A 57,671-nucleotide genomic window follows, 5' to 3' on the forward strand; every position below is an offset into this window, starting at 1 on the left:
ATGTATCTTTGCAATTAGTTAAAATTTTAAAGTTTAATACGCTCCCTGCGGGGACTCAATATATACAGAATTAATTATGGGTTGTGGAAGTTGTTCATCAGGCGGTTGTGCGCCTGCGGGCTGTAAGAGTAACGGCACATGCCTTACCAATGGTTGCAGTAAATTAGATGTTTACGATTGGCTTGCCCACATGGACATGCCGGCAAATTATAAGCCGTTTAACATTATAGAAATAAAGTTTAAGGGTTCCCGAAAAGAATTCTATTTAAATAACGAAAATTTATACCTCGAAGCCGGAGAACTGGTAGCCGTAGAAACTACCACCGGCGGATACGATATAGGCCATGTTTCATTAACCGGAGAACTGGTACGCATGCAGTTGAAAAAGCGGCATGTGCGTACCGAAGATGTGGTTAAAAAGATTTACCGCAAAGCCAGTCCGGCGGATGTGGAGAAATGGAAACAGGCCAAAGAAACCGAATTTGAAACCATGCACAAAGCTCGTGTGCTGGCAAAGGAACTGGGTTTGGCCATGAAACTGAGTGATGTAGATTACCAGGGCGACCGTACCAAAGCAACGTTTTATTATACGGCAGAGGGTCGGGTTGATTTCAGGGAACTGATCAAGAAAATGGCCGAAACATTTCGTATTCGTATTGAAATGCGCCAGATCGGGATGCGCCAGGAAGCCAGTCGTTTAGGCGGTATTGGTTCATGCGGCCGCGAGTTATGCTGCTCCACCTGGTTAACAGACTTTAAAACTGTATCCACTTCAGCGGCACGCTATCAAAATCTTTCTTTAAATACCCTGAAGCTTGCAGGCCAATGCGGCAAATTAAAATGCTGCCTTAATTATGAGCTGGATACATATATGGATGCTTTGAAAGATATTCCGGAAAAGGTAGAGCGCCTCGAAACCGGAAAAGGTGTTGCAAGGCTTCAGAAAACAGATATCTTCAAAAAATTAATGTGGTTCAGTTATCCAAATGATGATAACTGGATTCCGCTTGAGATAGACCGCGTTAAAGAAATTCAGCAGTTAAATAAAGAAGGCGTTAAGCCCGATGATTTGAAAGAAGAGGCTGCCGAAATTGATAAACCGGTAATTGCAAAAGTTTTGGATTATGAGAATGTGGTTGGTCAGGATAGTCTTACCCGCTTAGATGATAAAACTGCCAAACGCAAAAAGAATAACCGCAACAAACCACGCAGTCAAACTGCGGGTGCGCCATCAGCAAATTCTCCACGACCGCAGCCGGCCAGAAGACCTGTAGAAAGGGCCCCCGAGGAGCCAAAGAGACAAGGCGGTGCTGATGCTGAAGCTGTAAATCCAAAGGCAAATGTGGCGGGCGCTAATCGCAATAATAACCGCCGCAGAAATAACCGTAATAATAACAACAGACCCAAACCCACTGAATAAATGAATAGTGCCGGGAAGTTCTTCAGCATTTTTTTATCATTTGTATTGTTTATAGTTTCCTGTCAGGATAAAACCAGCATTGTAGACAGCAATACTATAATTAATAACCGCTCCTGGGCGTATGTGAATAAAATTCAGGTGAAGGCCGAAATTCCTGATCAGAAAATACCCTACAATGTGTTTGTGAATCTCCGTCATTCGGCAGATTACAAATATTCAAATCTGTTTTTGCTGATCAGGATGAAAGGGCCGGATGGCAAAGTGATTACGGAGCGGAAGGAATTTAAACTGGCGCTTCCAGATGGAGAATGGCTTGGAAAAGGTTCCGGAAATTTATACAGTTATCAGCTACCGTTTAAACAGCAGTTTTATTTCTCTCAAAAGGGAAATTACACGTTAGAGATTGAACAGAATATGCGCAATAACCCATTGCGTGAAATTACAGATGTGGGCATCAGAATAGAAAGAGCAGAATAATATGAACGCGTTTCAACGATTTTTATTAAGCAGGAGTTTTACCTACACAGCTATATTTTTAGTTATTTTTTGCGGGATTTCTTTTTTTGTAACGGACGTAACTCACCCCGCATATATTTTTTCCCTTATCTGCGGAATTACCTTATTTATCCTGCAACAGTACCGGAAAAAACTGCTCAAAAAACTATAATCCCGGATTTCATTCCTGCTTCCTAACAGGCTGATTTATAATATCTTCATGGCAAAGCAAATAGTAATATTGGAAAAAATATTATTAAATTAGAATTAACTTAAATTCTATCCTATGAAAATATTATACATTAAAAGTCTGCTTTTTATGGCTTTGTGCCTTTCGGGTACTATTTTGTACGCCCAGGGATTAAAAGGTAAAATTACCGATGCCCAGGGAAACGCATTAAACGGAGTTTCGCTGGCAGTGGAGGGTTTGCAGGTTGGAACCTCTACCGATGTAAATGGCGAATATATTCTGAAATTCCCCAATCCCGGCACCTACCGCATTCGAATTTCCTTTATAGGTTTTGAAACATTAAATGAAAACGCTACGATAGGAACTGAAACCGGCGTCCGAAATTTTACCCTGCGTGCAGCTGAATCTTCTTTAGACGAAGTAATTATAGTTGGTTCACGCTCTACGGTTCCCAGAACCAATATTGAAACGGCCGTTCCGGTTGATGTTATTTCCGCCCGTGATGTAAAGAATTTTGCCCAGACAGATGTTACTCAGATTTTAAACTATGTAGCGCCCTCCTTTAGTTCTAACCGCCAAACAGTATCAGATGGTACCGACCATATTGACCCTGCATCTTTAAGAGGCTTGGGACCAGACCAGGTTTTGGTGCTGGTTAACGGAAAAAGACGCCACACAACTGCTTTGGTTAATATCAATGGAACTTTTGGTCGTGGAACTGTGGGTACAGATATGAACTCCATTCCGGTTGCCGCAATTGACCGCATAGAAGTATTGCGTGACGGTGCCGCTGCTCAGTACGGATCTGATGCTATTGCCGGAGTAATTAATATCATCTTAAAGAAAAATACACCTCTAAATTTTTCTACCACCTACGGGCAATCAGTTACCGAAGCATTGGGGAGAAAAATGTATGATGGTAAAACCTTTCAGGCTGATATCAGCAAGGGGTTTGATCTTGAGGGAAAAGGCTTTATCAATATTGGAGCACAGTATCTTGCCCGTGGTGCAACAAATCGGGGTGGTTTAGATACACGGCCGCTTTTGTATTCATCACTTCCGTCAAAAGGCGCTACCGAAACTGAGGCTGAATTTCAAAGCCGTTACGCTGCCTTAAAAGCTGCCGATGACGCTCGTGCAGATGCTGCCGGCTTAGACCGGAATAACATGCGGGTTGGAAATTCTGAATCGCAAAATCTGGGTTATTTTATAAACGGCGCACATCAGCTGGGAGAAAAACATGAGTTTTATTTTAATCACGGATATACCAATAAGCTTGGCGAAGCCGCAGGCTTCTATCGCCTGCCATCGCAGTCATCGCAAGTTGATGTAACGATTTACCCGAATGGCTTTTTACCGTTAATTACAACGGATATTGATGATATTTCTTTAACCGCCGGAGTTAAAGGATTGCTGGGTCAATGGAATTACGATATCAGTAATTCGATGGGGCAAAATTCAATTCGGTTTGATATTACCAACACATTAAATGCATCGCTTCCAATTGGTACAAGCCCTACACAGTTCAGGGCCGGCGAACTACGGTTTAGTCAGAATACTACCAACCTGGATATAAACAGAAAATTTGCTTTCGGTACCGGAAAAAGTTCTGTTAACGTGGCGGTGGGTGCTGAGCATAGAATAGATGATTACCAGATCAGAGCCGGTGAGGAGTTATCTTATTCTTTCGGGCAGCCATCCAGAGGTATTCCCGGCAGAAGAATTGGTACTTCATTTACGGCTGCGGGTGCCCAGGTATTTCCGGGCTTTACACCATCCAATGCTTTGGATAAGTCCCGTAATAATACAGGTGTTTATCTTGATCTGGAAGGAGAATTTGGTCCGCGTTTATTATTAAGTGCCGCAGGCAGATATGAGGATTACAGCGATTTCGGCAATAATTTTTCTTACAAATTCACCGGAAGATTAAAAGTAGTTGGCGATTTAGCTATTCGCGGAGCGGTAGCTTCCGGCTTCAGGGCGCCGTCATTGCACCAGAGATATTTCAATAACGAAAGTACCCAGTTTGTGCAGGGACAGCCAACTCAGGTTTTAACAGTTAATAATGATAATACGGTAGTCAATCAGTTTGGCGTTGGTTCATTAAAGGCCGAACTTTCCAATTCCTATAGTGTTGGTTTAGCAGGTAAGGTAGCTAAGAATTTGACATTTACGGTGGATGCTTACCAGTTAAACATCGACGATCGCATTGTATTTTCAAGTCAGTACACCCGCGAACGTGACGGCAGCGGAAATCAAATTCCAACAGGAACGGTAAACCAGATTTTAAATACGGTTGATCCGAATGGCTTAATTAACAGCGTGCAGTTTTTTACCAATGCAATTTCTACTAAAACCAAAGGTCTGGATGTGGTTTTAAGCGATCGCTTTGATTTGGGAACCTCAGGTAATCGCATTACAATAACCGCCGCAGCCAATTTTAATGATACCAATGTTGAAGAAGTTCAGGGTTCTCCAAAAATTGAAAATGATCCGGCTTTAAAAGCAAGATTATTCGACCGTTTGGAGCGCTCCCGTTTTGAAACTTCTGTTCCAAAAAATAAATATACGCTCAGCGCAAACTACTCTTCAAGTAAGTATGGGTTGCTGGTACGTACGGTTCGTTTTGGAGAGGTAACGTCATTAAATGCAACCGATCCGGCCTTGGTAAATCTGCCTCTGCAATTGGACCAAACTTATTCACCTAAATGGATCACTGATTTAACAGTAAATTATAATTTCAGGAAAGACATGAATTTTGCCATCGGGGTAAATAACCTGTTTGACGTATATCCTGACAAAGCCTATATCGATCCGAGAAATAACGAAAATAATCTGAGCGGAGACCCCACTCAGAATTACTCCGGAAGCAGAGATAATACATCTAACGGCCGTTTTATTTACAGTCGTGCAGTTCCGCAGTTTGGTTACAACGGAAGATATGTTTTCGGAAAACTGACTTACAGTCTGCAGTAATTTGAACTATGAAAACTGAATTATTTCCCGCAGCGTTTAAGCCAGATTTTTACTGAACTTATCTGCGGGAAATAATTTTTTAGTTTTAATCTATAATAAATCCAAAAGCGTTTCAAGTTTCATTCCTCTCGAACCTTTTATTAAGACACTGGAATCTTTCACAGGATCTTTTTTCAGCGCATCGTATGCATCCTGAGTGGTTCTGTAAAATTCGGAAGTGTTGTTTTGGTGCTTATAAAATTCCTCCCCAACAAATATGCATTTCTGAGCTTTTACAGATTCAGCTTTCGCGATTATATGTGCGTGCTCTTCAGATGAATGTGAACCCAGTTCAAACATGTCGCCCAGTATCATCACCTTGTTTTTTCCCGGCGCCGCATTCAAATTATCAATGGCAACAAGCATGCTGCTTGGATTGGCATTATAATAATCGCATATCAGCATATTGCTGTCGGTATTTTTAATTTGCGACCGGTTATTTACAGGATTATATAGTTCGATGCCCGCATTAATCTGCTCCGCACTTAATTTAAAAAAAGTGCCGATGCAAATTACAGCCAGAATATTTTCAAAATTATAGGTTCCGCTTAAATTGGACCTTGAAATATGGGTTTTATCATCAATTTCCTGTGCTTCGCGATGCCAGGCAACTTCCAGGAATGGAGTTTCTGACAGCAAGCTTCCGGAAACAAAGTTATCAGCTGTTTTGCCGTAGGATACAATCTTTTCGACTGTTCGTTCCCGCAACATATCAACAAGTTCAAAATTATCACTATTCACAAAAACAGTTCCCCGCGTATTTTGCATATAGTCATACAATTCTCCCTTAGCAATTTTTACACCTTCAAACCCGCCAAAACCTTCTAAATGCGCTTTGCCCACATTGGTAATAATTCCATGTGTAGGCTCAGCTATACTGCATAAAAATTCAATTTCCTTTTGATGATTTGCTCCCATTTCAATAATAGCTATATCCGTTTTTTCAGGAATAGATAAAATAGTTAAGGGTACGCCAATATGGTTATTCAGATTTCCGGAAGTTGCATGGGTTTTGCAATGCTGCGATAATACAGAGTAAAGTAATTCCTTGGTAGTGGTTTTTCCGTTAGAACCGGTAATTCCTATAAACGGAATTTTAAGCTGCCTGCGGTGATGCCTGGCCAGATCCTGTAATGCAGTTAATACATCATCAACCAGAATGAACCTATCATTGGTTTTGAATTGCTCATCATCAATTACAGCATACGCTGCCCCAGCATTTAAAGCCTGCAAGGCAAATTTATTCCCGTCGAAATTTTCGCCTTTAAGGGCAAAAAACAAACAGCCGGCCGTAATTTGGCGTGTGTCTGTACAAATAACTCGCTTATTTAGATAAACCTGATATAGTTGATCGATATTCATTACTGCAATATTAGCTAAGATTTTTAATGATCTGATTAGATTTTACACAAGATATTTCCATAAATCGCCTATAGAATTTCGCATTCAGATTTTGTAGATTAGGCGCATGAAAAGATTTTCCCTGCTTGCCTGCCTGCTCTTTATTTTCATTTTTACTACTCAGGCTCAAAAATTACAATCCCCCTCAGAATTTTTAGGTTATAAATTAGGTGAGCGGTTTACAGCACATCATCGTGTTATTGACTACTTTAAATACGTGGCTTCTGCTTCTAAAAATATTAAAATCCAGGAGTATGGCAAAACCAATGAAGGAAGACCATTGCTTGTTGCTTTCATCGCTTCTGATGAGAATATAAACCGCCTTGAAGACATCCGTAAAAACAATATCAGCCTGGCGGGATTGGAAAGTTCAAGTCAGATAAACAATGCTCCCGCTATTGTGTGGTTAAGTTATAATGTTCACGGCAATGAATCAGTATCCACAGAAGCCTCCATGCAAACATTGTATGATCTGACAGATCCGTCAAATGCACGTACCCGTGCCTGGTTCAAAAACACAGTGGTTGTTATTGATCCGTGTTTAAATCCGGATGGACGAGAGCGCTACGTTAATTTTTATAATCCCGTTAGAAATGCAACTGCAGATCCGCTGGCTATAGCCCGCGAACATATGGAACCCTGGCCTGGTGGTCGTGCAAATCATTATTATTTTGATCTGAACCGCGACTGGGCATGGCAATCACAGATAGAAACACAGCAACGTGTTGCTTTATATAATAAATGGTTGCCACAGGTTCATGTCGATTTTCATGAGCAGGGAGTTAATGAACCGTATTATTTTGCGCCGGCGGCCGAGCCTTTTCATCAGGATATTACCAAATGGCAGCGGGAGTTTCAAACGATAATCGGGAAAAATAACGCCCGCTATTTTGATCAGAACGGCTGGATGTATTTTACCAAAGAACGTTTTGATTTGTTATATCCATCGTACGGAGATACATATCCAACCTATAATGGCTCCATAGGAATGACTTATGAACAAGGCGGAGGCGGGCGTGCAGGGCTTGCTATTATCAATGAAGAAGGAGATACATTAACCTTAAAAGACCGCATTGATCATCATTATACAACCGGACTTTCTACGGTTGAAGCCACGTCTAACAATGCTGAACGAGCTATAACTGAGTTTAAAAAATACTTCGCATCTAGCAAATCCAATCCTTCGGGAGATTTTAAAACGTATGTAATTAAAGGAGAGAATCCTGAAAAACTTAAAAAATTAGCTACTCTTTTAACCCGTAACGGGATAGAGTTTGGCTACGGAGCTGCAAAAGGTGGAAGTGGATTTGAATATTTTTCAGGTAAAACCGAGAATTTCAATGTTGAAAAAACAGATATGGTGATTAGCGCTTATCAGCCCAAATCTGTTATGCTCAAAGTGTTGTTTGAGCCTAAAACATTTGTTTCTGATTCTGCCACCTATGATATTACAGCCTGGGCACTTCCATATGCGTATGGATTAAAATCATATGCCAGCCGTCAGTCTTTTAAACCTTTGTCTTCAAATTTGGATTTACCAGCTGTTACCAACAGCGAAATTCAAAACCCTGTAGCTTATATAGCTAACTGGAACTCGGTTTCTGACGTGAAATTTCTTTCAGAACTGTTAAAGAAAAATATCAAGGTTCGGTATTCTGAAGTTCCATTTGAAACTGCGGGCAAAAAATACAGCGCCGGTTCTCTGATTATTGCCCGTACAAGTAATGAAAGTTTGGGAAATAAATTCGGAGAAATTATCGCTGATCTGGCAAAGAAATCTGAAGTTTCAATTCAGGCGCTGGCTTCGGCATTTGTAGACAAGGGCGCTGATCTGGGTTCGGATAAAATTCGTTTTATAAAGAAGCCAAGAATTGCTGTTGTAAGTGGTGATGGGGTTTCCTCGCTGGCCTTTGGAGAAATATGGCATTTCTTTGAACAGCAGATTGCTTATCCGGCAACTATTATTCGTTCACAGGATTTAAACCGTTTAAATTATTCTGATTTTGATGTTCTTATTCTTCCGAATGGAAATTATGAAGATTTGGGAAATGAAAAAATGCAGACCTGGATACGTAATGGCGGAAAGTTAATTGCACTGGAAGATGCGGTTTCACAGCTGGCGGGTAAAAAAGGATTTGATTTAAGAGCTAAGGAAGATCCAAAGAAAGATGACAAAAACAAGGATCCGTATGAAAATCTGAAGAGTTATGACAACCGCGAGCGGGATGATCTTAAAACCAGTATACCGGGCGCCATTTATAAAGTAAACATGGATAATACCCATCCGTTGGGTTTTGGTTTTCCGGATTATTATTATACTCTAAAATTGGATGACCGGGTTTATAATTATTTGGAATCCGGATGGAATGTAGGGGTATTTAAGAAAAATAATTATGTAACGGGTTTTGTGGGAACTCAAACAAAGAAAAAACTGGTGGACGGTTTAATTTTCGGGGTTCAGAATACCGGAAACGGATCGGTAGTTTATTTAGCTGATGATCCTCTTTTCCGCAGTTTCTGGGAGAATGGAAAACTTATTTTTAGTAATGCCGTATTCATGGTTGGACATTAATTGATTCAAATTTAGTTTGAAAATAAATGTTTAACTCAATTTGTTAAACAATGAAATAAATTAAATCGAAAATTAATTTTTCAATTAATGGCCATGTAAGTATATTGCGATCTACCTGATTATTAAATTGAGACGTATTTCTACCCATTTGCCCGGCCTATTGGTCCATGCATTTTTTTCAATTCTGATTTTAATCAGCATTTCTGTAAATGCTCAGGTTGATGGATATAAAACTGTTTCAGGTAAAATAGTATCTAAAGAAGGCCTTCCGGTTGAATTTGCCACTGTTATTTTAAAGCATGCAGCAGATTCAGCTGTTGTTAAAGTTGAAATTTCCGGAAAACAGGGTTCTTTTAATTTTGAAGGGATAACAGCAGGCAGTTATTTAATCTCGGTAAATTATATTGGTTTTGTGAATGCCACCTTCGGACCGTATCATCTGAGTTCAGCCGAGGTTCGGAAATTAACAGGCGATCTCATTATTAAACCCTATAGTAAGGTTTTGGATGAAGTGGATATCACTGCCAAAGAACGGTTTGTAGAAATAAAATCAGGTAAAATTATTCTGAATATAGAAAGCAGTATTTTATCTTCCGGAAGTACAGCTTATGATATTTTAAACAGAGCTCCGGGTGTGCAGATAGATAATAGTGATAACATAAGACTTAATGGTAAGTCGGGTGTATTAATTATGATAGACGGGAAGCAAACGTTTATGGAAAACGAGAACCTGATTGATTTGCTTAAAAATACCCAGAGTGCTAACATACAAGAGGTAGAATTGATCAGCAACCCATCCGCAAAATATGCAGCGGCGGGAATCGCATCCATAATAAATATCCGTATCAAAAAAGATAAGAATTTTGGTACTAACGGAGTTTTATCGGCTATGGCTGGGGGGAGTGATCTGGGCGAGGTTTATGATCCTAACTTTAGGTATTCTACCGGATTAAGTTTTAATCATCGCAATAAAACTCTGAACGTTTTTGGAAATTATAACCATGCAGACATCAGTCAGTCGAAGAATATTTTATCTTTTCGTCAGCTTGCAAATACCAACCGAACCGCAATTGATGTAGATTTTTTTAGTAAGCAGCAGCGGATAGGCGATTCCTATCGGGTCGGAACAGATTTCAATCTGGGAAAAGGTCAGATAATTGGATTTCTGATGAACGGTACATCAAACAGAATTGGAATTGATAAATTGAATAGTTCGGGTATCTTAAATCAGGGATCACTTGACTCCACTATTTTTGCAGAATCTAATCAAAACAGAAAATTAACCAACCACATTTACAACCTGAATTATAAAGGGAGTCTGGGAAAAAAGGCCGGAAATCTGTCAGTAGATCTGGATTACCTCAGTTATGACCGGACTTCCCTGGAATACCTCAAAAATAATTTCAGAACCGCTTCCGGATCTTCGTACCGCGAAAACCTGGACATTAAGAATAGTTCTCCTTCTGAATACACTATTCAGTCATTTAAATTAGACTATTCTGTTCCTCTGAGTGAAAGTTCATCTTTAGATCTGGGTTTGCAGGCCAGTAAAGTTAAAGGTGAAAGCCAGCTTGATTTCGGATCATTAGTTAATTCGGTTTTTCTTCCGGATGCCCGGTTTACAAATCAGTTCAGCATTAATGAGCGTATTAATGCGGCATTTTTCAGCCTGAATAAGGATTTCAAAAATTCCACTTTAGTTATGGGATTGCGGGTTGAGCAAACCAATACAAAAGGACTTTCCATAACATCCTCACTTTTAAACAGCCGCAACTATTTAGACCTTTTTCCTAACCTGCAATACACTCAAAATTTAAATAAGAATAATAAGCTCCTGATAAGTTACAGCCGTAGAATTGGTCGCCCCGGATATGATGCTTTAAATCCTTTTTTAGCATATCTGGATCAATATAGTTTCAGATCAGGCAACCCACTATTAAGACCGGCATACACACAGGTTGTGGAGTTAGGTAATGTGTATAAAGATAAATTCAGCGCCACGCTAAGAGCGAGTTTTGTGGATGACGTTTTTCTTGATCTGAACGAACAGAATGACCAGACTTTTGTCAATACAATTATTACTAAGAATTTAGATAAGGAGTTTACTTACGGTTTGGAGCTGAATGCTCCGATTGAAATTTCGCCATGGTGGAATGCTGATCTGAATTTGCAGGCCAATATGGTTAAATATTCTACTGGTTCATCAATGGGCCTCTTTAACAATACAAGCCCTGATATCATCATCACCACACTTCAGAGTTTTTCATTAGGTAAAAGATTGCAGGCTGAACTTTCTACAGAGTATGAGAGTCCTACTGTATATGGAATTTATAATTTCAAAGCTTCGTATAACGTTGATGCCGGATTTAGTGCCAGTGTATTTCAAAAAAAGGGAAGTTTAAAACTGAGATTTACTGATATTTTTAATATTTCTCAGAATCAATATAGTTCAATTTTTGAAAACCTTGATTTAACCAATTTGAACAAAAATGAAAGCCGTTCAGCTCAGCTTAGTTTCTCTTATTCGTTCGGCAAAAAAACTATTAAATCTGCCAGAAGAAGAAGCACAGGTTCTGAGATAGAACAAGGAAGGGTTGGAAATTAATTGCGTGATATAAAAAAGAAGGATCTGCAAATTTGCAGATCCTTCTTTTAGGGGTATTTGTTGAGCGTTAATTTAGTTCTTCATTCTGTTCGTTTCATCCTCCAGTCCGGTTGAGCGTCTGCGGGCGGCTTTTACTTCATTTTTACCGAATCGGTATGAAAGAGATATTCTTCCCACCTGACTTTCGCCTTTTTCGATAAAGTTTAAGTCCATATTCTGATAAGTAGTTGAAATTTTCTGCTGGCGGGTGTTGAAGATATCATTCATGTTGAAGCTTAAGTTCATCTTGTTATTCATAAATGATTTGCGTAATCCGGCATTCATTACCACCTGCGATCCCACTTTAAATATACCGTATTGTAAAGGCGACTGATATTGGGTGGAAAATTGAGCAGTAAATGTTTTGTTAATGGTAAAAGAGTGATCCATGTTGTAAGTTACTGCCATCTGTCCTGCGTTTAAATCTTCACCCTGGTCTGATTTTGATTTAAATCCCATATGGAAAACCTGCAGGTTATTGTTGATATTCCACCATTTTCTAACCGGTACAGGGGCGTAGATATTTAATCCATAGATGTTTTGTTCATCAAGGTTACGCTGTGTGGCATACGTTCTTAAAGTTTCGTCCTCCTGCTCGGTTACAAAAGTCATTACATCGGCAGTATGACTGTAATTGATGGATGTGGTTATACCTCCTTTATACGTGTGTGAAAGGTCAAATGAACTTGTAAATTGTGGATTAAGGTAAGGATTGCCTTTCTGGAAAGTATATTCATCCAGGAAATTCATAAAAGGATTCAGGTCATCATAACCCGGACGGTCAATTCGTCTGCTGTAAGAAAATCCCAATTGATTGTTTTTATCGAGTGTGCGGGATAATGAAAGGCTGGGAAAAAACTCAATATACTTACGGTCAACCAATTGATTTTTGGTTATTGAATTACCTTTAGAATGAGTGTATTCTGCACGTAGACCCAATTGAATTCCTAACTTTTTGTATTCAGTACTGTAATTTACGTAGGCTGCATTTACATTTTCATCATATAGAAATCGGTTGGTATATTCCGGATCTGCAATCCACTCATTACTGCTTTCAGAAAGTTTTGCCAGCAGTAAATCATTATCAGTTTTTACTATACTTGCTTTAAAGCCTGTTTCAAATTTGCTGCTTTTATTGAGAGGATGTGTGTAATCAATTTTAATAGATTTTACATCAATATCAGAAGGAGAAAAGTTCTTTACAAAAAGTGCGTTGCGCTGTTCTATATTGGTTGCGCTATAGCGGTTGTCTCTTAACTCATCATGATTTCCCTGGTAATTTGAATAATCAAGATCTACAGATAATTCCTTTCCTGCGGTATCCAAAGTGCCTTTATAATTAAAATTATAAGCAACGTTCTGATATTTTTCCTTGTTTGTTCCAACAATAACAATGTCTTCTGACTGATTAAAGTTGTTGTTTCGTGAAGTATAATTATTTGCTTTTTCAGTGTTGTTGTTAAAATATCCATTAACTAACAATCCTACAGTATGGTTTTTGTTGATGAAAAAATCCGCTCCGGTTTTAAAAGAATTGCTATTGCGGCGGTTGTCCAGATTGTTTAACTGGCTGAAATTGGTTACGGTATCTTTATAAGTTACTTTTCGATAAAGGTCCAGATTTTGCAGTCTTCCGTTATCAGAGAAATTATAATTCCCAAATAAATTGATCTTATTCTTTCTGTAATTAAGGGTTGTACCGCCATTATATTTAGATGTTTGGCCATATCCGGTTCCTGCGGTAAGAGTTCCGTTTACTCCATAATTTTTATTCTTTTTTGTTTTGATATTGATAATTCCGGAAGTTCCGGAGGCATCATATTTTGCCGAAGGGCTTGTAATCAATTCTATAGTTTCAATCTGGTTGCTTTGCATATTTCTAAGCATGTTAGCCACATCAGCAGAACTCATATAAGTGGGCTTACCATCCAGCATGATTAATACACCTTGTTTTCCTTTCATTGAAATATTGTCATCTTTATCAATAGTTACACCCGGAGCTTTTTCCAGAACTTCCATTGCTGTATTGCCTGCGGATAAGCTGCTGCTTTCTACATTGACAATCAATTTATCCATTTTACGTTCAATAAAAGGCTTTTGAGCTACAATGCTTACCTCTTTTAACTGTTTAGAATCCATAGAGCTTTGTAATGGAGGGAGGTCTATTTTCAGCTGGCCGGCATTTATATTAAATGATTTGCTGAATACTTTTTTATAGCCAACCATGTTTGCGGATACACGGTATTCTCCTTCCGAAATATTTTCAAATACAAATTTCCCTTCCGCGTCTGCCATGGAACTTTTAACCATTGCAGAATCTTTGGTCTTAACCAGTAAAATGGTAGCAAAGTCTAATGGTTTATTCTGCTCATCAATCACACTTCCTGTAATTTTGCTGCCCGCTAATTTTGTCTGGGCCATAATTTTTGAATTGCTTGATAGCATGATTACAATCATCAATATTGTAATAAATGCGCTGTAATTCTTTCTCATTTTGATGTTGTTTAAGCGTTAAGTTTGGTTTTTTTGGCATGTAGATTTCCTCTTAAGAGCATAAATGCTCTTATCCGGTAATCCAGGTAATATTTTTTGGTTGTAGTTTTGGTGGTGTCTTCTGTTATATCAGCCGGTTATAGGTTTGACGACTAATTAGCAGATTGGGTTACATTCTGGTCTGATATTTTATGAAAGCACTATTTCGCAGGTATGTAATTGAGCTGTTTAATATTCGTGTCTGCTAAACTGGCTTTGCTTGTAATGGCAGTAATCTGAGTTGAAATTAACAGGTTTTGCAGGTACCGCAATCCAAAGGATTATATAGGCCAGAAAACCTGTTAAAGTAGCAACTGCAGCGAATAAGAATACTATTCTTACCAGAGTTACATCAACATCTAAATAATCTGCAAGCCCGGAACACACTCCAGCTATTCTTTTTGAATTTTGGTCCCGATAAAGTTTCTTTTCCATTATAATAAGTTTTAATCAATTAGTATTAAACAATTTTTTTAAAGCATTAATAATTTATACTTCAAATGTATAATGAGAATGGTTTCGGGTCAATATCAAATAGGCAGACTGTCATGTGTTCTCGGTAAACAGCAATAAATCATCGGTTAATTAAATCATTGTTCAACCAACTCACCACGGTTTTTGCGGTAAAGAGAATCATTCGTACATTTTAAACCTGATTCTGTAACAATCCATTCAGAACTTGCTGTATATGAATCGTCTTCCTGGCAATCACGAAGATTGTAATCCTCCAGATAACGGTTCAGGCCACCATCTATAATCAACTTTGTGTTCTTAGGTAAGCGCAGGGTTAATCGTACTTCCTGATCCCTCCAAAGCTGATTTTTTCGCAATTGAGTATTCCAGTCAAATTGCAATACTGAATCTTGCTGAATAAAGCGATAATGGGTTTGCTGGGCAGTTTTTAATGCAGTTTCAAAGTCAGGACCTTTAGCACTGAATTCCTGGGTAAGAATCGGTTTATCTGTGTCACTCATTTCGATGTTTAATCTCACATTCCGTGGCATGTTATAATCTTCATTTCTTCCGCGTATAATAGTTCTGCCCCTGAATTTCCCGGGATCGATATTATAAACCATACTGTCTTCTTTACTCAGGTATTTTTCGGTGTTCAACTTCAGGTAATACACAGAATCGGGTTTTATCTCTGTTACCTGCGAAAAGGTAGCCTCCTCTGTAAACTGTCCTGCTACTTTAGAACCAAAATAGATTGCTAAACCTAAGCCGGTAAGCCAGATTATTAACATCGCAAAAGAGGAGATTCTGGTTACAATTCGTCGATTAAATATTACACGGATGGCAAATAATGTTAAGGCTGCTAGTGGTATAAATAATAGGATAAATGCACTCAGGGACAGCACTGATTTATATTCCGGATTAAAAATATTAAATGGGAATGTGTTCAACTCGCTGCTGTTCCAAAATCCAAGAAATACGAGCAAGCCAATTGTAAGTCCAAGCAGCACCATGCCTCCTATGAAGATTACAAATCCTCCAATAATTTTTATAAATACTTTCAGAATAGAACCCAGTGCTTTTCCCAGTTTGTTTATCAGGGGAACAGCTTCACTGTGCGCACGTGAAAATCCATGTCTTAAGCCTTCCACTTCTTCGTCAAAATTTCTTTTAAAATTTTGCAGGTTAATCGGTTCGCCTTTCATGGCCATTCTATCGGCACGGCTAACTGCTCTTGGCATTACCAGCCATAATATGACGTATAGCATAAAACCGGTTCCTCCAAACAGGAATAAAAGCAGGAAAATGATCCGCACCCAGCGTGCTTCGATGTCAAAATAATGACCTACACCTGAACATACTCCGCCAATAATGCGGTCGTCCATGTCTCTGTATAATTTTTTTCCTGTTTTGAATGGTTCAGATTCTACAAATGCAGGAGCATCGTCATCAATTTCAAAATCAGAAACCCTGCCCATTTGCGCAGTTACATCAGTTACATCCACTAAATCGATCACCTGTTTTGCGGAAATAGTTAAACGCTCTGTAAACATTTCTGCCAGGCGGTTTTCTATGTCTGTAACTATTTCTACGCTGTCGGGAGAATAAACAAAATGCCTTTTAACCTCAGTCATATAACTTCGGAGCACTTCATAGGCATCTTCTTCAATATGAAAAACGATGCCGTTAATATTAATTATGATGGTTTTGTTCATGACTTTAAGTTTAATTGCTTGTTGAGTTAGATTGTTCAGTGCTGGTTCCGGTGTTTCTGCCTTCTAAAGAAATTGAAACTGCGTACGCTAATTCTTCCCAGGTTTTATCCAGACGATTAAGTACTTCTAATCCTGAGGGAGAGAGTACATAATATTTTCTGGGTGGCCCTGAAGTGGATTCCTGCCAATTATAACTAAGAAGTCCATTATTTTTTAAACGTGTTAATAAAGGATATAAAGTTCCTTCTACTACCAGGAGCCGGGCCTTCTTCAGCTCGTTGATAATATCAGAGGCATATATTTCCCCTCGGGAAATAATCGAAAGAATACAGTATTCCAGTATTCCCTTCCTCATTTGGGTTTGTGTGTTCTCAACTATCATGATACAAAGATATATGTATTGATTGGTAATATGCAATACATAGTAGTATATTTTTTCTATGTGTCAGAATTTTATGGTTAATGTGGTTTGAATGCGTTGAAATAACTGTTAAATTATTCAAAAGTTGTTATCAAAACCAATAATTTGTATATTTAATATGCTGATAATGAGATATTTACATTATTGTCAATGTACTTTTTTAAAATTTTTTAAAATTAATTGTTATGAAAGCATTTTTAACTACATGTTTATTCTTGCTCTTCTTAATTTCAAATTCTGTAGCGCAGGATAAATCCGTTACCGGGACGGTAAGGGATAAGGGTGACGGATTACCCATTCCCGGGGTATCTGTAAAAGTTAAGGGAACCACAACGGGTACTCAGACTAACGCTCAGGGGGAGTATAGTTTGCGGGTTCCAGCGGCCAATAATATTTTGCAGTTTTCTTTTCTGGGTTATACCTCTCAGGAATTGAGTATTCCGGCCTCAAACGTATTAAATGTTTTACTGGTAACTGATGCTCAGCAATTAGGTGAAGTAGTAGTAACTGCACTAGGTTTTGAAGCTCAAAAAGATAAGCTTGGTTCCACGAGTTCTACTGTAAAAGGAGAAAAACTTACTGAATCAGGTGAAACTAGTGTACTGAACGGTTTGGCAAGTAAAGCATCCGGAGTCCGGGTAGAGCGTTCGGGAGGTGAACCCGGCGCCGGAACATTTGTTCAGATTCGTGGCCAAAGTACCATAACCGGTAATACCCAACCTCTGTTTGTAGTTGATGGAATTCCGGTTTCAAATACCAATATCATTGGAAACGGAAATTCCAGTAACAGCCCGAATGAAGATGTTGCAGGTACTGTTCAGCAATCCCGTTTAAGCGATTTAAATGCAGATGATATTGCATCTATGGAAGTTTTAAAAGGTGCTTCAGCTGCGGCATTATACGGTACAAGAGCTGCAAACGGGGTTATAATTATCACCACGAAAAAAGGAAAACTTACTGATAATAAAGTAAATATTTCTTTGGTATCAACATATTCCGTTGATAAGCTGAATCAATCCGTTCCGCTTCAAAGATCTTTTGGACAAGGATTAAACGGTCTTTACAATGGCACAAACCCTGCATCATGGGGAGATAAAATTGCGGACCGTGCCGGAGGAGTTGACGCATTCAATACTTCAGGAGCTTATGTTATTTTGCCGGATGGCAGTTTGCGATATCCAATTCCCAACGGTACAGCCGCTAATCCACACGGTGGCAAAAATTCTCAAAATGTTTTTGATCATAGTAAAGAATTATTTCAGGATGGCAATTTTTGGGACAATACATTATCTCTTAGCGGAGGAGATGAAAAAACAATGTATTATACAAGCTTTTCAAATCTCGATCAAAATGGAATTATACGGGAAGGAAGCGAATACCATCGCAAAAATTTTCGGCTAAACGCCGACCGTCGATTCGGAACCAAAGTTAAACTCTCTACTAATTTAGCATATTCGCACGTAAATGCCGATCGGGTTCAGCAGGGTTCTAACTTAAGCGGAATATTTCTTGGCGGTTTACGAACTGCCCCAGATTTCAATTCTGAATTTTTTGAAGGAAATTACGTAGATGCCAATGGTGCCATCTTTCCTAATCGCCAGATCTCATATAGAAATCCTATTGGAGCGAATACCAATTCTGGTTATGATAATCCTTTTTGGATTATAAATAAAATTACAAGCACAACTACAGTAAATCGGCTTTCGGGTTCATTTCAGGGAGATTTAACAGCCAGCAACTGGCTATCATTTATAGCTAGAGGGGGTGTTGATTTTTGGTCCGATGCTCGTTATGACAATTACCCTACTTTATCTGCTGCTTATCCGGGTGGACGTCTAGTCGTTCAGGAACTATCCGAAAATCAAATAAATGCAGATGTAATAGCGAAAGGAACTCACCGTTTTAGTGATCTTTTTGATGGTACGCTGCTGGTAGGATTTAATTACAATAACCGCTACTATGAAAATATCGGTTCGGCAGTTCAAAATTTTATATTACCCGATGCACCTTTTGATCTGACTAATTCAGCAGCTTCATCCCGCTTTCCGTTTAATTACAGGTCCACAATCCGCACCGCTGCGGCGTATGCACAAGCCTCGATCGGTTTAGCTGACCAGTTATTTTTGGATCTTACAGGCAGGTCAGAAAATTCATCCACATTTGCTAATACATTCTTTTATCCTTCAGCAAGCCTGGCCTGGCAGTTTACAAAGCTTCCTTTATTCTCTGAGGGTGAAGGTAAAATATTATCATTTGGTAAATTCAGGGCCAGTTACGGTGAAGTGGGAGTTCAGCCTGATCCATATTTAACCGGTACATATTTTAATCCGGCAGTATCTTTAGAATCTTACGGACCGCAACTGGATGCATCTTCACCAAACTATCAGGGCGGATATTCAAGAAATTTCCTGCAGGGAAATCCGGATATTGAACCGGAAAGGAAAAGAGAATTTGAATTGGGGACTGATCTTCGCTTTGTGAATGACCGGGCCAGTCTTGGTTTTACTTATTACGATAACAAAACAACCGGAGCAATTTTTGGAATTCAGGTTCCGGGTACAACCGGTTTTACACAAAGAAATGATAATGCTGCAGAAATCGCCAATAAAGGATTTGAAGTGGATCTGGGAGCAACTTGGGTTAAAAAACCAAACTTTGAATTCAGTACATCCGTTGTCTGGTCTAAAAATGAGAACAAAGTTACTGATCTAAAAGGCGTTAAATCATTTTTTCTGAATGGATTCGCCGGTAATTCATCCCGGGCAGTAGAAGGTGAACCATTGGGCGTTTTGTGGGGCGTACCTTTTAACAGAGATGCTTCAGGGAATTTAGTGCTCGATGCTAACGGTTTCCCAACTCCCGCTGTAGAAGAATCTATTTTGGGTGATCCCAATCCGAACTGGATAGGCGGAATTACCAATACTTTAAGATTTAAAAATGCGAGTCTAAGCTTTCTGTTTGACCATGTACAGGGAGGTGACGTTTGGAATGGGACAAAAGGGGCGCTATACTTTTTTGGAACACATGCCGATCTGGGTTCAGAAGTTACAGCAAATCAGGATTTAAGAGCCTACGATGGCAGTACAATTACTTCGGGATCAACTTTTCGTGGTTCTATTGGAGATTTTGGTGCCGGTCCGGTTGCTTTAACCCAAGCCTGGTACAGAGATAACGGGGGTGGTTTTGGAAATGCAGGGTCTGAGCAATTTATAGAAGATGGAACCCGTACCCGTCTTCGGGAAGTGAGTGCGTCTTATTTATTTAATGGTTCAAAATTTAAAACTGCAACCAGACTTAGTTCACTGGAATTATCAGTTACCGGACGGAATTTGTGGCTTAACACAGATTATACCGGTATTGATCCGGAAACGAATCTAACAGGTGCCTCAAACGGCCGTGGATTGGATTATTTTAATAATCCAAGTACGAAGTCCTTTCTGTTTTCGGTAAAGGTTAATTATTAAGATTTACTTAAATGCAGCATTATGAAACCTTTAATACAACGCAGATCCAGTATTTGTAAAATACTGTTTCTAAGCTTTATATTTTTTGTTGCCGGATCTTGTAAAAAAATAACGGACGACCTGAATATAAGCCCCAACAGTCCAATAGATTCTCCTCCTGATCTATTGTTGAGTGGTGCACAAACTACATCCATTTTAGTTTATGAAGGAAACCTGGCACGAATCGGAGGAATATTCGCGAATACATTTACAGGCTCTGACCGCCAGTATGTGTTATTTGAAAATTATTTATCCACCGCACCTGATTATGATGATACCTGGGATAATTTATATCAGGGAGTAATAGCTCAGGCTAAAATCATACAGAATAAATCTGCAGCGGTAAACAATCGCGTATTGGTAGGAATAGCACAGGTTATGCAAGCTCAGGCTTTTGGTTTAGCAGCCGATTTATGGGGCGATATACCTTTTACAGAAGCTGGTAATGCGGAATTATATCCTCAGCCGGCTTTTGATCCACAGCTTGATGTGTATGCCGGAATTCAGCTGATGCTTGATTCGGCTATCAATAATCTCGCGTCGGGGGTTGGGCAAACTGCCTGGAATAATTCAAAGGATATATTTTATGGAGGAAACACGGCTAAATGGATAGCTGCAGCTCATACGTTAAAAGCCAGATTTTATTTACATACAAAAAATTATGCATTGGCTTTAAGCGAAGCACAGCAAGGCATTCAGGATGTTTCTGGTAATATGATGGCTCCTCACGGATCTACTTTTGGTGCTGATTTTAATGTTTATTATGATTTTTTGACCTATAATCGCCCGGGATACATGACAGCAGATGGTGCATATCTTCCTTCCTTGCTTGATAGCTCATCTCCAAATTATCGGGGCAACAGTAAAACGGATGAAACCGCTCGGTTCAATTATCTATTTCAGGAAGGATTAAACACCGGAGGGTTGGATCCAAATGTTCTTTGTGATTTTGACTGGGGAGTTCCTACTGAAGAAACAGGATTTTTTGGAGCAAATAACCCTTTTCCATTAATTACTTACGAAGAGAATCAGCTCATAATTGCCGAAACTCAAATGAAGACCGGAAATGCAGCCAATGCTTTAGCAGCATTAAATGCATTTAGAGCCTATTTAAATTCGGGAGGATATATCAGAAGCGGTTATATAGCTCTTGGCTTAAATTATGATCCGTATGTCCTTTCTGATTTTTCTGCCGGGGGAATTGCAAATGCCGCAGGGCTTTTATCTCAGAATGACGCTCTTTTAAAAGAGATCCTTGAGGAAAGATATGTTACGCTTGCCGGTCAGATGGAGCAATTTAATGATCTGAGGAGAACAAAAAATTTTATTGGTGTCCCACCTAAAACCGGCAGCCAAATTCCTCAACGGTACTTTTATCCTCAAAATGAAATTAATTCAAATGCCAACACTCCTCAATTAGGATCAGCTGATTTGTTTGTGGCAACACCTGTAAATACTTCAGCATATTGATTGTTTTTAAATTGAAATAAAAAAAATGCCTCTGAGTATCCTCAGGGGCATTTTTCATTATTGACATAATCATGTTGAAGGCTGTAAGCCAGTTTTATTTTAATTTTTTCCTTTTTATCACCATAATTTGATATAAACTACGCTATATTTTTAATTAATTCATTGTCAGTTGTTTGTAAAGTTGAAATAATAAAGAATGTTTAAACATTTTGTTTTCACATATTAGATGATCATTTTTAAGAATTATATAATTGTAAACTAAACATTAATTATTTCACTATGAAAAAACTTCTACAAAGTTTGTTTCTGCTTTTATTTGTAGCTATTCAGGCAATAGCACAAGTAAGTCCAGAGCGAACTGTAACAGGAACAGTAACAGGAGAAGACGATGGATTACCTCTACCGGGTGTATCTGTTAAGGTTAAAGGAAGCAATATGGCTACCCAAACTTCTGCCAATGGAAAGTATTCCATTGTTATTTCAGGAAATACCTCAACACTAGTATTTTCTTATGTTGGCTATGCCGAAAAACAGGTGCCTGTAGGCTCTGGTAGTACTATAAATGTTGCATTGCAAATTGACAACAAGCAACTTTCTGAAGTTGTTGTAGTAGGTTATGGTACGCAGAGCCGTGCTTTAAGTACTCAAACAATTTCTTCAGTTAATGCCGAATCTTTTAAAAACGTTCCGGTAATTAGTCCGCAGCAAATTTTACAGGGTCAGGCAGCAGGTGTTAACATGGTAAATTCATCAGGTATTTTAGGAGCAGCAGCGCAAATTACAGTTCGCGGTGGTTCATCTTTAAATGCAGGTGGTCAGCCATTATATGTTGTTGATGGAGTTCCATTGAATACTGGTGCTTATACTCAGGCTCAGGGTGGTTCATCAGGTTTAAATCCATTATTAAACATCAATGCAAATGATATTGAAAGCCTTTCAGTTCTTAAAGATGCTTCAGCAGTTGCTATTTATGGATCAAGAGGTGCCAATGGTGTAGTTTTAATTAAGACTAAATCAGGTGCTTTCAACTCTAAAGGAAACATCAATTTTGATTATTACACAGGTTATTCAGAGCCGACTGATATTTTAAAATATATGAATGCTGACCAATGGCGTCAGTTTCGTACAGAATATTTAACAGCGAATAATCTGGCTGTGCCAAATTACCCAACAACAAGTTTTGACTGGGCTGATGCAGTTGTAAGAACAGGTAAAGTAAATAACTTTAATCTGAACGCTGCCGGTGGTAGTGAGAAAACTAAATATTTTGTTGGTGGTACTTTCTCAGATGAATCCGGTTATACTTTAGGAAATGATCTGGAAAAATTATCAGGACGTTTTAATTTCCAGCATAATGTATCTGATAAAGTTAGATTCGGTTTAAACTACAATTTAGCTCGTGTAAATTCAGATCGTATCGGTGCTGAAAACAGTACTTACGCTCCCTTAACTGCAGCTTACTTACAGTTACCATACGTAGTTCCTTATGATGCTGATGGAAATCTTGTAAATACCGGTTTCGTTCAAAACGTTATTGGTTTAGAAACTACCGGTTACAATACTCTTACTTCTACACGTAATACCGGTAACGCTTTCGCGGAAGTTGATATCATTAAAGGATTAACATTCAAAACTGACTGGGGTATTGATAATGTTTTATTTGACGAAAGATACCGTGAAGTTGATGTATTCACACCAGGTGGTTATGCATACGTATCAGAAAGCGGTGATAATAAATGGTTAACCCAAAATACGTTGACTTATAACCGTATTCTTGGTCAGAACCATACATTAAACGCGTTATTAGGTTATAGCTTTGAAACTGCCCGTAATACCAACAACTTATTAGATGGTTCTGGTTTTGCAAGTGATGATCTTCCAAACTTAGGTTCAGCTTCTACCCCAACAACTGCTTCTCAAACTGCATTTGAATTTGCTTTAGAGTCTCAGTTTGCACGTTTAGGTTATGGATACGCCGACAAATATTTATTTGAAGGTTCTTTAAGAAGAGATGGTTCCTCACGTTTTGGTCAAAACAGCAAATACGGTATTTTCTATGCATTATCTGCAGGCTGGGTTTTATCTAACGAAAACTTCTTTAATAAGGATAGTAAATTTGCTCAATTCCTTAAATTAACAGCCAGTTATGGTACTGCAGGAAATGATAACATTGGTTATTATAACTATTTAGGAACTTTTGCTGCAGGTGCTGCTTATTCTGATGCTTCTGCTTCAACTCCTAACCGTGTTGCAAATCCAAACTTAAGTTGGGAAGAAACTGCACAGTTAGATGTTGGTTTAACAGCACGAGTTTTAAATGCGTTAGATGTTCAGCTGAACTATTACAACAAGCTTACTACAGGTTTATTAGCTAACGTTCCTTATCCGTTCACTACTGGTTTTGCTGCAGCGTCTCAAAACGTTGGTGAATTAAGAAACAGAGGTTTTGAAATTACTTTAGGATCTCAAAACATAAAAACAACTAATTTTACCTGGAACACTAACTTCAACATTGGTTTCAACAAAAACACTGTTCTTTCATTACCTGAAAACCGTGATGCAGAAGGCCGTAACTTTATTTTAGGTTCTACTGCCCAAAGAGCTATTGAAGGTGAATCCAGAAACTCTTTTTATGTAATCAGATATAAAGGAATCAATCCTGAAACTGGTGATGCAGAGTGGTTGACAAAAGACGGAACGCCAACAACGACTCCGGTAGCTGCTGACAGAGTTTTAGCCGGTCATGCTGATCCTGATTTTGTAGGTGGTTTCACTAACTCATTCAGATATAAATCATTTGACCTGAGTGCATTCTTTAACTTTGCTTACGGAAACAAAGTACTTATTGATGGATTACGCTTTACAGAAAATTTTGGAACAGGATCTTATAACAAGAGTACTGATCTGTTAGATTATTGGAAGCAGCCTGGAGATAATTCATTTGCTCCACGTTTAAACAGTCCAACACGTACCACTTTCCAACAGCTTTCTACCAGTCAGTTACAAGATGGTTCTTATGCCCGTTTGAAAACTGTAACTCTTGGTTACAATTTCTCACCTGAGTTATTAGGCAAAACTAAATTGATCCGTAGTGCAAGAATTTACGCTCTGGGACAAAATCTTTTAACAATTCAAAACAAAGATTTTAGAGGACCGGATCCTGAAGTTTCAGCTAACGGTGCAAGTAACGGAGTAATCGGAGAATCTTTCTTTGCTCTTCCTCAAGCTAAATCAATCACTTTTGGTATTAACCTAGGATTTTAAATAAAACATAATGAAGATTAAATATATATTAGCAATATCAGCAGGACTAACCCTTTCTCTCAATTCTTGTGAGAAGAAATTAGCCCTTACGCCTGAGCAGGATTTAACTGAAGAGACTATTTTCAATAGTGCGTCTACAGCACGAAGTGCGGTTTTAGGAATTTACAGTACTGCCCAAACTTTAGAATTTTCCGGATCTCTTCCACAGTTAATTGGTGAGTACATGGGAGATAACGTAGAATTTGTAGGCTCTTTTCCAACATTGCAGGAATTAAGAGATTTTACAACGGTTTCTACCAACACCAACATTTCGGGTCTTTGGCAGGTTCACTACCAGGTTATTACCAGAGCAAATAAAGTAATAGCTCAGATTGGAAATGTACCGGGACTTACTGATGCAGAGAAATCTCAGTTTGTGGGAGAGGCTAAATTCATGCGTGCTCTGGCTTACTTCCAGTTAGCAGATATGTTTGCTCAGCCTTTCCAGGTTAGTAATGGAAGTAATCTTGCTGTTCCTTTAGTATTAGAGGATTTCACAGGAACTATTACTTTTCCTGCCCGTAACACTCTGAACGAAGTTCACACTCAAATTCAAACAGATCTGGAAGAAGCATCAGTTGCCTTACCTGCCAGTTATGCTACCGGTATTGATACCAGAGGAAGAGCTACCAAAGGTGCAGCATTTGCATTATTATCAAGGTTAAAATTATACCGTGAAGAATGGCCTGCTGCAGTTACAGCTGCCCGTGCAGCATTAGCAACCGGACAGTATGCACTTGCAGCTGATTATTCTTTCTACGATAAAAATACGGCAGAAGACGTGTTCACAATCCAAAACTCAGCTGTAGATAACGGAAGAACAGGTTCAGGTGGCTGGGCCGCTTACTTCCGCCCAACAGCTGTTGGTGGTCGTGGTGATGCTCCTTTTTCAGCAAGCCTTATTGCTGCTTACGAAGCTGAACCGGGTGATTTACGTTATGCTTTAAAAAGTAGTGGTACAGCTGCCGATGGTTTAACAAGAGTGTTCTCTACTAAATATCCTGATGCTGTAAATAATTCAGATAACTCTCCGGTATTAAGAACTACCGAAGTTTACTTAAATTTAGCTGAAGCTCTAGCAAGACAAACAGCTTTAAGTCCTGAAGCAATTACTATCTTAAATAATCTAAGAAGCCGTGCTGGATTAGCGCCAAAATTGGTTTTCGCAACTCAGCAATCATTAGTAGATGCAATATTACTTGAGAGAAGAAAAGAATTGGCATTTGAAGGTCACAGAAGAATGGATATTCTTAGAAACCGTGGTAATCTGCGTCAGGGAGTAACTTTGGCCGCCTTTGGGGGTGAAAAAACAATCCTTCCAATTCCGCAGAGAGAAGTTGATAATAACCCAAGTTTAGTGCCTAATCCGGGTTACTAAATAGTAAGAAAATAATAAAAAAGGAAGCCATCTGATAAGATGGCTTCCTTTTTTTATGACCTATTTTTCATAGTCTGTTTGCCTCTGTTTTCTGAATTTTTAAACTATAATCCTGAATCCAGATTTAGGGAGTAAAGTGTTGCATCTTATTTTTTTAACTTAATAAATTAACTAAAACTAAAGAATGTACCTAAAAAGGCATTAGTTAAAATATTTTCATAAATAAATGTTAAAAAATGTTAAAGATTAAATACTTAATAATCAGGCAGTTGAAAAATTGTCATTAAAAAAAACGTTTAAACATTTTGTAATGCCTTATTGTATCAGCATTTTTAGCGATTAAATAATCATAAACTAAACATTAATTAATTCAGTATGAAAAAACTTCTACAAAGTTTGTTTCTGTTATTGTTCGTAGCTGTTCAGGCAATGGCTCAAACAACAACAGAGCGAACTGTAACAGGTACAGTAACCGCCCAGGAAGACGGGTTGCCACTTCCGGGTGTTAGTGTCGTAGTAACCGGCACTTCAGTTGGAACCCAAACAGGTGTTGATGGTAAATTTAGTTTGCGTGTACCTGCCGCAAGCAAAAGCATCACCATTACCTACATTGGTTATAGTACTAAAACTATAACATTAGGTGCAAGCAATTCCTTAAATGTTGTATTAACACAAGATATTAACTCATTAAACGAGGTTGTAGTAACCGCGGGTGGTGTTAATATTCAGCGTCGTGAGCAAGGTAACCAGGCTACTACTGTTAGAGCAGCTGAGTTAACTCAGGCTAAAGCGTTTAACGTTGGTAGTGCCTTAACTGGTAAAGTTGCCGGTTTACAGGTAAACGCAGTGAGCAGTGGTGTTAACCCAAGCGTTCGTTTAGTATTACGTGGTAACCGTTCTTTATTAGGTAACAACCAGGCTTTAGTTGTAGTGGATAACGTTATTGTTCCAACAAGTATTTTAGGAAACTTAAATCCTGAAGATATTGAAAGTATCCAGGTATTGAATGGTGCAGGTGCAGCTTCTCTTTACGGTTCTGATGCATCTAACGGAGCTTTATTGATTACTACAAAAAGAGGTAAAAAAGGTCAGACTAAAATTAATGTTGGCCAGGTAACCAGTTTTGAGCAGGTAGCTTTCTTACCTCAGCTTCAAAAAAGATTCGGTTCAGGTACTGGTCCGGATGATATTCCTTCTTACACTGCTTATGAGAACCAGCAATACGGTCCTGCTTTTGATGGCAGCATGCGTGAAATTGGTAAGCCTTTAGCTGATGGATCTATCCAAACTGTTCCTTACAGCTGGTCAAATGATAAAAATAAATTCTGGGATACAGGTGTTTCTAACCAAACAGATTTAAGCTTTTCAGCTGGTGATGATAAAGGTTCTTACTATGCTTCTGGTCAGTATTTCAACCAAACTTCTACAGTTCCTGGTGATAAATACAACAGATTTAGTTTCAGAGTAAACGGATCAAGAGAACTTACCAACAATTTGAATTTTGATTTCAGTACTAACTACGTTCAAAACAGATACGATCAGTCAAGTGATGTTGGTAATGCGTTCAATAACGTATTGCAAACTCCTGGTCAAATTCCATTGACACGTTACAGCGACTGGAGAAATGATCCTTATGCTTCACCGGACGGATACTTTAATGAGTACTATCCAAACCCTTATTTCACGTTAGATAACAATAGAATTTTAACAAGAAATGATTATTTAACCGGTAACGCACAATTAAAATGGTCACCGCTTAAGCCTTTATCTTTCTTATTCCGCGTTAGTTTAGCTACCCGTAATCAATCTAATAAAGGCTGGACTGATAAATTCACTTATTCTGATTACAGATTAGGTATCACCGGTAACTTTGCTAACATCACTGGTAATGTGAACGATGGTTCATCATTTGAAACTCGTGTAAACCCTGAATTCCAGGCGCAGTACATTAATAAATTAAGCAAAGATTTCTCTTTAAACGCTATTTTAGGAGCAAGTTCAAGAGATGATAACTCTAAATCAATTGGAGTATCTTCAAGCAACATGGTTCAGGGCGGACTTTATAACGTTTCAAACACAACTGGTAACCGTAATGGAAGTGAATCAGTAGGACGTGTACGTCAAATGGGTGTTTACGCAGATGCACGTATTGGTTTCAGAGATTTCTTATATCTGCACGTTTCTGGTAGAAATGACTGGAGATCAGTACTGGCAGAAGATAACAGATCATTCTTTTACCCTGCAGCCGATCTTTCATTCATCGCTTCTGATGCAATTCCTTTCCTGAAAAATTCAGAGTCAGTTAACAGCTTGAAATTAAGAGGTGGTATTTCTAAAGTAGGTTTAGTTAATATTGGTGCTTATTCATTAGTTCCAACTTTCGAACAACAGTATGGCTATCCGTACAACGGTATCCCGGGATTAGGTATCGGTAACAGAATCGTTGCTTCTGCTTTAAATCCTGAGATTACAACTTCACAGGAAGCTGGTTTTGATTTAGAAATGTTCAAATCAAGACTTATCGCCAACTTTACTGCATACCAATCACAAACTACAGATCAAACAGTTCCGGTTCAGATTGCTTCAACCACTGGTTTTACTTCTTTCTTAACTAATACAGGAGAAGTTGCTAACAGAGGTTTAGAAACTGCTTTAAGAATTGTTCCGGTAAGAACTGCTTCAGGTCTTGAAGTTACAATTGGTGGTAACTATACTTACAACGAAAACGAAGTTGTTTCAATCAGCAATGATCAGGATCAGCTTTCTTTGGGAACTTTTGGGAATGCAACTATTGCAGCCGTTAAAGGTGAGCCTTTCCCAATGTTAAGAGGTACTGTTTATAACAGAGATCCTCAGGGAAGAGTTATCGTTGATGCTATCACAGGTTTCCCTTCAGTATCTACTGCTCAGTTTAACTTAGGTAACACAGAGCCAAGACACCGTTTAGGTTTAGATGCTACAGTTGGATTTAAAGGTATTCAATTAGCTACTGTATTTGAATTCAGAGATGGTTATGTAATGTACAACGGAGGTTCTACAGGATTTGATTTCTCTGGTGCAGGTATCAGAAATACTTATTTCAACAGAGAAAGGTTTGTAGTTCCAAATTCATCTTACCTGGATCCTGCAACAAATACATATGTTGAAAACACAAACATTACTACCAGAACCGGTGGTGTTGATTTCTGGACTAACGGTCCAAGTAACACAGCGGTTGTAGAAAACTATACTTACTCTGCAGCTTTCTGGAAAATGCGTGAACTTTCTATTACTTATGATTTGCCAAAATCATTATTACAGAATGTAGGCTTTATCTCTGGTGCTAGAATTGGTCTTCAAGGAAGAAACTTATTTTTATTTGCTCCTAAAACCAATCTTTACACAGATCCGGAATACAGTGCTTTTGACGCAACCAGCAATGCTATTGGTTTCAGCTCATTATCTCAAACGCCTCCAGGAAGATTTTTTGGATTTAATCTTTCAGTAACATTATAATTTAACACACATGAAAAAGATTTTTAATTATATATTATTAGGTGCTGTTTTAATAGGAGCTAGCTCTTGTGAAAAGTACCTTGATATAAACGAGAACCCGAATGGCTTTATATCGGCTACCCCGGATCTTGTTTTGCCACAGGCAATTGTGGGCTCAGCCTCATTGACCAACACGTTCAGCAATACTTTAGCTGATGTAGGTGGTCAAAGAGCAAATGGTGGTGGTTTCGGAGGTTTTGGTGACGTAGTTACCTACCAATGGACAAACAACAACGCTGGATATTCTGCCCTTTGGACTGGAACGTATGATAACGTAAACGATTATCAGTATGTGATCAGAGAAACATCTGCTGATCCAAAATTGATTTATTCAACCTCCATTGCCCGGATTATGAAATCTATGGCTTTCGCCAGGTTGGTAGATCAATTCAATGATGTTCCATATTCTGAAGCTTTAATGGGTCAAAAGATACTGACTCCCAAATTTGATAAAGCTGAAGATATCTATCAGGATTTGGTTAAACAGCTTGATACGGCAATGATAGCAATTACAGCAGCTCAGGCAATTGCGTCTACTCCAGCGGCAGCAACAGTTATCGTGTCATCTACTGATCCTTTATTTGGTGGTAATATGACTATGTGGAAGCAATATGCCAATACATTGAAGTTGCGTTTATTGATTAAAATGGCAGGTGTTCCGGCTTTACAGTCAGTAGCAAATCAGGCATTTACAAATTTCAATACTTCTATAGGTTTTATTAACTCTGATGCTATTGTCAACCCTGTTTATGTTAAAATAGATCGTCCAAATCCAACTTATAATTCTTTAGGATACTTAACTACAGGTGCAATCTCTGTAACTTCAAGAATTCCAACAAGATGGATGTACTCTTTTTATAACGGTACAAAATTATCAGATTCATACAGAGGTAAAGCTGTTTACAGAAGCTTTCCATCTACTATCATCAATCAATTGGGTGATGAGTCTGCCGGTGTTCCGGCTGCACCTTCGACTGGTACTTCATGGAGCTTATTAAAAAATAAGGATGCCATAGATACAGTTGGAATTACAAAAGGTGCTGCAATGGGACAGCCTATTATGTTAGCTGCAGAAAGCCAGTTTTTACAAGCTGAAGCTTATGCTCGCGGATACTTAGCAGGTGATTCTAAAATTGCTTTTGATAACGGTATAGCTGCATCATTTACATATTTATATAAAGATGCAAGTAACAAGGTAAAAACAGGATTTAATGTAGCTGCTGATGTGGCTGCTTACCAAACTGAAAATGCACTTAGCTATTTAGTTAATTATGACCTGGCAGTTACCTTGGCTCAAAAAATAGAAGCTATTATTACACAGAAATACATTGCTTTTAATATGATCCAAAATGATGAGGCTTTCAATGAATTCAGACGGACAGGTTACCCTGCAATCGTTGATGGTTCAATTGATCCTACCAGAACTTTTGCATCTAAGCAATCTACTTCTACTAGACCTGATAAATTGCCATCACGTATATTGTATCCTCAAACGGAATACAACTTAAACCCAACAAACGTTCCGGCTGGAATCAATCAGTTTACTTCACGCATTTTTTGGGACCTAAATTAATACACGAAAATCATGAAAAAATACTTTTATAAAACATTAGGTGTATTCCTGGCAGCCGCTACTCTTTCTTCTTGTTTGAAGGATGATAGCATGGTGTTAAATCCGGATAAAGGCCATAACGTAATCGAATTCGCAAATACAACGGATATCCTTGTTCACGGTAGTGTTATTCCATTATATGTTCACAGTTATGAGATTGTGCCTGAAGTAACTCTGCCGGTTTCGGTTAGTTATTCAGGTCCTGAAGCTGTAGCACCTGAGGATATCACAGTTAACATTGCAGTTGCAGATAATTCTCCAATTGATTTGTATAATGAAGAGCAGGAAACTGAATATGAAATGATGCCTGCATCTAACTATACTCTTTCTGCAACTTCGGTAGTAATACCAAAAGGACAGAGCAAAGCAACTTTTTCAGTAAAGTTTAAGCCAAATACTTTTGATCTTTCAAAAGCTTTAGTATTGCCTTTGAAAATATCTTCTGTTTCATCTGGAATTATCAGCGGTAACTTTAATACCATTTTATTAAACGCAGGTGCTAAAAACAAGTATGATGGAAATTATACAGTTACAGCTACTGCTCCAATGGTAGATTTTGCGAATTCAACCATTACTGGTTACTATCCACTTGATTCTGATTTGCATACAACCGGTCCTAATTCAGTAGTAATGTACTGCTATACTTATTTAGGCGGTTTCCAGGGGCACCCTATTAAAGCTGCTGGTGCAAGTTCATATTATGGTAGCTTTGCTCCGGTATTCACAATGGATGCTGACGGTAAAGTTGTAAGTGTAACTAACTACTATGGACAGCCAGCCGGAAACGGACGTTCTGCTCAATTAAACCCAGCAGGTGTAAACAAGTTTACTGTTAATGCAAATGGATCTAAAACATTAGAAGTTAGCTATTATATGTTACAGCCGGGCACTTCGGTTAGAACAACTTTCAGCGAGAAATGGACATTTGTTAAAAACCGTTAATACGTTTTTAAATAATTAAAAAACCGTTCTGAATTATTTTCAGAACGGTTTTTTTGTGAAAGGATATTTGTGTTAATGTTAATGCCTGGAGTAATTCCGTTAGGAAGAATAGCTTAATGATACTTGGGACAGAAAGCGATTTGCAGCCTTGAATTCAATTCTGCAGGAGTATTATTACCGGATAAGGTTTTCTTCAACTAGCGTCTTTAGTATAATATTTTATTCGAGATGTTAAATACAATAGATGATCATGAAGGAACCACAAATTGCTGATATCTTCTATACGCTATAGAAAACTTAAATCACCGGGAAATTACATACCTGTTTAAACAAAAAAAAGACTGCCTTACAGCAGTCTTTTTTTTGTTAGTTAGTTATTTCTTATTCATTCCATCTGAATCTCCTGTGGCCATCAGAAGAATTGGTATTGCCACTAATAGCTGTATTCACAATAAATTCGGACTTGATCGGATTTTTTTCATACATAGCCGGAATCCAGTCGATAGTAAAAGTGCTTCTTTTTAATTTAATCTGCTCCTCAATTTCTTTTCCGTTGTGGGTATAGATCAGAAAATATTTAGGTTCACCAGTAACTCCTATAACCGATTTAATTTTAATAAGCAACTCTTCGTTAGGTTTAAAGTGTTCTTCCGGGATGATAATATTGTTTGACATTTCTGCTAAGAACAAATTAATAGGACTTAACATGACCGGAATTTGAGTATTCTCAATAACAGTTTTATCCTGTCCGGGAATATTGATTGTAATTTTCTCTAAGAGCGTAGAATCTATAAAGGCCAGCCGATTTTGCTGATAACTGTAAATGCTTTCTGGCTTGCCAGCTTCATTATAAAAGTACCAGTTCCCTGATCTTTTATTGTTAGTATATGCTCCTCTTACAAGGAATTGATCTGACTTGGCATTTTTTATATAATAGGAACCTTCCTTTATATTGTTTTCTTTAACATGATAAATGAGCCTGGCGCCATCATTTATAAGTACCTTTTTTTCTTTAAGATCCGCATTTTGAGCATAGCTGACAACGCTTGAACTTATTATAACAGATGCAACCAGAAAATTTTTAAGATAACATATCTTAAGTTTCATAATAGATGAATTTGTAAAATGAATATTAATTGAGTTTTAAATCTATTAAAAAAAGTCTGTTTACTATTAAGAGTAGTAATAATAATACCTGAAATTCCTACAAGCTTTAGAAATAAGGATTTCTCTTCAGCCCGACAACCATTTTAACATTTTAAATAATTTTTGGAGAAATGGTCTTTGTTTATTTCGGATAATCTGATTACTAAAATTCTGTATTACTTTATATCAAAGATTCTGAATTTATTATGTAATAGAAAGAAAATCAGGCACTTACAAGATTTCTTTTTTTTATTTAAAAATTATTAAGTACCATATAACGAAAAAATATTGCATAATTGCGAATTTTTAAAAATAAATACTGTATTATTTTTGTATCAAAGCTGATTTCCCTAAATTTAATTTATCACATATAAATTATTAAGCTTATGAAAAGATTACTACAAACTTTGATGGTATTCTTGTTGGTATTTATATCGCAGGCTTACGGTCAAGACCGAACAATTTCGGGAACAGTTACAGGAAGGGAAGATGGTTTGCCGCTGCCGGGTGTCAGTGTGGTTGTAACCGGAACCCAGGTTGGAACTCAAACATCGGTTGATGGGAGATACACCTTAAAAGTTCCTGCGGGAAGCAATTCCCTTACATTTACGTATATAGGTTATACTCAGCAAAAAATTACCATAGGAGCTTCAGATATTTTGAATGTTTCTATGGTTACTGATGCCACTCAATTAGGGGAAGTAGTGGTTACAGCGCTGGGTATCGAAAGAACCAGAAACCAGCTCCCCTATGCCGTTCAGCAAGTCTCCGGAGCAGAGGTAAGCAAGACCAGAGCTAACAATTTTATCTCCGGCTTATCCGGTAAAGTTGCGGGTCTGGAACTCCGGCAAAATAATACCATGGGAGGATCTGTAAACGTGGTTTTACGGGGTAATAAATCTTTTACGGGTACTAACCAGGCTCTATTTGTAGTTGATGGTGTACCAATTGATAATACAGTTTCCAATACAAGTAATCAGCAAACCGGTCGGGGCGGTTATGATTATGGAAATCCGGCTGCTGATATTAACCCGGATAATATAGCATCAGTTACCGTTTTAAAAGGAGCTGCTGCTTCCGTTTTATATGGTTCCCGAGCAGTTAATGGTGTTGTATTAATCACAACAAAAAAGGGCACCAAAGGATTAGGTATAACTGTTAATTCTGGAGTTACATTGGGATCGATTGACAAAACTACTTTCCTGAAATACCAAAAGTCATACGGTGCCGGATATGGAAGTTATTATGAATCCAGTGATGGTTATTTTTTATCACGGGATATAAACGATGATGGCGTTTTAGATTTGGTTACTCCCTTAAGCGAAGACGCTTCTTATGGCGGTGCATTTGATCCCAATAAGCTGGTTTATCAGTGGGATTCTTTTGATCCCAATTCTCCAAACTTTGGTAAGGCCACACCCTACGTTGCGGCTGCAAATGATCCCGTTTCATTTTTCGAAAGTCCTACATCATTTAATAACAGTATTTTTATTGATGGAGGCGGAGAAAATGGATACTTTAAATTAGGGTACACCCGCTCTAATGATGAGGGAATATTAGCCAATAGTAAAATTGATAAAGATATTGCCAATCTAAGTGCTACCTACAACATTACCAGTAAACTAACAGCCGGTGCGGCTATAGATTTTACCCGAACCAGGGGATTGGGACGTTACGGAACAGGGTATGATGATAAAAACCTGGCAACTAATTTCAGGCAATGGTGGCAAACAAACGTTGATTTAAAGGCTCAGGAAGAAGCCTACATGCGGAACAGGCAAAATATTACCTGGAATTTCGCTGATCCAAGCGACCTGGTGCCAATCTATTGGGATAATCCCTATTTCACACGCTATGAAAACTTTCAAAATGATGAACGTAACCGCTATTTCGGAAACGTGAATTTAAATTATAAAGTAACTAACTGGCTGAATGTTTTAGGAAGAATTTCATTGGATTCGTACTCAGAGCAACAGGAAGAAAGGCAGGCGGTAGGAAGTGTGACAACATCTAATTACTCTCGCTACAACCGGAATTTTAAGGAATTTAACTACGATTTCCTTGCTAATTTTAACAAGGATATAACCTCTGATATTGGCTTTACAGGTTTAATAGGTACTAATATTAGAAAGAGTACTTTCGAAGATATAGATGCAACCACAGAAGGTGGTTTGGTGGTACCAAGGATTTACTCTTTGTCGAATTCTTTAAATCCAATTCCAGCGCCTGTAGAACGACTTTTAGAAAGACAGGTGAACGGTATTTTTGCCGGGGCTACATTTAATTACAAGGAATTCATAACATTAGATTTAACCGGCCGTAGAGATCAGTCATCGGCATTACCGGAGGGTAATAACGTTTACTACTATCCTGCAATTTCCGGAAGTTTCCTGTTTTCAAAACTGATGTCTAAATCTGATTGGTTATCAAATGGTAAAGTGAGATTAAATTATGCAGAAGTTGGTAATGATGCCCCTCCTCAAAGTTTAGTAGATGTTTATTTCAAGCCATCTCCTTTTGGTTCAGCAACATTATTTTCTGTTCCGGGCATAAAAAACAATCCTGATTTAAAACCGGAAAGGACAAAAAGTATAGAAGCAGGTTTAGAAATGTCATTTCTGAATGATCGCTTTGGATTTGATGCCACACTTTATAAAGCTAATACGGTTGATCAGATTCTTCCCGTCTCTGTTTCTAATGCAACAGGCTATAACTCCAAATATGTTAATTCGGGTGACGTAGAGAATAGAGGAATTGAATTAAGCCTATTCGGTACTCCCATTAAGACAGATAACTTTACCTGGAATATGAATGTCAACTGGACTAAAAATCAGAGTAAAGTTCTGGAGCTTTATGAGGGAACGGATAATCTGGTTTTAGGTACTTTCCAGGGTGGTGTAAGTATTAATGCTACAGTTGGTCAGCCTTTTGGAACTATCAGAGGATCTAATTTTACATATGTAAATGGTCAGAGGGTGGTTGGTCCTACAGGATACTATGAAACTTCATCTACTTCTAATCAAGTTATAGGTAATGCGAATCCTAACTGGATCGCTGGAATAAATAATAATCTGAAGTTTAAAGACATTTCTTTAGGCTTTCTTATTGATATTCGAAATGGTGGGGACGTATTTTCTTTAGACAGATATTACGGACTTGCAACCGGAATGTCTGTAGAAACCGCTGGTCTAAATGATTTGGGAAATCCTTCCAGAAACTCATTAGCTGATGGTGGAGGTATCATTCTGCCCGGTGTATTGGCTGATGGAACTCCCAATACAACTCGTGTGAGTAATTCTAATTATGGGTTATACGGATATGCACGTAATCCTGCAGCAGGTTTTGTATATGATGCCGGCTACGTAAAATTGAGAGAAGTCATTCTTACGTATTCTTTACCTGGTAAATACCTTGCTAACCTTGGTCCTGTAAAAGGTGTAGATTTCTCGGTAATTGGTAAAAACCTTTGGATTATCGATAAAAATTTACCCGACGCAGATCCTGAAGATAATATTTCTGCAGGTAATATACAGGGGTATCAGGGAGGAAGCTATCCGGCTATGCGGAATGTAGGCTTCAATGTTAAACTTAGATTTTAATTCGAATTGTATGAAAAAGATATTAATCATATTCATAGCGGTATTTACCCTGTCTTCTTGTGAAAAAGATCTGACGAGTTTAAATACCGATAAAAAGAATCCTACAGTTGTGGCTGCCGAACCTTTATTTGCCAGTGCGCAACGAAATCTTGCAGATATACTAGCAACACCAAACGTTAACTCAGGTATTTTTAGATTATTGGCCCAGCAGTGGACAGAAACGACTTATTTTGACGAGAGTCGTTATGATCTGAACACCCGTAATATTCCGCAAAATTTTTATGCTGGAGTTTACCGGGATGTTTTGAGAGATTTGAAGGAAGCAAAAACTCTGATACCTAATAACATTAATACCTCAGCTGATGAAAAAGCCAACCAACTGGCCATCGCTGACATTATGCAGGTATATGCATATTCATTACTGGTAAATACTTTTGGAGATATCCCCTATACTGAAGCACTGGATTTCAGTAATTCATTCCCCAAATTTGATGACGCACGAACTATTCATCTGGACTTGCTAACCCGGTTAGATGCGGATATCGCAGCATTAAAATTAAACGCCGGAAGCTATGGAGGATCTGATAATATCTATCAGGGCGATCCCGCCAAGTGGAGAATTTTTGCTTATACGCTAAAATTGAAATTGGGAATGATGCTGGCAGATGCGGATCCAGCGGGACTGGCGGCGGCTAAAGCTGCAGCAGAATCTTCAGCTCCCAACGTTTTTACATCAAATGCCAACAATGCGGTATTTAAGTACTATAGTGCCAGTCCTAACACCAATCCGGTTTGGGTAAATTTAGTGCAAAGTGGACGAAAGGATTTTGTTGCAGCCAATACGATAGTAGATAAAATGAATGCTTTAGCTGACCCAAGAATCTCAATTTATTTTACTACTACCGATGCTGGTAACTATGTCGGTGGTATTTATGGAACAAGTAATAACTACGCGGCATACTCTAAACCAGGCGATTTATTAATTGACCCGGCAAGGGAATATTTATTTCTGGATTATGCTGAAACTGAATTCTTATTAGCCGAAGCAGTTGAAAGAGGCTTTGCTGTTGGAGGAACTGCCGCTGATCATTATAATAAAGCAGTTACTGCTTCTATTGAATATTGGGGAGGAACTACCGCTCAGGCTACCGCTTATCTAGCCAATCCGGCTGTGAATTACGCAACTGCCACCGGAACTTACCGGCAAAAAATTGGAGAGCAAAAATGGATTGCTTTATATGACCGTGGCTTTGACGCCTGGACAGAATGGAGACGACTGGATTATCCTATTTTTAATGTCCCTCCGGGAGCTCCCGTATTAACGTATGCCGATATTCCAGTGCGGTTTACCTATCCTGTAAATGAGCAAAATTTAAATAAAACCAATTATGAAGCTGCATCATCTGCAATTGGAGGTGATAAGGTGCAGACAAAGCTATTCTGGGATAAATTTTAATATAATCTGGTTATTGACAGGGGTTGTCCAATTGCGGATAACCCTTTTTTATTGCAGGCTGTACCTATAGATAGAATTCTTACCGAAATACCACATGACCGGCAGGATATTCAGTATTTTCATTTCTATAACTTGTTCTTTACTGTTGAGTTTGCATCATTCGGGCAAAGGTCAAATGGTATCCAACGAAGGAACTGAGTTTTGGGCAATTTTTCCGAGTCATGTTCCGGTCGATCCTAATTCTCTGGCAAATTATTCCATATTTATTACGGGTAAAAAAGCTTCATCCGGTATAGTTACAGCGGGATCTTTTTCAAAAACCTTCAATGTTATACCAAACCTAGTTATAGAAATAAATATTCCCCGTAATGTGAGCTATATAAATGGCAGCGAATCAGGTCAGGTTCTTTCACAAAGAGCTATACGGGTTAAAGTAAATGAGGGCGATCCTAAAATCGTAGTTTATGGCCATATCTTTGCCGGTAAAAGATCGGCAGCCTCCTTAATATTGCCCAAGGAAGCGCTTGGACAGAAATATTTCAGCATCAATTATAATACCCGGTTAAAAGAGAACGTCTCAGATCAAATATTAAGTTTTATAGCCATTGCAGCCATAGAGCCGAACACTAAAGTATATTTAAAAAAAGGAAATATTGATCTGGTACCCAGGGGCATACTTTTGCCAAATGCCGGAGACTGTTATCAGTATACCTCAGTAGATGATTTAACTGGTGTTTATGCCGAGATTGATACTCTGACCTCAGCCTGTAAAAAGTTCGCCTTTTTTTCCGGGAACACAGGAGCCAGCATTGTAACAGAATCCTGCGAAGCAGAATTTCCTACAGTTGATCCTTTGTATCAGCAAAATTATCCTATAGAAAATTGGGGCAATGTATATGGTTACATTCCTTTTAGCATGCGAACTCCCAACTCGACAGTTTCTGTAAGAACAAAAGGTAACTTTGTTAGGATATTGGCGAAGGATAATGGAACTCAGGTTCAGATTAATGGTAGCACCGTTGCGGTATTAAATTCAGGAGAGTATTATACAACAACAGAGCCATTATTGCAGGCCGCAATTATATCTTCAAATAAGCCGGTGTGTGTAGCGCAATATGCCCTTTCCCAGGATTGCAGCGGTGGCGGAAATATTAAGGAGGGAATACTTTCTTTAAGTGATCCGGATATGGTTATTTTAAATCCCATAGAATATAATATCAGAGACATTACTATTTATTCTTCCAGTCGGGAAAATATTTCCGAGCAATTTGTTAATATCCTGATTAAAACATCTGCCACGTCAGGATTTAAAGTTAATGGTTTTAAGCCTGATGCCGGTTTTCAGCAAATCAGAGAAAATCCCGAATACTCATACCTGCAGTTAAATCTGAATCTTTATTCTTCAAGCAGCTTAAACCTTACTGCCGATGAAGGATTTAACGCCATTGCATACGGTTTTGGAGACCGCGAATCTTATGCATATTCTGCAGGCACAAATTTAGCGACTACAGATTATCTCGATATAGTAAAAACGGGAACGCCCAAGATTCTGAAAAATATTTGTGCTTTACAAGCTGTAGATTTTAAACTTACACTGCCATTTAAGGCTTCAAAACTTACATGGTATTTGGATCAGGCGGATGTCCGCATACAAGAAACTTCACCAATACAGCAAATTTTAAGCAATGGACAAATTGCTTACGAATATATTTTCCGAACAAATAAAATATACGAAAAGCAGGGTTCTTTTTCTATAACCGTAATTGCAGAATTAGTATCTTCTGGAGGTTGTCCTTCAGGTGAACAGGAATTTAAATATACGGTAAATGTTATAGACCCGCCTACGACTTCTTTTTCTTCACTCACTGAAAGTTGTATAAATTCTGAAATGATTTTTGCGGCAGATTCAGCAGATAGTATAACAACCTGGCTATGGGATTTTGGAGACGGAACGACTTCGACCCAAAGAAATGCTGTACATTCTTTCAAATCCTCGGGCACTTATCAGGTAAGTTTAATCGCTGAAGCTGCTTCCGGATGCAGTTCAGTAGCTTTTCAGAAAAGTGTATTGATCTCAAAGCCTCCTCTTGCTAATTTTCTTATCTCAGGTTCGCGGTGCCAGGAGAGTGCCATCATTTTCACCGACCAATCTTCCGCTCCCGAATCAATTATTTCAAAATGGTTTTGGGATTTTGGGGATGGAACCCGTCAGGAAGCTGACAATAATAATCCGGTGACTCATGTTTATAAGGCAAGCGGAAATTACACGGTTCAATTGAAGGTTGTGAATGATCTGGGTTGTGAAAGTATTGAATTCAATAGAGAAATAGTGGTTTCTGCTATTCCGAAAGCTGATTTTAGTCTTCCTAATGTTTGTCTGAAAGATGCTTCCGCAGTTTTTAATGACAAATCTATTATTCCTGACAACTCTGCAAATCAGTTTACATATCAGTGGGATTTTGGAGATCGCAATTCTTCAGCAACAAATCCCGATACCTCATCTTTAAAAAATCCTTCACATCAGTTTAGCCAGGCAGGGAAATACCTTATAACTTTAACTGTAACCTCCGGAGCAGGTTGCAGCTCAGTAAAAACAGATACACTTCAGGTTAACGGCACTAATCCAAAAGCTGACTTTTTAGTAGTAAATCCAAACTTTCTTTGCAGTCGTAATGAAGTTGTACTAGAGAATGCTTCCCTTGTTGATATTGGAAAAATTACCCGGTTAGAGTGGTATTATGATTTTCAAAATAATCCCGACTTAAAGTATGTAGATGAAGAGCCCAAACCTGGCAAAAAGTATGCACACAAATATCCGGATGTTTTCGGAACGGGAAGCAAGAATTACTTGATCAAACTCATAGCATATTCAGGATCTGAATGTTTTGCAGAAGTTCAAAGAATTGTACAGGTATTAACAGTACCTGAATTAGTTTTTAGTGAGGTGCCAAATAGTTGCGAAAATGATCCGCCTTTTAAAATAACGCAGGCCCGGGAAATTGGCAATATTGCCGGAGCGGGTTATTTTTCAGGACCTGGAATAACTCCGGATGGTATATTTAATCCTTTTGTTGCAGGTTCAGGTGTGCACTCTATTCAGTATATATTTGAACCTCTAAACGGATGTTCTGATACTATTTTCAGGCTAATAACTGTTTTTTCCAAACCTGATGTTGATGCCGGCAATGATACTACTATTTTAGAGGGCGGCCAGATAAGGCTTAACATACAAGTTACAGGAGATTCTTTGACTTATAAATGGAGCCCGTCTATAGGTCTTGATAATGATACGTCGAAAAATCCCGTGGCTTCGCCATCTTCCAATACTATATATACTGTGGTGGTTTCCGGAGCTACAGGTTGTGTAGCATCTGATAAAATACTGATCAGGGTGCTAAGTTCAGCACCAATACCCAATACGTTCACTCCTAATGGCGATGGTGTTAATGATCTGTGGAATATTAAATATATCAATAGTTATCCTGATGCTTTAATGAAAATTTATAACCGCTATGGTGCGGAGGTTTATTTTACTAAGGACTTTTCTAGCGGATGGGATGGACAGTCAAACGGGAAATCATTACCCACCGGAACATATTATTATATCATCAGTCCAAATAACGGAAGAAAGCCTATTTCCGGATCAGTTACTATTATTCGCTAGGATTCACTATTGATCTTTTAAAAAAAAAATTTAAAAATTCTTAATCCGATGGTAAAGAGCTTTATTTCACAAAAATAATCTCTACCCTTAAGTTCTTCATTCCTTCTTCAGGATCTTTGGTAACGATCAAAGGCTCTCTTCCGCCCAATCCGGAGCATGAAATACGCCTGGATGAAATTGCGTGGCCCAGCAGGTATTTTTTTACGGCAACGGCCCGGTCAAATGAAAGTTTTTGAAGGTATCTGGCAGAAGCAAACACATTGAGATTTGTATGTCCAATGATTTTGATATTCCATTTCGGATTTGTACTCAGAAATTTCGTTAATCTTTCCAGTTCAGGCGTGGAAGAAGTTAATATTTCATCCTTATTCGGCAAGAAATGAATATTGAATAAAACCAGTTTTTTATCAGAAGCCAGCGTATCTAACTCAAAATTTAAAACTGTGTTTTGTTTAATAAAAACCTCCTGCGATGCAAACAAATATCGGGGATGATATGCAGTTGCATTCAGAGGCCTGTTTGACGGAACCTGTAACCTGTATTTTCCTGTAATGGAATCTGAATATACTTTTGCTATCAGCGCACCTGTAGAATCGTCCTCAACTATAACTTCGGCGGGGAGGTTTTTTAAAGAATACTTGTCCTTTACAGCTCCCTCAAGAGAGACCATTTTATCAGAAAAATACTGTTTTAAATCAATTTTCAGATCAAAACCCTTCCCGCCATAAATATTATCAACTATCAGGTACAGGCGTTCTCCGGCATTTACCTGTAATGGGGAAGAGTAATTTTGACCTGGGCCGGGTTTAACATATGCTGCTGCAGAATTTTTGTTAAGACCGGTTTTACTCTGGCTGGATTTATTGTTACGGGCATTGTTGCTGCGTACCGGATGGGCACGATCTGATTGGATTAATTTCTCAAGATCCGCGGATGCTTTAAAAATCATCCAGTCATAATCATTATTTAAATCATGAGGGGTTATATCAAATGTTAAAATCCCTTTAAAAGGGATATCAATCAAAAACCAGCCTGAATTTCTTTCTTCCCTGAATACTATAGAGGACCGTGATGGATTAAGCCGGAACTCCTTATGATCTCCGTATCCTTTAAGTTCCTGTTTAAAAGAATAAGATTTATTTACATCTACCTTAAGTGCAGTTTTTAAATCAGCTCCGGGTGATTTGATTGGCTGGGAGTAAACGGTGCCTGCAATCAACATTAAAAATAATATGATAATGCAGGCCCGCATCTTACTTTTTATCTACACTATATTTTCCGGGCCCGATAAAGGTCAGGCCAAGGAATACAATACCGGTTTCAATAGCATGTGAAGCGGCCATTAATCCATCCCCGTTTTTTAAATGCATAAGCGCTGCAATAGCCATTGTGAAAGTCAGCAACAAGGTGACCGGACGAAAAGCCAGGCCAAGAATTAATAGAAAGCCTCCAAAAGTTTCAGTAGCAGCAGCCATAAATCCCCATACTTCGGGTAAAAAAGTTATTCCGATATGTTTCATTGATGTACCTACTGCCATCCACTTATCCGGCCCGCCCAATAACTTTGGATATCCGTGAAATATAAACATGATGCCTAAGCCAACCCGGATTATCAGCAATCCGGTATTTTTGTACTTTGATAAACTTGATAAAATAGCCATTAATCTAAATATGTAATGTGTACCTCTTGCTGATTTGCTTTTAAATTTAAGGTTTTTCCCAGTATTAATGCCTGGTTATCGTCTATATGCCCTGCAGGAAAATTAAAACAAACCGGGAAATTATAGTTCTGTACATGTTCCCGAATTATTTCTTCCGCCGTTTGTCCATATGGGATGTCATTGTCCTTTAACTCGGTGAAGCCGCCAACTATTAAACCTTTAAGTTTAGCAAGTTTACCTGCCCGCTTCAGGTTCCACATCATGCGGTCTATGGAGTATAAATACTCACCAACATCTTCCAGGAACAGAATTTTTCCTTCATAATTCATATCAGATACCGAACCGGCCATCATAACCAGGAGCATTAAATTTCCTCCAATCAAAACCCCTTCTGCTTCGCCGCAGATATTTTGCGTACAAGCTGGAAAGTTATACTCCAAAGGCTCATTAAATAAGGCTTTTCTTAAACTTTCCAGGGAAGTTTTGGTCCCGTCAGGAATGGTTAATGGCATCTGGCCGTGTATACTTAAAGTCTGATAAAGAGCATAAATGTGGCTGTGCAGCACCGTAATGTCACTAAATCCAATGATCCATTTTGGATTTTCTGCGAAACCGGTAAAATCGATCTCATCAATAATTCGGATCGTTCCGTATCCGCCGCGAGCGGCAAAAATAGCTTTTACAGAATCGTCATCTAAAAATCTCTGGAAATCTTTTGCCCTTAGCTTATCATTTCCGGCAAACTGGTGATATGACGCTTCAACTGTTTCGCCTAATAATACGTTTAAACCCCATGATTCCAGTAGCTTAACAGCATCAGTGATTTCATGCGGAAGCTTTTTAGCCGGACAAGTAATAGCAACAGTGTCGCCTGGTTTTAAATATGGAGGAATTTTACTTGATTGAGTTTTTGGATTGATCAATTTTATAACTTTTGGATGGTGTATGTTTATTTGGCTAATATGGCAATGTTCTGCGGCATTCTATTGTTGATCTTTCAGATTAGCTGGTTAGCAAATTAGCTAATTAGGTTTATCTTTGCCAAATTATAAAAACAAGCAATTCAGATTTTGATAGAAGATAAATATAAACGGTACACAGTTACTGCAGCACTTCCTTATACCAACGGACCGGTACACATTGGTCATTTGGCCGGCGTTTATGTGCCTGCTGATATATATGTCCGCTATTTGCGTGCTAAAGGTAAGGATGTTATTTTTATCTGCGGATCTGATGAACACGGTGTTCCCATTACTCTTAAAGCTAAAAAAGAAGGCATCACTCCGCAGCAGGTAGTTGATAAATATCATCACCTGATTGGGGATTCCTTCCGCGATTTTGGTGTTTCGTTCAATATTTATCATCGCACTACTTCCAAAACCCATCATGAAACAGCTTCCGATTTTTTCAAAACGCTTTATGACAAGGGAGTTTTTACCGAAGAAGTAACCGAGCAGTATTTTGATGAAAAAGCAAATCAGTTTCTGGCCGACCGCTATATCACGGGCACATGCCCCAATTGCGGAAACGAAAATGCCTATGGCGATCAGTGCGAGAAATGCGGAACTTCTTTAAGTCCTACAGAGCTGATTAATCCCAAATCAACATTATCCGGAGACAAACCTGTTTTGCGAAAAACGAAGAACTGGTTTTTACCGCTGGATAAAATGCAGCCTCAGATTGAAGGATATATTGATTCTCATAAAGACTGGCGTCCTACAGTTTTCGGCCAGTGCAAATCATGGCTCAATGGCGGTTTACATCCCCGTGCCATGACCCGCGATTTAGACTGGGGTGTGCAGGTTCCGGTTGAAGGTGCAGACGGCAAGGTTTTATATGTTTGGTTTGACGCTCCTATAGGATATATTTCAGCTACAAAAGATCTTTGCGATCCGGCATTAAGCGAGGACAAAAAAAGAGATTATTATTTTAATGAAGATCTTAAACCAGTGGCCGCCTGGGAAGATTACTGGCAGTCGGAAGAAAGCAAACTGGTGCATTTTATAGGAAAAGATAACATCGTTTTCCATTGTATTATTTTTCCGGCCATGCTCATGGCTCACGGGAAATTTAAGCCTGCAGATGAAGTTCCGGCAAATGAATTTCTAAATCTGGAAGGAGATAAAATTTCGACCTCACGTAACTGGGCAGTTTGGCTCCATGAATACCTGGCCGATTTTCCGGGAAAACAGGATGTTTTGCGTTATGCTTTAACAGCCACAGCACCCGAAACCAAGGATAATGACTTTACCTGGAAAGATTTTCAGGCTCGTAATAATAATGAGCTGGTAGCTATATTCGGAAATTTTGTCAACAGGGTGCTCGTGCTTTCCCATAAATATTTTGATGGCCAGGCGGCAATGGGTACTGCTTTCACCTCAGAAGATCAGCAGGTTTTAAATGACCTGAAAGTGTATTCAGATAAAATCAGCTCGTCATTAGAAAATTATCGCTTTCGCGAAGCATTATCAGAATTCATGAATGTGGCCCGCTCCGGCAATAAATATCTTGCGGATGCAGAGCCATGGAAATTATATAACACGGATCCAGAGCGTGTTAAAACCATTTTAAACGTGGGATTGCAGATTGCAGCTAACCTGGCGGTACTGGCTCAGCCTTTCTTGCCTTTTTCTGCTCAGAAATTATCCCGCATGCTGAACATTCCGCAACTTAACTGGGATCAGGCCGGAAGGACGGATATTCTGGAAACTGGTCACCAGCTTAATGAAGCAGAGTTATTATTTGAGAAAATTGAAGACCAGGCGATTGAAGAGCAGATCCAGAAATTATTAAACACTAAAAACATGAATGAGCAGCAGGAAACAGTTTTACCGGAAGCAAAAGCAAATATAAATTTTGATCAGTTTTCTGCCATGGATATTAGGGTTGGAACTATTCTTTCAGCCGAAAAAGTAGCTAAAACTAAAAAATTACTAAAACTAACTATCGATACCGGACTGGATCAGCGTACTGTAGTTTCTGGGATTGCTGAACATTTTGATCCTGAAAATATTATTGGCAAGCAGGTTTCAATTCTGGTAAATCTTGAGCCAAGAGAGATCAAGGGAATTTTATCACAAGGAATGATCCTGATGGCTGAAAATACCGATGGAAAACTTAGTTTTGTAATTCCGGGAGAAAACCTTGCAAATGGTTCTGTCATCCGGTAATATTACAATGGTCCCGTAGTTCAACGGATACCCGCCCGTACCGAAAGGCACGTTCGGGCGGGGAATAGAAGTTTCCTAAACATTAGATATGTTTTTCACTTATGTTGCTAAAAGTTTAATAAGGGAGTTCTACTATAAGGGTCATTGTGCTAATTTAGAGTTAAGATTACAGGAACATAATGAAGGAAAAACGAAATCAAATAAATGTTATGCTCCTTTTAAAATAGTATATTTTGAGGAATTTAATACAAGATTAGAAGCTATAGATAGAGAAAAGTATTTTAAAACTTCGGCAGGTAGAAAATTTATAAAAGCAAAAATAACAATGGTCCCGTAGTTCAACGGATAGAATAGGCGTTTCCTAAACTCTAGATGTGGGTTCGATTCCCGCCGGGACCACAACAAAAAGGCCGCTAAATGAGCGGCCTTTTTTGTTCTATAATCTGTTTTATTAAAATATTCCCAGAAATTTCTTTTTCTTTCCCTTTTTCTTTCCCTTCGTTTGACCAGAATCAGAGCTGCCCCTGTATTTTTTAACGGCGTTTTTTAAAGCTGCATTTTTAATGCTGTCTGCTCTTTCCTGGCTTGCCGATCGGGTGTCGACAGGTCTGAACGGGCCAAATCTGTTAATCTGTCTTTTATTTATCTCATTCGGATCTTTTACATAATTTGAATCTGTAACCGGCGGATAATAGGAGCTTTCAGCAGAATTTTTTCCTAAAAATGAATAGCCCGCAAAACCCATAAGAAGGAAAAATGCAATAAGTGAGGCATATACCAATGATCTGGATATCTGAAGTTTTCCGGGCTGTGATTCAGCTTTTATTTTTTGTTCATTTCCAGAATAATTGAGGGCTGCGGCGGTTTCAAACTCAGCAATTTTTTGCTGCAAGCGCTCATTTTCACTTTGTAAAAGAATTATATTTTCCTCTGAAAGCTGTTCTGTATGATGGATGCTTTTACCGCAAATAGCCCTGTGCAATTCTATGCCATTGCTAAACCGATTTTCAGGTTTTTTTTCCAGGCATTTGTAGATAATGTCAATCAGCCATACCGGAACCTGCATTTCCCGGTGTCTCTTGTCCGGACTCCAGTTTTGCGGCAAATGTTTCTTCCTCAACTCCAGAATATCCGGAACAGGTATTTCCATATGTGAAAGCATGACTTTATTGCGGGAGCTGTGCCCGTTATCATCTAATGGGAAAGGAACTACCCCGGCAATCAGTTCGTATAAAATAACTCCGAAACTATACACATCCGACTCGAAAAGCATTTGCCCTTCGTTCTGTTCCGGAGCCATAAATTCTACGGCTCCTGCATTTCTCAGACTTGTTCTGCGCTGCTCGTCAGACATAATGGCCAGGCCAAAATCCAGCAGGACGTAATTGCCGAAATACGAATTCAGTTTAACGTTATTGCTTTTAATGTCTCCATGCTTAACATCCACTTTGTGGCAGTGAGATAAAGCGCCTGAGAGTTGTTCAGCAACCTTAATACTTTCCTTAATGGTAAAAACTGGATCATGCGGGGATTTTAAAAGATCTTCCAAATCCGGTCCTTCTATATATTCCATTTCTATGAATGGAAAAGAGCCGCTTTCTGTAATCCCGGAATTCAAAATCTTCACCACATTCGGGTTCGGATCCCTGTTTACCCGCTTGAGTTTTTCAACTTCATTATTGAAATCACGAAAATTTTTGTCTTCAAGGCTCTCTGTGAATATGGGCGTTGGCAAAAGCTTTACAGCAGAAATAAGTTCTCCCATTCGCTTACCTTTAAATACAGAACCCTGCCCGCCGCTGCGCAAAGCGCCCATGTTCTCTAAACCTTCTGTAATTGTAAATATCTTCGCCATCTTATCGCTTTACTCCTGCTCTTTTAAATAGCTAAATTCTATAACTGCCGATTCTCCCAATATTACCTGATCGCCCTCGCCTAACTGATAACCTATCTTAACTGAATTCAATTTGATTAAAGCATCGTTGGCTGCAGAACGGATTTTTATTTTATTCCTTGGCGGGATTCCACCTTCATCCCCATAGATCATAAAGCAGGCTATATCATTGTTCCAGATTATATGGGCATGAGACCGGCTGATATATTTATTTGCATCATGATTTGCTTCATCCGGAAAGGCAATTTTATTGACCCTGAAAAAGCCATCATTAGCCAGCACTTTTTTGCCTCTTCCGATGGTAATTTTTCCGCTTTCCGAATTAATAGGATACTCATTCTTTTCTGCTTCGCCATGTAAAATGCGGATATACGCTTCTGCTGTTCTATGTAAAACGTGCTTACTGGTTTTGATAAAAAGGGCAGAATTTAGTCCATCAATTTGTAACGCTTCTGCCGGAATATTTTCTGAGAAAGTAAATTCCATCATCCAGTTTTCCGGCAGGTCAATAGCATAATCATCAGCAATTTTCTGAACTTCAGTTTTAAAGCGGCCTGGATTTTCAACGTATAAAGCAGATTCGTATAAATGCCTTTCGTCATCGCTGCAGCTGATAAACAGATGCAAACCTCTGATATGGCTGCCTTCTCCACCTTCAACTTTCTGAAGTTGCTCTTTTATAAAACACAAAAATAATTCCCTGATATTTTTAACGTCAGGCGTACTATTATTGGCTTGGGTGTTGAATATATTGAACATGCTATTGATAAATTTTCTCCGGATTATTCTATTCAAGAAATAGTCCAAAATTTTAAAAACTGAACTGAGCTGAAAACTTAATTTAAGTTTTAGTTAAGAGCTTTACCCGCTGAACTCGCCAAAAGTGAATTTCGAGCAAAACTTTTAATGTATCCTTTTTTAATTAAAAGAGGAACCACATGCTTGCCGGCAAGCTGAACTGCGTCACTTGATCCTTTGGTTGATTCGATGCGTACACAAACAACCATATTCCCGGGCCCATTGGCTTTGGGCGCAAAAAATACATACCATCCATCATTTATCCCTTTGCCTTTCCAGATTCTTTCCGGTGTTCCGGTTTTACCAGCTACAGATATTCCTAAAGTATATGCTTTGGGAGCACTTTGTTCTTTCATGTAATTGGTAAGCAGGCGGGCATATTCTGAACTGTTTGCCAGCTTTGTTCCACTTTCTGTTGGTATTTCCCGATTTCCGGCTTTTAAAACGTAACGGTCAGGCAGCATAATTCCGTTATTGGAAATTCCCGCCGCCAGGCGTGCTACCGATGCAGGCGTAGCAATGAGCTCCCCTTGTCCCCATGACATTCCCGAAATTCCTTTGGCACGTGTTCGACGTATGTTGGCCGGATTGTAACGGGGTTTGCTGTTAAATTCGGTCTTTTCCCAAAGCTCACGCCACTTACTTTCCTGAATGCTATTACCAGGTTTTTTCCCGTAATAATATCCGCCAACTCCGTGCAAAAACATCCCGGTTTTCATATAAAGGTTGGTCATTTCATTTTGAAGATGTTCTTCATTCGCCAACTTTATAAAAAATACGTTGTTGGATTTCACAATGGCTCGCTGCATATTGATCAACCCGGTTTCATCCGGTTCAGGCCCTTTTGTGCGGATTCGTTCAAAAGCGCTTACGCTGTATTTTTTATCAGCGGCAGCCTCACCCATTTTATTAAAAGCTGCCAGCGCAGTTAATACTTTTGCTGTAGAACCGGGCTGCGAGGCGTATGTAAATCCTAAATCCTGGGTGCTGGTCCATTCCGACAGATTGTTTTGTTCAGCAGGAGACATGGTAAGTCTTTCCCAGTTCTTGGTTTCGGGAAGCGGATACATCGCTGAAGCGATTACATCACCGCTGGAACCCTCCATAATTACCACAGAAACCCGGTTGTCTTTTAATGAATCATCCAGTGAAATGGATTTTTGAATGCTGGTTTGTAAGCCTGCATCCATGGTTAACTGTACATCCCGGTTTTGATTTTTAAAGGATTCGACTTTTTCGCTGTTTATTCCGGCGATAAGTAAAGGTCCCAAGGCGCTATAATCTTTTTTGCTGACGGTCATTTCCTTAACTCCTCTGGCAAGAAAACGGTCTTCGCGGTAGCGGTTTGCGATTACATCAAATTTACTTGAAGTTGTTTCAAATCCCCTTAGTTCGGCAGAATGCTCATATTCTGCAAAATAACCGTTAACGCTGCCATTAAAAACTCCCGTATTCGCATCTCCTATCCAGAAAAACATTTGTTCTTCAAAAGGATAATACCGGTCGAGCCGTTTATGCTCAGCTGAGTCGATGTCGTAATTAGAAATACCCGCTTCGCGAAGGATATTCTTTTGTTTTCGGATCAGATCGGGTTTACTTGTTGCCAGAATTCTTCCCTGCCGGTCATATAAAGATCCGGCTTCGAGTTTGTTCATCAGAATAGAAATCCGGGGATTGTAGCTGAACATACGTGCTCCGCTTTTATCGGCAACCAGCGAAGGTTTTACCACCCATTTTGTATTATTCAGAAAATATCTGGATACACTTGCAGTCAATAACAGAATCCCGATAAAGGCGGCAGCAAGAGCGGGAACGAGGTTACGGTCATGCTGTGTGCTTACGTAAGTCATCTGTACCACGGTTCCTTTGGTTAAGGATGCCGATAGCAAAAATCCGGCAGCAAGCATGTTTACAACCAGAGAAGATCCGCCATAACTTTGAAAAGGCAATGATACGCCCGATAGCGGCAAGGCACCGGTTGAGCCTCCGGCAATCAGCAGGAATTGTACAAATGTGCATATTCCGATTCCGGCACATAAGTAAAAGAGAAAAGTCATGCCCGTTTGCCGGCCTATTATAATCGACCTGTGCAAATACAAAATGAATAATATAAAAACCGAAATAATTCCTGCCCAGCCAAATTCTTCGCCGATGGAAGGCAAAATCATATCGGTATGCGCCTCCGGAATTGTTTTGGCAAAACCCTGCCCGATTCCCTGCCCGGTCAGTCCGCCGGAAGACATGGCCCATATTCCATTGGCTACCTGGTCTCCGCCATATACTTCATTGTTCCAGGCATCCAGCCAGATTGCCTTCCGTTCAACAAGCCGTTGTACCGGTCCCGGGAAAATTTTATTAAGCTGTGGAATTTGATCAATAGTTAAAAATCCGGCCATTATGATCAATACCATAATAGCAGATTCACTTAGTTGTTTACGTTTAAACAGAGTAACTAAGATTAACACAAATACGGTAAGACCTGCGGATAACCACACGCTTTTCAGTATCCAGTTAGCCAGCACGTAGAAAACAACCGAGGCTATCATAAACATGAAATCGCCTCTAGAAAAAGAAAATAAAATAATGAAGGTAAAACAAACCACCATTGCGGGACCCAGATCTCCCAAAAGAAGAAATAGCAGCAAGCAGACAAATATGGCAATCAGTGCGAATGAGAAAAACGACCAGCGTTTTTTTAAGCTGGGATACTGACTTATAAATTTTTCATTGGCTGTAAAAAATCCCGCAAGGAACAGTATTACGAGGTATTTAACAATTTCGCTGGGCTGAATGCCAAATAAATTTACTTTTACCCCGCTGCCTTCGGGCCCGGTTCCCAGCACAATGGTTGAGGCCAGTAAAACAATAGCCAGTGCAATCCACGGCCATCCGTTGGCAGCTTTGCGTATGCTTTTAAAAATAAACATGCGATATAAAAGGGAGTCGGCATTGAATTTTCGCACATTAAATAACAAGAGTGCACAAATTCCGGCCATGCCGATTCCAAAAAATGTAAGCGTGTTTTTGGCCAGAAACCGATCCCGTAAAGGGTCCTGAAGACTCAGTAATGTAAGAAAGGATAAGCCGGTCATGATCATTAAAAATGGGAGGATCAATTGGTCGGCCTGCGGAAAAAATCTGGATATAATTACATGGAGCAGTAAAAATGAAACGATAAAACTAGCCGCAATAATCCAGTACCATCGGTTAAATTCATCAGGTGTACGTACAATTAAAGATTTTTCCTTTTTCAGGATAGTAAAATCACGAGGTGATAACAGGCGAATGGTATGAGGAGATTGTAAAAAACGGAAGGAAACATTTTCATCAAGTTTTTGAATCCCCTGGGAAGTTCCAAATTGGAAACCCGGCTGCAAAGGTAAAACCCGGTATGCTTTTTCATCGGGAAGGTTGCTGAAAGCGAACTCGCCATTGTCGTTTGTACGGGCATAAGCTGTTAAAGACTGTAGTTTTTTAAGTTTATTTTCATCCTGAATAAAAACTTTAGTAATTCCTGAAGTGCTTTCTATAGCTACTTTTTCTACCTCTTCCATATCGCTGGAAATACTATCCTGCGGGATTATCATTTGGAGCCGAACCACAACACCGCTAACCGGCTTTTCATCCTTATTGAGGATAGTACCGCTTAAAGTATATTGTCCGGCGGCAAGGTTTGTTGTTGAAGAAAAGGATTGCGGTTTGGTTCTTTCCTGATCGAACAGGAGAGAATCGTTGCCGGTAAAGCCCAGCAAAGAGCGGGATGCTTTTACGCGTTTCTTAAAAGATTCTCCGCCGCGTGTGTACGCTTCATCCGCAGAAATTGTGTATTTACGTTTATTGATTTCGCCTGTGTTATCAATCTGACTATTTTTATTTGGCAATCTTTCCTCAACAACCGACTCAATCAATTGAATATCCTTTTTGTCCTCAAAATAATAGCCTTTTTCCAGAAGCGTTTTAATGCGTTCGCCGGGATTTCCTTCATTCAGGTTCACCATGGTGCCGTCGGCCAATCTTCTGGAAACATCACTAAAGTCTTTTTGCAACGTATTATATAAGCTGAAGAATAGCAGAAGAAAAACAAAGCCGATAAGTATTAAAAAAATCCGTTCTCTTTTTCTGTTGGTAGCAGGTAGATTTTTAATCATATTTATTAATTGGAGTAGATGAGATCTGGTTGATTGAGGGTAATTCTATTCGGGCTGCTTGTTAACAGGAGCGTTTCGTTGCAGAGTGGGAAGTGTTTCTACCTCTGTTTTGCAATTATAAAATCTGGCGTTTTTCAATAGCAAAACATCCGGAGCTGCTGATATGGCGATATTGAAATTCCGGAATGTTAAACTGTCAAGCACAGTATTTCTAGCATCCGGCGAAATCAGTAAAGCGGGTCCGGAATAATTGCCGGCACTTTTAAGCTCCAGCTTGCCGCTGGCTTTCATGTAAAGGGAATCCCGCCTGATAAAGATCGTATCGCTAATAATAATAGTTTTTCCAAAAACGGAATCAGAAAGAATCAGTGAGTCTCCCTGAAAGGCATCGATAGTTTCCTGTAATTTTATTTCAGATGAATTTCTGGTATTTACAACAACCGCAGGGGCATAATTTTCTTGTTTTACCTGTTCTTTCGTATTGCTATTCCAAAGCATCCATAAAAATGAACTCAGAAATATGAGGCACAGAACAGAAAGTATAATAATGCTTTTTCGGCCTCTCTTTTTTGGCGGCCCGGATTGTTCTGATTCAGCACTATTCACGACGGTTTCTGTCAAAGCTGATTCCTTAACAGAAGGCATTTTTTCTTTCAGGTTTTGAACCGGCATTGTTGCCGATTGTTTAACCGGCTGATTGTTGTTAAATACCAGTACAACGGTAATATTATCCTTGCCGCCATTTTGGTTGGCAGCATCTATTAATAAATTGCATTTTTCCTGCAGCGAATTTTCCCGTACAAGAATAGATGTAATTTGCTTCTTATCCACCATATCGGTCAGCCCGTCGCTGCAAAGCATTAATATGTCACCGGGTAAAAACGGAGATTGGCCGGTTTCAATAAAATCATCCTTGCTTCCAGATTGCTCTTTCATGCCCAGGGCTTTATTTATTTCATTCCTTTTGGGATGACGCATGGCTGCTTCTTCTGTCAGGCGACCGCTTTCTTCCAAAAACCCTATAAAAGAATGGTCTGTAGATATTTTAACCAGTGACTTATCGCGAAGCAAATACAATCTGGTATCGCCAACATGGGCGTATGAAAATTGATTTTTTTCCAGATCGACTATCGCCAGCGTGAGCACACAGGCCATATTAGAATGCTGAGGATTACTTAATTTGGCTTCGTAAATTCTTTCGTTAGCTTTATTAAACGATTCTTTCATTAGGGAAGTCAAATCCTTAACAGGATTTTCGAAATGCTCGATAATGCTTTTCCGGGCAATTTCTGCTGCTATTTCACCGCCGGAGTAACCGCCTACGCCATCAATTACGCAGGCAATAATCAGCTCATTTGCGCTTATTTTTTCAGCAATAAAAGTATCTTCATTATTGCCGCGAACTTTCCCCGTATCTGTTTTTCCGAAGTAAATTTCAGTCATTACGTTTATATGAGTTTTTTATATCCATAAAATGAGCAATTAATAAAAATACGCAGAGGACCAATAAGGCCATGGATAGAATATGAGCCATCAGATCAGGATTTAAAAATATTAATGCCAATAATACCGTTCAGCATAATTCTGGAGTTAAGGGGTAATTCTACCCATTCCGGATGATTTATTTCGCTGATTTTAACTTCTTTTTCATTGAGAATTGTTTTTTCGCCGAACGAAGCAAGGTAAAATTTACCATCAGAAGTATTATGCCGTATTTGCAGATGCGGTGTATTAACCCAGTCTGATGGAACTATGAAAATATTTTTATCATCACGGGTTTCATCTTTTCCGGATACCAGAATTTCATTTTCTTTCATTAAATATTCGACCCGCTTTCCGGAAAATTCCTTTTCGTGAAGAATTGTCTCCAGGCGGGCCAGTGTTTTCACCGGAGCCGCAGGATTTTTTTCGTCGTATTGCAGTTCTTCCGCATACGGAACCTCGTAATAACCCTCGCTGTAAAATGTAAACCCTTTGAGAATTTCCTGGTTCACGTCATAAGTCTGAGCAATTCCCGTTTGCCGGGGAATAAAAGTTACCCGCAAATTTTCTTCTTTCTGATCGCTACCCGGTAAAAGCTTTCCCATAAAACCCATATCTCCTTTTTGATAATCGGGATGAGAAACAAACCTGAACACCCATTTAGAACTGGATGGCTCTACCGTTTTTCCTTTATTTCGGTAATCCTGCAAAAGCAAATAAAATTTCTTTACGGATTCATGTACAATCAAACCAAAAATGCCTTGTTTGTTATCCATAAATTCTTTGAAATCATCAGGACTAAAGCAGATGATAAATTCATGATAAAATACCTGCCTGTTTGCGAAAGATAATTCGGTTATAGATTCGTTAAATTTATTCAGAATATAGGTGTAAACATCATTTGGAGTAAGTGACTGAGGTTTTGAAGAGGTGTTAACCTCATCTCCGGTCAAAAACCATTCATGTATATTAAGGCGCTCCCAGAAGGTAGATTTTTCTTCCATAAATTATAAAGAATAAATTTATTTCGTGTAATTACAATTTTTATACCACTAAAACCTGTACTGAATACGTTTTAATAAGATTAAGTAATTGCTAATAATTATCAGATTAATATTTTCTGATATTCAGATAATTACAAACAAAAAAAGGCGGGATTGCTCCCGCCTTGTATTTTATTTGATGCTGATTATTTAACCGGAATAATATCAATAATTACGGTTCTGTTGTAAAAACGTTCTTCGGGAAGATTGTTTTCAAACGGTGAGTGGCTCACGTCTTCTCCAAAACCCATAGTTTCAAATTTTACATTATTTCTTCCGGAAGCGGACAATGCACGCTCAAGAATTTTCTGAGTTTGCAAGGCCCGGTTTGAAGATAATTTCTGGTTGTAACCTTCTTCTCCGATAACATCTGTGTGACCATGTACAATTACTGTTGAACCTTCAGATATTAATGGAGTAACTACATCCGTTAAGAATTTATCATATGAAGCGATTGAATTGGCCTTGTTGAAATCGAATAAAATACTGTAGCGGAAACCTTTTGGAGTAGTTTCATCCTGGCGTACCAAACGAAGAGTACTTTCTTTTTTAACAGGAGTTCCATTTTTAGTTTCGCCCAATAAAGTCACTTTGTAGTTTCCTTCTGCTGCATTACCTAAAATTGACATTCCCGGAACACTTTCCTGATCTCTTGTAAAAGGACCGAATTTTTGGATAGTACCTGCTTCATTAGTCATTTCTACAGACCATGTTTTCAATAAAACATTTGCTCCGTCTGCGTTGAAAACTACATGACTGTCAAGAGGATCTGCTTGAGTAGCAATAAATTGTACAGGTTTCATCATACCGCCGCCAACTTCCATTAATAATTCAGAAGAACTGCTTTCAATATCAACACGTCTGTCTCCAGCACGAAGTACTACCAGCTCTTTGGTTGCACCCGGCTGCTCAGAAGGAATAAGGGGCTTAGTCCGGCCTTTAGTAGAAATCCTAGAGGCCTCAATTCCGAATACAGAAACCAAATATTGTTTTATCGACTCAGCAAACGC

Annotated in this window: 33 protein-coding genes and 1 tRNA gene (2 of these 34 only partly in view); 19 read left to right on the forward strand and 15 right to left on the reverse strand. The window is 38.8% G+C overall.

The window, feature by feature from the left end; genetic code table 11:
* The 4 genes from G521_RS0104530 to G521_RS0104550 form a co-directional block, all read left to right on the forward strand.
* Positions 1-74: the end of a DNA polymerase III subunit gene (locus G521_RS0104530; RefSeq protein WP_026897476.1), read on the forward strand. 1,072 nt of this gene lie to the left of the window's left edge; only the last 74 of its 1,146 coding nucleotides appear in the window; its start codon lies off the left edge, out of view; it ends in the stop codon at positions 72-74.
* 2 nt (positions 75-76) lie between these two features.
* On the forward strand, positions 77-1,420 hold the full coding sequence (locus G521_RS0104535; RefSeq protein ID WP_026897477.1) for a PSP1 domain-containing protein: 1,344 nt from the start codon (positions 77-79) through the stop codon (positions 1,418-1,420).
* A complete protein-coding gene (locus G521_RS0104540) occupies positions 1,421-1,897 on the forward strand; it encodes a gliding motility lipoprotein GldH (protein WP_026897478.1) in 477 nt (158 codons plus the stop codon). It begins immediately after the preceding gene.
* A gap of 304 nt (positions 1,898-2,201) precedes the next feature.
* Positions 2,202-5,081 (forward strand): TonB-dependent receptor, encoded by a 2,880-nt coding sequence (locus G521_RS0104550; RefSeq protein ID WP_026897479.1) that lies wholly within the window; start codon positions 2,202-2,204, stop codon positions 5,079-5,081.
* A 90-nt stretch (positions 5,082-5,171) separates the two neighbouring features.
* Here the strand turns inward: G521_RS0104550 and G521_RS0104555 are convergent, their stop codons facing one another.
* The gene (locus G521_RS0104555; protein WP_026897480.1) at positions 5,172-6,482 is read right to left on the reverse strand and encodes a UDP-N-acetylmuramoyl-tripeptide--D-alanyl-D-alanine ligase; all 1,311 of its coding nucleotides are present in this window, start codon (positions 6,480-6,482) and stop codon (positions 5,172-5,174) included.
* A gap of 106 nt (positions 6,483-6,588) precedes the next feature.
* Between G521_RS0104555 and G521_RS0104560 the strand changes: the two genes are divergently transcribed.
* Positions 6,589-9,093: a M14 metallopeptidase family protein gene (locus tag G521_RS0104560; protein ID WP_026897481.1), complete on the forward strand. Its 2,505-nt coding sequence runs from the start codon at positions 6,589-6,591 to the stop codon at positions 9,091-9,093.
* A gap of 127 nt (positions 9,094-9,220) precedes the next feature.
* Positions 9,221-11,698 (forward strand): outer membrane beta-barrel family protein, encoded by a 2,478-nt coding sequence (locus G521_RS0104565; protein WP_081675015.1) that lies wholly within the window; start codon positions 9,221-9,223, stop codon positions 11,696-11,698.
* Positions 11,699-11,770: 72 nt separating this feature from the next.
* On the opposite strand, the gene G521_RS0104570 is transcribed toward G521_RS0104565, so the two are convergent.
* The 4 genes from G521_RS0104570 to G521_RS0104585 all read right to left on the reverse strand — a co-directional run bounded on the left by G521_RS0104570 (position 11,771) and on the right by G521_RS0104585 (position 16,819).
* Complete coding sequence (locus tag G521_RS0104570) at positions 11,771-14,230, reverse strand: outer membrane beta-barrel protein (protein ID WP_026897483.1); 2,460 nt, start codon at positions 14,228-14,230, stop codon at positions 11,771-11,773.
* 228 nt (positions 14,231-14,458) lie between these two features.
* Positions 14,459-14,704 carry a PspC domain-containing protein gene (locus G521_RS16470; protein ID WP_081675016.1) on the reverse strand — a complete coding sequence of 82 codons (246 nt, stop codon included), beginning with the start codon at positions 14,702-14,704 and terminating at the stop codon, positions 14,459-14,461.
* Positions 14,705-14,859: 155 nt separating this feature from the next.
* Complete coding sequence (locus G521_RS16475; RefSeq protein ID WP_051189452.1) at positions 14,860-16,437, reverse strand: PspC domain-containing protein; 1,578 nt, start codon at positions 16,435-16,437, stop codon at positions 14,860-14,862.
* A gap of 10 nt (positions 16,438-16,447) precedes the next feature.
* Entirely contained in the window at positions 16,448-16,819 is a 372-nt protein-coding gene (locus G521_RS0104585; RefSeq protein ID WP_026897484.1) for a PadR family transcriptional regulator, read from the reverse strand.
* Positions 16,820-17,043: 224 nt separating this feature from the next.
* On the opposite strand from G521_RS0104585, the gene G521_RS0104590 reads away from it, so the two are divergent.
* The 7 genes from G521_RS0104590 (at position 17,044) to G521_RS0104620 (ending at position 32,600) form a co-directional block, all read left to right on the forward strand.
* Positions 17,044-20,322: a SusC/RagA family TonB-linked outer membrane protein gene (locus G521_RS0104590; protein ID WP_036678160.1), complete on the forward strand. Its 3,279-nt coding sequence runs from the start codon at positions 17,044-17,046 to the stop codon at positions 20,320-20,322.
* 21 nt (positions 20,323-20,343) lie between these two features.
* Positions 20,344-21,831, forward strand: coding sequence for a SusD/RagB family nutrient-binding outer membrane lipoprotein (locus G521_RS16480; RefSeq protein WP_051189454.1), 1,488 nt, complete (start codon positions 20,344-20,346; stop codon positions 21,829-21,831).
* A 279-nt stretch (positions 21,832-22,110) separates the two neighbouring features.
* On the forward strand, positions 22,111-25,095 hold the full coding sequence (locus G521_RS0104600) for a SusC/RagA family TonB-linked outer membrane protein (RefSeq protein WP_026897486.1): 2,985 nt from the start codon (positions 22,111-22,113) through the stop codon (positions 25,093-25,095).
* 10 nt (positions 25,096-25,105) lie between these two features.
* Positions 25,106-26,512, forward strand: a complete 1,407-nt coding sequence (locus G521_RS0104605) for a RagB/SusD family nutrient uptake outer membrane protein (protein ID WP_036678163.1) — start codon at positions 25,106-25,108, stop codon at positions 26,510-26,512.
* A 375-nt stretch (positions 26,513-26,887) separates the two neighbouring features.
* On the forward strand, positions 26,888-30,007 hold the full coding sequence (locus G521_RS0104610; protein ID WP_026897488.1) for a SusC/RagA family TonB-linked outer membrane protein: 3,120 nt from the start codon (positions 26,888-26,890) through the stop codon (positions 30,005-30,007).
* A gap of 10 nt (positions 30,008-30,017) precedes the next feature.
* Entirely contained in the window at positions 30,018-31,619 is a 1,602-nt protein-coding gene (locus G521_RS0104615) for a SusD/RagB family nutrient-binding outer membrane lipoprotein (protein ID WP_026897489.1), read from the forward strand.
* 12 nt (positions 31,620-31,631) lie between these two features.
* The gene (locus G521_RS0104620; protein WP_026897490.1) at positions 31,632-32,600 is read left to right on the forward strand and encodes a DUF1735 domain-containing protein; all 969 of its coding nucleotides are present in this window, start codon (positions 31,632-31,634) and stop codon (positions 32,598-32,600) included.
* A gap of 381 nt (positions 32,601-32,981) precedes the next feature.
* On the opposite strand, the gene G521_RS0104625 is transcribed toward G521_RS0104620, so the two are convergent.
* Positions 32,982-33,707, reverse strand: coding sequence for a hypothetical protein (locus tag G521_RS0104625; protein WP_026897491.1), 726 nt, complete (start codon positions 33,705-33,707; stop codon positions 32,982-32,984).
* Positions 33,708-34,132: 425 nt separating this feature from the next.
* Between G521_RS0104625 and G521_RS0104630 the strand changes: the two genes are divergently transcribed.
* From G521_RS0104630 to G521_RS0104640, 3 genes are all read left to right on the forward strand, one after another.
* Entirely contained in the window at positions 34,133-37,345 is a 3,213-nt protein-coding gene (locus G521_RS0104630; protein WP_026897492.1) for a SusC/RagA family TonB-linked outer membrane protein, read from the forward strand.
* Positions 37,346-37,355: 10 nt separating this feature from the next.
* Positions 37,356-38,801 (forward strand): SusD/RagB family nutrient-binding outer membrane lipoprotein, encoded by a 1,446-nt coding sequence (locus G521_RS0104635; RefSeq protein WP_026897493.1) that lies wholly within the window; start codon positions 37,356-37,358, stop codon positions 38,799-38,801.
* A gap of 94 nt (positions 38,802-38,895) precedes the next feature.
* Positions 38,896-42,465 (forward strand): PKD domain-containing protein, encoded by a 3,570-nt coding sequence (locus tag G521_RS0104640; RefSeq protein WP_081675017.1) that lies wholly within the window; start codon positions 38,896-38,898, stop codon positions 42,463-42,465.
* A 61-nt stretch (positions 42,466-42,526) separates the two neighbouring features.
* Here the strand turns inward: G521_RS0104640 and G521_RS0104645 are convergent, their stop codons facing one another.
* The 3 genes from G521_RS0104645 to G521_RS0104655 are packed head-to-tail and all read right to left on the reverse strand — an operon-like array spanning position 42,527 to position 45,049.
* The gene (locus G521_RS0104645; protein ID WP_026897495.1) at positions 42,527-43,687 is read right to left on the reverse strand and encodes an OmpA family protein; all 1,161 of its coding nucleotides are present in this window, start codon (positions 43,685-43,687) and stop codon (positions 42,527-42,529) included.
* Positions 43,688-43,718: 31 nt separating this feature from the next.
* A complete protein-coding gene (locus G521_RS0104650; RefSeq protein WP_026897496.1) occupies positions 43,719-44,126 on the reverse strand; it encodes a DoxX family protein in 408 nt (135 codons plus the stop codon).
* Positions 44,126-45,049, reverse strand: a complete 924-nt coding sequence (locus G521_RS0104655; RefSeq protein ID WP_245580828.1) for a S66 peptidase family protein — start codon at positions 45,047-45,049, stop codon at positions 44,126-44,128. Before G521_RS0104655 ends, G521_RS0104650 begins: the two co-directional genes overlap by 1 nt.
* Positions 45,050-45,193: 144 nt before the next feature.
* On the opposite strand from G521_RS0104655, the gene metG reads away from it, so the two are divergent.
* The 3 genes from metG to G521_RS0104670 all read left to right on the forward strand — a co-directional run bounded on the left by metG (position 45,194) and on the right by G521_RS0104670 (position 47,695).
* Complete coding sequence (metG, locus tag G521_RS0104660; protein WP_262496276.1) at positions 45,194-47,296, forward strand: methionine--tRNA ligase; 2,103 nt, start codon at positions 45,194-45,196, stop codon at positions 47,294-47,296.
* Positions 47,297-47,384: 88 nt separating this feature from the next.
* On the forward strand, positions 47,385-47,633 hold the full coding sequence (locus G521_RS17670; protein ID WP_026897499.1) for a GIY-YIG nuclease family protein: 249 nt from the start codon (positions 47,385-47,387) through the stop codon (positions 47,631-47,633).
* A tRNA-Arg gene (locus tag G521_RS0104670) sits at positions 47,624-47,695 on the forward strand. Before G521_RS17670 ends, G521_RS0104670 begins: the two co-directional genes overlap by 10 nt.
* 52 nt (positions 47,696-47,747) lie before the next feature.
* Here G521_RS0104670 and G521_RS16485 read toward each other — a convergent pair.
* From G521_RS16485 to G521_RS0104700, 6 genes are all read right to left on the reverse strand, one after another.
* Entirely contained in the window at positions 47,748-49,151 is a 1,404-nt protein-coding gene (locus G521_RS16485; RefSeq protein ID WP_051189456.1) for a serine/threonine-protein kinase, read from the reverse strand.
* A gap of 9 nt (positions 49,152-49,160) precedes the next feature.
* Entirely contained in the window at positions 49,161-49,949 is a 789-nt protein-coding gene (locus G521_RS0104680) for an FHA domain-containing protein (RefSeq protein WP_026897500.1), read from the reverse strand.
* Positions 49,950-50,038: 89 nt separating this feature from the next.
* Positions 50,039-54,136 (reverse strand): FtsW/RodA/SpoVE family cell cycle protein, encoded by a 4,098-nt coding sequence (locus tag G521_RS0104685; protein ID WP_026897501.1) that lies wholly within the window; start codon positions 54,134-54,136, stop codon positions 50,039-50,041.
* A 45-nt stretch (positions 54,137-54,181) separates the two neighbouring features.
* Positions 54,182-55,579, reverse strand: coding sequence for a protein phosphatase 2C domain-containing protein (locus tag G521_RS17675; protein ID WP_051189459.1), 1,398 nt, complete (start codon positions 55,577-55,579; stop codon positions 54,182-54,184).
* A 95-nt stretch (positions 55,580-55,674) separates the two neighbouring features.
* Entirely contained in the window at positions 55,675-56,622 is a 948-nt protein-coding gene (locus tag G521_RS0104695) for a hypothetical protein (protein ID WP_026897502.1), read from the reverse strand.
* Between the two features lie 185 nt (positions 56,623-56,807).
* Positions 56,808-57,671 carry the final stretch of an OmpA family protein gene (locus G521_RS0104700; protein WP_026897503.1) on the reverse strand. 1,074 nt of this gene lie beyond the right edge of the window, so the window shows 864 of its 1,938 coding nt (coding positions 1,075-1,938); the start codon falls outside the window, past its right edge — the gene reads right to left on this strand; it ends in the stop codon at positions 56,808-56,810.

The sequence above is a fragment of the Daejeonella oryzae DSM 19973 genome (assembly GCF_000422945.1).
GTDB classification, from domain to species: domain Bacteria; phylum Bacteroidota; class Bacteroidia; order Sphingobacteriales; family Sphingobacteriaceae; genus Daejeonella; species Daejeonella oryzae.

Bases quoted from the DNA above. Each gene is read 5' to 3' on its own strand.
- G521_RS0104550 (WP_026897479.1), top strand. From the start codon at position 2,202: ATGAAAATATTATACATTAAAAGTCTGCTTTTTATGGCTTTGTGCCTT.
- G521_RS16475 (WP_051189452.1), bottom strand. From the start codon at position 16,437: ATGAACAAAACCATCATAATTAATATTAACGGCATCGTTTTTCATATT.
- G521_RS0104645 (WP_026897495.1), bottom strand. From the start codon at position 43,687: ATGTTGATTGCAGGCACCGTTTACTCCCAGCCAATCAAATCACCCGGA.
- G521_RS0104535 (WP_026897477.1), top strand. From the start codon at position 77: ATGGGTTGTGGAAGTTGTTCATCAGGCGGTTGTGCGCCTGCGGGCTGT.
- G521_RS0104695 (WP_026897502.1), bottom strand. From the start codon at position 56,622: ATGGAAGAAAAATCTACCTTCTGGGAGCGCCTTAATATACATGAATGG.
- G521_RS0104590 (WP_036678160.1), top strand. From the start codon at position 17,044: ATGAAAGCATTTTTAACTACATGTTTATTCTTGCTCTTCTTAATTTCA.
- G521_RS0104600 (WP_026897486.1), top strand. From the start codon at position 22,111: ATGAAAAAACTTCTACAAAGTTTGTTTCTGCTTTTATTTGTAGCTATT.
- G521_RS17675 (WP_051189459.1), bottom strand. From the start codon at position 55,579: ATGACTGAAATTTACTTCGGAAAAACAGATACGGGGAAAGTTCGCGGC.
- G521_RS16470 (WP_081675016.1), bottom strand. From the start codon at position 14,704: ATGGAAAAGAAACTTTATCGGGACCAAAATTCAAAAAGAATAGCTGGA.
- G521_RS0104640 (WP_081675017.1), top strand. From the start codon at position 38,896: ATGACCGGCAGGATATTCAGTATTTTCATTTCTATAACTTGTTCTTTA.
- G521_RS0104685 (WP_026897501.1), bottom strand. From the start codon at position 54,136: ATGATTAAAAATCTACCTGCTACCAACAGAAAAAGAGAACGGATTTTT.
- G521_RS0104620 (WP_026897490.1), top strand. From the start codon at position 31,632: ATGAAAAAATACTTTTATAAAACATTAGGTGTATTCCTGGCAGCCGCT.
- G521_RS0104630 (WP_026897492.1), top strand. From the start codon at position 34,133: ATGAAAAGATTACTACAAACTTTGATGGTATTCTTGTTGGTATTTATA.
- G521_RS17670 (WP_026897499.1), top strand. From the start codon at position 47,385: ATGTTTTTCACTTATGTTGCTAAAAGTTTAATAAGGGAGTTCTACTAT.
- G521_RS16485 (WP_051189456.1), bottom strand. From the start codon at position 49,151: ATGGCGAAGATATTTACAATTACAGAAGGTTTAGAGAACATGGGCGCT.
- G521_RS0104635 (WP_026897493.1), top strand. From the start codon at position 37,356: ATGAAAAAGATATTAATCATATTCATAGCGGTATTTACCCTGTCTTCT.
- G521_RS16480 (WP_051189454.1), top strand. From the start codon at position 20,344: ATGAAACCTTTAATACAACGCAGATCCAGTATTTGTAAAATACTGTTT.
- G521_RS0104555 (WP_026897480.1), bottom strand. From the start codon at position 6,482: ATGAATATCGATCAACTATATCAGGTTTATCTAAATAAGCGAGTTATT.
- G521_RS0104570 (WP_026897483.1), bottom strand. From the start codon at position 14,230: ATGAGAAAGAATTACAGCGCATTTATTACAATATTGATGATTGTAATC.
- G521_RS0104560 (WP_026897481.1), top strand. From the start codon at position 6,589: ATGAAAAGATTTTCCCTGCTTGCCTGCCTGCTCTTTATTTTCATTTTT.
- G521_RS0104610 (WP_026897488.1), top strand. From the start codon at position 26,888: ATGAAAAAACTTCTACAAAGTTTGTTTCTGTTATTGTTCGTAGCTGTT.
- G521_RS0104585 (WP_026897484.1), bottom strand. From the start codon at position 16,819: ATGATAGTTGAGAACACACAAACCCAAATGAGGAAGGGAATACTGGAA.
- G521_RS0104615 (WP_026897489.1), top strand. From the start codon at position 30,018: ATGAAAAAGATTTTTAATTATATATTATTAGGTGCTGTTTTAATAGGA.
- G521_RS0104540 (WP_026897478.1), top strand. From the start codon at position 1,421: ATGAATAGTGCCGGGAAGTTCTTCAGCATTTTTTTATCATTTGTATTG.
- G521_RS0104650 (WP_026897496.1), bottom strand. From the start codon at position 44,126: ATGGCTATTTTATCAAGTTTATCAAAGTACAAAAATACCGGATTGCTG.
- G521_RS0104680 (WP_026897500.1), bottom strand. From the start codon at position 49,949: ATGTTCAATATATTCAACACCCAAGCCAATAATAGTACGCCTGACGTT.
- G521_RS0104625 (WP_026897491.1), bottom strand. From the start codon at position 33,707: ATGAAACTTAAGATATGTTATCTTAAAAATTTTCTGGTTGCATCTGTT.
- G521_RS0104605 (WP_036678163.1), top strand. From the start codon at position 25,106: ATGAAGATTAAATATATATTAGCAATATCAGCAGGACTAACCCTTTCT.